The organism is Sinomonas soli (assembly GCF_054782415.1).
The window spans coordinates 169433-225572 of record NZ_BAAGSN010000013.1 but is presented as its reverse complement, the minus strand read 5'-3'; the positions used below and the strand labels follow the sequence as shown (position 1 = coordinate 225572).

At 72.6% G+C, this 56140-nt stretch carries 48 protein-coding genes (1 of these 48 only partly in view); 27 read left to right on the top strand and 21 right to left on the bottom strand.

The features are described 5' to 3' along the window. Window positions 1-1797, bottom strand: the 5' portion of a protein-coding gene (locus ACYVKZ_RS13080; RefSeq protein ID WP_460992685.1) for a heavy metal translocating P-type ATPase. The gene continues 84 nt to the left of window position 1, outside the view; the window shows 1797 of its 1881 coding nt (coding positions 1-1797); it begins with the start codon at window positions 1795-1797; its stop codon lies beyond the left edge, outside the window. 123 nt (window positions 1798-1920) lie between these two features. Here ACYVKZ_RS13080 and ACYVKZ_RS13075 point away from each other — a divergent pair, with 123 nt between their 5' ends. From ACYVKZ_RS13075 to ACYVKZ_RS13065, 3 genes are all read left to right on the top strand, one after another. Then, window positions 1921-2994: a Gfo/Idh/MocA family protein gene (locus ACYVKZ_RS13075; RefSeq protein WP_460992684.1), complete on the top strand. Its 1074-nt coding sequence runs from the start codon at window positions 1921-1923 to the stop codon at window positions 2992-2994. A gap of 98 nt (window positions 2995-3092) precedes the next feature. After that, window positions 3093-4055, top strand: a complete 963-nt coding sequence (locus ACYVKZ_RS13070; RefSeq protein WP_460992683.1) for a hypothetical protein — start codon at window positions 3093-3095, stop codon at window positions 4053-4055. An 81-nt stretch (window positions 4056-4136) separates the two neighbouring features. Next, a complete protein-coding gene (locus tag ACYVKZ_RS13065; RefSeq protein WP_460992682.1) occupies window positions 4137-5303 on the top strand; it encodes a hypothetical protein in 1167 nt (388 codons plus the stop codon). Between the two features lie 174 nt (window positions 5304-5477). On the opposite strand, the gene ACYVKZ_RS13060 is transcribed toward ACYVKZ_RS13065, so the two are convergent. Continuing rightward, window positions 5478-5924: a DoxX family protein gene (locus ACYVKZ_RS13060; protein WP_460992681.1), complete on the bottom strand. Its 447-nt coding sequence runs from the start codon at window positions 5922-5924 to the stop codon at window positions 5478-5480. A gap of 247 nt (window positions 5925-6171) precedes the next feature. Beyond that, entirely contained in the window at window positions 6172-8394 is a 2223-nt protein-coding gene (locus ACYVKZ_RS13055) for an NADP-dependent isocitrate dehydrogenase (RefSeq protein ID WP_460992680.1), read from the bottom strand. A gap of 242 nt (window positions 8395-8636) precedes the next feature. Between ACYVKZ_RS13055 and ACYVKZ_RS13050 the strand changes: the two genes are divergently transcribed. Beyond that, window positions 8637-8891 carry a hypothetical protein gene (locus ACYVKZ_RS13050; RefSeq protein WP_460992679.1) on the top strand — a complete coding sequence of 85 codons (255 nt, stop codon included), beginning with the start codon at window positions 8637-8639 and terminating at the stop codon, window positions 8889-8891. Between the two features lie 205 nt (window positions 8892-9096). Here ACYVKZ_RS13050 and purH read toward each other — a convergent pair whose 3' ends face one another. Further along, window positions 9097-10770 (bottom strand): bifunctional phosphoribosylaminoimidazolecarboxamide formyltransferase/IMP cyclohydrolase, encoded by a 1674-nt coding sequence (purH, locus tag ACYVKZ_RS13045; protein ID WP_460992678.1) that lies wholly within the window; start codon window positions 10768-10770, stop codon window positions 9097-9099. Window positions 10771-11045: 275 nt separating this feature from the next. Between purH and ACYVKZ_RS13040 the strand changes: the two genes are divergently transcribed. Continuing rightward, window positions 11046-11531, top strand: a complete 486-nt coding sequence (locus ACYVKZ_RS13040) for a DoxX family membrane protein (RefSeq protein ID WP_460992677.1) — start codon at window positions 11046-11048, stop codon at window positions 11529-11531. Window positions 11532-11610: 79 nt separating this feature from the next. Continuing rightward, window positions 11611-12084: an SRPBCC family protein gene (locus ACYVKZ_RS13035; RefSeq protein WP_460992676.1), complete on the top strand. Its 474-nt coding sequence runs from the start codon at window positions 11611-11613 to the stop codon at window positions 12082-12084. A 131-nt stretch (window positions 12085-12215) separates the two neighbouring features. On the opposite strand, the gene purN is transcribed toward ACYVKZ_RS13035, so the two are convergent. After that, window positions 12216-12797 carry a phosphoribosylglycinamide formyltransferase gene (purN, locus tag ACYVKZ_RS13030; RefSeq protein ID WP_460992675.1) on the bottom strand — a complete coding sequence of 194 codons (582 nt, stop codon included), beginning with the start codon at window positions 12795-12797 and terminating at the stop codon, window positions 12216-12218. Window positions 12798-12858: 61 nt separating this feature from the next. Between purN and ACYVKZ_RS13025 the strand changes: the two genes are divergently transcribed. Beyond that, entirely contained in the window at window positions 12859-13242 is a 384-nt protein-coding gene (locus ACYVKZ_RS13025; RefSeq protein WP_460992674.1) for a hypothetical protein, read from the top strand. A 13-nt stretch (window positions 13243-13255) separates the two neighbouring features. Here ACYVKZ_RS13025 and ACYVKZ_RS13020 read toward each other — a convergent pair whose 3' ends face one another. Together ACYVKZ_RS13020 and ACYVKZ_RS13015 are read right to left on the bottom strand one after the other, a co-directional pair. After that, window positions 13256-14566, bottom strand: a complete 1311-nt coding sequence (locus ACYVKZ_RS13020) for a cell division protein PerM (protein WP_460992673.1) — start codon at window positions 14564-14566, stop codon at window positions 13256-13258. Between the two features lie 69 nt (window positions 14567-14635). Next, a complete protein-coding gene (locus tag ACYVKZ_RS13015; RefSeq protein ID WP_460992672.1) occupies window positions 14636-15802 on the bottom strand; it encodes an NADH:flavin oxidoreductase in 1167 nt (388 codons plus the stop codon). 155 nt (window positions 15803-15957) lie between these two features. Here ACYVKZ_RS13015 and ACYVKZ_RS13010 point away from each other — a divergent pair, with 155 nt between their 5' ends. The 8 genes from ACYVKZ_RS13010 (at window position 15958) to ACYVKZ_RS12975 (ending at window position 27584) form a co-directional block, all read left to right on the top strand. Then, on the top strand, window positions 15958-17115 hold the full coding sequence (locus ACYVKZ_RS13010; protein ID WP_460992671.1) for a glycosyltransferase family 4 protein: 1158 nt from the start codon (window positions 15958-15960) through the stop codon (window positions 17113-17115). 45 nt (window positions 17116-17160) lie between these two features. Beyond that, window positions 17161-18492 carry a UDP-glucose dehydrogenase family protein gene (locus ACYVKZ_RS13005; RefSeq protein WP_460992670.1) on the top strand — a complete coding sequence of 444 codons (1332 nt, stop codon included), beginning with the start codon at window positions 17161-17163 and terminating at the stop codon, window positions 18490-18492. A 112-nt stretch (window positions 18493-18604) separates the two neighbouring features. Next, on the top strand, window positions 18605-19243 hold the full coding sequence (locus tag ACYVKZ_RS13000; protein ID WP_460992669.1) for a DUF6318 family protein: 639 nt from the start codon (window positions 18605-18607) through the stop codon (window positions 19241-19243). Next, window positions 19213-20118 (top strand): hypothetical protein, encoded by a 906-nt coding sequence (locus ACYVKZ_RS12995; protein ID WP_460992668.1) that lies wholly within the window; start codon window positions 19213-19215, stop codon window positions 20116-20118. Before ACYVKZ_RS13000 ends, ACYVKZ_RS12995 begins: the two co-directional genes overlap by 31 nt. A 70-nt stretch (window positions 20119-20188) precedes the next feature. Beyond that, window positions 20189-23581, top strand: coding sequence for a DEAD/DEAH box helicase (locus ACYVKZ_RS12990; protein ID WP_460992667.1), 3393 nt, complete (start codon window positions 20189-20191; stop codon window positions 23579-23581). A 302-nt stretch (window positions 23582-23883) separates the two neighbouring features. Beyond that, on the top strand, window positions 23884-24549 hold the full coding sequence (locus ACYVKZ_RS12985) for a transglycosylase family protein (protein ID WP_460992666.1): 666 nt from the start codon (window positions 23884-23886) through the stop codon (window positions 24547-24549). A 410-nt stretch (window positions 24550-24959) separates the two neighbouring features. Beyond that, window positions 24960-26174: a formaldehyde dehydrogenase, glutathione-independent gene (fdhA, locus tag ACYVKZ_RS12980; RefSeq protein ID WP_460992665.1), complete on the top strand. Its 1215-nt coding sequence runs from the start codon at window positions 24960-24962 to the stop codon at window positions 26172-26174. A 108-nt stretch (window positions 26175-26282) separates the two neighbouring features. Continuing rightward, a complete protein-coding gene (locus ACYVKZ_RS12975; RefSeq protein ID WP_460992664.1) occupies window positions 26283-27584 on the top strand; it encodes an FAD-dependent oxidoreductase in 1302 nt (433 codons plus the stop codon). 8 nt (window positions 27585-27592) lie between these two features. Here the strand turns inward: ACYVKZ_RS12975 and ACYVKZ_RS12970 are convergent, their stop codons facing one another. The 5 genes from ACYVKZ_RS12970 to ACYVKZ_RS12950 all read right to left on the bottom strand — a co-directional run bounded on the left by ACYVKZ_RS12970 (window position 27593) and on the right by ACYVKZ_RS12950 (window position 34333). After that, window positions 27593-30409, bottom strand: coding sequence for a hypothetical protein (locus tag ACYVKZ_RS12970; RefSeq protein WP_460992663.1), 2817 nt, complete (start codon window positions 30407-30409; stop codon window positions 27593-27595). Between the two features lies 1 nt (window position 30410). After that, complete coding sequence (locus ACYVKZ_RS12965) at window positions 30411-31190, bottom strand: C1 family peptidase (RefSeq protein ID WP_460992662.1); 780 nt, start codon at window positions 31188-31190, stop codon at window positions 30411-30413. Between the two features lie 16 nt (window positions 31191-31206). After that, complete coding sequence (locus ACYVKZ_RS12960) at window positions 31207-31584, bottom strand: hypothetical protein (protein WP_460992661.1); 378 nt, start codon at window positions 31582-31584, stop codon at window positions 31207-31209. A 96-nt stretch (window positions 31585-31680) separates the two neighbouring features. Beyond that, a complete protein-coding gene (locus ACYVKZ_RS12955) occupies window positions 31681-33276 on the bottom strand; it encodes a Kelch repeat-containing protein (RefSeq protein ID WP_460992660.1) in 1596 nt (531 codons plus the stop codon). Window positions 33277-33571: 295 nt separating this feature from the next. Beyond that, entirely contained in the window at window positions 33572-34333 is a 762-nt protein-coding gene (locus tag ACYVKZ_RS12950; protein ID WP_460992659.1) for an IclR family transcriptional regulator, read from the bottom strand. A gap of 258 nt (window positions 34334-34591) precedes the next feature. Between ACYVKZ_RS12950 and ACYVKZ_RS12945 the strand changes: the two genes are divergently transcribed. The 5 genes from ACYVKZ_RS12945 to hxlB are packed head-to-tail and all read left to right on the top strand — an operon-like array spanning window position 34592 to window position 38760. Further along, window positions 34592-35818 carry an MFS transporter gene (locus ACYVKZ_RS12945; RefSeq protein ID WP_460992658.1) on the top strand — a complete coding sequence of 409 codons (1227 nt, stop codon included), beginning with the start codon at window positions 34592-34594 and terminating at the stop codon, window positions 35816-35818. A gap of 1 nt (window position 35819) precedes the next feature. Next, a complete protein-coding gene (locus ACYVKZ_RS12940; protein ID WP_460992657.1) occupies window positions 35820-36584 on the top strand; it encodes a fumarylacetoacetate hydrolase family protein in 765 nt (254 codons plus the stop codon). Then, window positions 36581-37543, top strand: coding sequence for a sugar kinase (locus ACYVKZ_RS12935; protein ID WP_460992656.1), 963 nt, complete (start codon window positions 36581-36583; stop codon window positions 37541-37543). Before ACYVKZ_RS12940 ends, ACYVKZ_RS12935 begins: the two co-directional genes overlap by 4 nt. 19 nt (window positions 37544-37562) lie before the next feature. Next, window positions 37563-38216 carry an orotidine 5'-phosphate decarboxylase / HUMPS family protein gene (locus ACYVKZ_RS12930; RefSeq protein WP_460992655.1) on the top strand — a complete coding sequence of 218 codons (654 nt, stop codon included), beginning with the start codon at window positions 37563-37565 and terminating at the stop codon, window positions 38214-38216. Beyond that, window positions 38206-38760 carry a 6-phospho-3-hexuloisomerase gene (gene hxlB, locus ACYVKZ_RS12925; RefSeq protein WP_460992654.1) on the top strand — a complete coding sequence of 185 codons (555 nt, stop codon included), beginning with the start codon at window positions 38206-38208 and terminating at the stop codon, window positions 38758-38760. The genes ACYVKZ_RS12930 and hxlB overlap by 11 nt, the downstream gene beginning before the upstream one ends. Before the next feature lie 14 nt (window positions 38761-38774). Here the strand turns inward: hxlB and ACYVKZ_RS12920 are convergent, their stop codons facing one another. The 8 genes from ACYVKZ_RS12920 to ACYVKZ_RS12885 form a co-directional block, all read right to left on the bottom strand. Beyond that, window positions 38775-39395, bottom strand: coding sequence for a PadR family transcriptional regulator (locus tag ACYVKZ_RS12920; protein ID WP_307005679.1), 621 nt, complete (start codon window positions 39393-39395; stop codon window positions 38775-38777). A 60-nt stretch (window positions 39396-39455) separates the two neighbouring features. Beyond that, window positions 39456-40868, bottom strand: a complete 1413-nt coding sequence (ligM, locus tag ACYVKZ_RS12915; protein WP_460992653.1) for a vanillate/3-O-methylgallate O-demethylase — start codon at window positions 40866-40868, stop codon at window positions 39456-39458. 38 nt (window positions 40869-40906) lie between these two features. Next, on the bottom strand, window positions 40907-41779 hold the full coding sequence (purU, locus tag ACYVKZ_RS12910) for a formyltetrahydrofolate deformylase (protein WP_460992652.1): 873 nt from the start codon (window positions 41777-41779) through the stop codon (window positions 40907-40909). Window positions 41780-41785: 6 nt separating this feature from the next. After that, window positions 41786-42604 (bottom strand): methylenetetrahydrofolate reductase, encoded by an 819-nt coding sequence (locus tag ACYVKZ_RS12905; protein ID WP_460992730.1) that lies wholly within the window; start codon window positions 42602-42604, stop codon window positions 41786-41788. 293 nt (window positions 42605-42897) lie between these two features. Next, window positions 42898-44400, bottom strand: a complete 1503-nt coding sequence (locus ACYVKZ_RS12900) for an aldehyde dehydrogenase family protein (RefSeq protein ID WP_460992651.1) — start codon at window positions 44398-44400, stop codon at window positions 42898-42900. Between the two features lie 49 nt (window positions 44401-44449). Beyond that, entirely contained in the window at window positions 44450-45403 is a 954-nt protein-coding gene (locus ACYVKZ_RS12895; RefSeq protein ID WP_307005683.1) for a VOC family protein, read from the bottom strand. A gap of 36 nt (window positions 45404-45439) precedes the next feature. Continuing rightward, entirely contained in the window at window positions 45440-46597 is a 1158-nt protein-coding gene (locus ACYVKZ_RS12890; RefSeq protein ID WP_460992650.1) for a 4-oxalomesaconate tautomerase, read from the bottom strand. After that, window positions 46590-47996, bottom strand: a complete 1407-nt coding sequence (locus tag ACYVKZ_RS12885; RefSeq protein WP_460992649.1) for an aminomethyl transferase family protein — start codon at window positions 47994-47996, stop codon at window positions 46590-46592. Before ACYVKZ_RS12885 ends, ACYVKZ_RS12890 begins: the two co-directional genes overlap by 8 nt. A 186-nt stretch (window positions 47997-48182) precedes the next feature. On the opposite strand from ACYVKZ_RS12885, the gene ligM (ACYVKZ_RS12880) reads away from it, so the two are divergent. Further along, complete coding sequence (gene ligM, locus ACYVKZ_RS12880; RefSeq protein WP_460992648.1) at window positions 48183-49598, top strand: vanillate/3-O-methylgallate O-demethylase; 1416 nt, start codon at window positions 48183-48185, stop codon at window positions 49596-49598. A gap of 48 nt (window positions 49599-49646) precedes the next feature. Here ligM (ACYVKZ_RS12880) and ACYVKZ_RS12875 read toward each other — a convergent pair whose 3' ends face one another. Beyond that, a complete protein-coding gene (locus ACYVKZ_RS12875) occupies window positions 49647-50354 on the bottom strand; it encodes a GntR family transcriptional regulator (RefSeq protein WP_460992647.1) in 708 nt (235 codons plus the stop codon). A gap of 87 nt (window positions 50355-50441) precedes the next feature. Here ACYVKZ_RS12875 and ACYVKZ_RS12870 point away from each other — a divergent pair, with 87 nt between their 5' ends. The 6 genes from ACYVKZ_RS12870 (at window position 50442) to ACYVKZ_RS12845 (ending at window position 56100) form a co-directional block, all read left to right on the top strand. After that, window positions 50442-51233, top strand: coding sequence for an NAD(P)-dependent oxidoreductase (locus tag ACYVKZ_RS12870; RefSeq protein WP_460992646.1), 792 nt, complete (start codon window positions 50442-50444; stop codon window positions 51231-51233). A gap of 90 nt (window positions 51234-51323) precedes the next feature. After that, entirely contained in the window at window positions 51324-52106 is a 783-nt protein-coding gene (locus ACYVKZ_RS12865; RefSeq protein ID WP_460992645.1) for an ABC transporter ATP-binding protein, read from the top strand. After that, the gene (locus ACYVKZ_RS12860) at window positions 52093-52803 is read left to right on the top strand and encodes an ABC transporter ATP-binding protein (RefSeq protein WP_460992644.1); all 711 of its coding nucleotides are present in this window, start codon (window positions 52093-52095) and stop codon (window positions 52801-52803) included. The genes ACYVKZ_RS12865 and ACYVKZ_RS12860 overlap by 14 nt, the downstream gene beginning before the upstream one ends. 5 nt (window positions 52804-52808) lie before the next feature. Next, a complete protein-coding gene (locus ACYVKZ_RS12855; RefSeq protein WP_460992643.1) occupies window positions 52809-53690 on the top strand; it encodes a branched-chain amino acid ABC transporter permease in 882 nt (293 codons plus the stop codon). Beyond that, window positions 53690-54847 (top strand): branched-chain amino acid ABC transporter permease, encoded by a 1158-nt coding sequence (locus tag ACYVKZ_RS12850; RefSeq protein ID WP_460992642.1) that lies wholly within the window; start codon window positions 53690-53692, stop codon window positions 54845-54847. Before ACYVKZ_RS12855 ends, ACYVKZ_RS12850 begins: the two co-directional genes overlap by 1 nt. Next, a complete protein-coding gene (locus ACYVKZ_RS12845) occupies window positions 54844-56100 on the top strand; it encodes an ABC transporter substrate-binding protein (protein ID WP_460992641.1) in 1257 nt (418 codons plus the stop codon). Before ACYVKZ_RS12850 ends, ACYVKZ_RS12845 begins: the two co-directional genes overlap by 4 nt. Window positions 56101-56140: the final 40 nt, after the last annotated feature.

Below are 56140 nucleotides of genomic sequence, written 5' to 3'. Positions count from 1 at the left end.
GAGGATGGTCGCGAGGTCCACAAGCTCCTGCAGCAGGGCCCCGACGACCGGCGGCAGCAGGCCGGTGAGGGCCACGGCCATGAGGCCCACGCTCAGGGCGATGCCGAGCCAGATGGACTGGAGCGCCACCCGCACCGTTCGCTGGGAGATCTCCATGGCGTCCGCGGCCCGGGAGATGTCGTCGACGAGCACGACGGCGTCCGCGGACTCGCTGGCCGCGGTCGAGCCGCGGGCGCCCATGGCGATCCCCACGTCGGCGGCGGCGAGGACCGGAGCGTCGTTGACGCCGTCGCCGACCATGAGCACGGGCCGCGGCTCGGCCGCGCGGACGATCTCGACCTTGTCGAGGGGAAGGAGCTCCGGACGCACGTCCGTGACGCCGAGGTGCGAGGCGATGCTGTGGGCGGTCGAGGCGCCGTCGCCCGTGAGCATGACCGTGTGCCGCGCGCCCAGGGCCGCGAGGCGGGCTAGGGTGGCGCGGGCCTCGGGCCGCGGGAGATCCCTGAGCACGACCACGCCGGCGAAGGCGCCGTCGACCGCCACGTAGACGGCCAGCTCGCCCGGCTCGAGCGGGGGCTCGGCGAGCTGGCGCCCCGTCTCGGCGCCCACGAAGGCCCGCTTGCCGACCAGCACCCGCTGGCCGGCGATCTCGGCGAGCACACCGTTCGTCGCGGCCTCCTCGGCCCCACCGCCCGGGAGGAGGTCCACCCCCTGCGCCAAGGCGGCCTCGACCACGGAGGCGGCGAGTGCGTGGGTCGAGTACTGCTCGGCGGAGGCCGTGAGCGTGAGGAGCTGCTCGGCGTCGAACCCGCGCTCGGGCCGGACCGCGACGAGCTCGGGCCGCCCGCGGGTGAGCGTGCCGGTCTTGTCGAAGGCCGCTGTCTTCACGCGGGAGAGCAGCTCGAGCACCGCACCGCCCTTGACGATCACGCCGTGCTTCGCGGCCCGGCTCATCCCGCCCATGAACGCCACGGGGGCGGCGATGAGGAGCGGGCACGGGGTGGCGACCACGAGCACCTCCGCGAAGCGGCGCGGGTCCCCGGAGACCCACCAGCCGACCGCGGCGAGGGCGAGGGAGAACAGCGTGAAGGGGACGGCGTAGCGGTCCGCGAGCCGCACCACCGGCGCCCGGCTCGCGGCCGCCTCGCGGACGAGCGCCACGATCTGGGAGAACTGGCTGTCCGCGGCGGTGGCGCTCGCGCGGAGCATGGCCGCAGCGGTGCCGTTGATCGAGCCCGAGAGGACGGGCTCCCCCGCCAGCCGGTCCACCGGAAGGCTCTCGCCCGTGAGCGAGGACTCGTCGAAGGTCGCCGCCGGGGACTCCAGGACGCCGTCCACCGGCACCACTTCGGCCGGACGCACCACGAGCAGGTCCCCGGGCACGACCTCCTCGAGCACCACGTCTTCCACCGTCCCGTCCGGCGCCTGCCGGTGGGCGACCCTGGGCGCGCGGTCGAGCAGGGCGGTGAGCTCGCGCTTGGCCCTCCCGGCGGCGTAGTCCTCGAGGGCCTCGCCGCCGGAGAGCATGAGCACGATGATCACGGCGGCGATGTACTCGCCCACGAGCAGCGTCGCCACGATGGCCGTGACGGCAAGGATGTCGAGGCCGAAGTGGCCGTGGAGGATCTCCCGGACCATCTTGATGAGCGTCCAGGCCCCTACGCCGGCGGCGAATACGCTCGCCGTGATGAGGGCGGCATCCCGCTGCCCGAGCCCGGCGAGGGCGAGAGCGGCCGCCAGGACGACGAGGCCAGCGACGACGATCGGATACCTGCGGGCCATACGGAGGATCCCCATGGTCCGATCCTCCCGCCCGCAGTGTCGGCCGTCCAGCAAGGCAGGGCTTCCCGGACGCATCGCGCAGCCCGCACTGAGTGGTCGCGCCCGCTGTCCTGGCGCGGGCCGTGGAAGGATGGGCGCATGACACGTCACATCCAGCGGCCGTGGCTGTCGCTGCAGCCCACGGACGATCCGCTCGAGCCGACCGGCCGCACGGTGCGGTGGGGCGTGGTGGCGACGGGCGGCATCGCCCGGACCGTCGCGCGGGACCTCGCGCTCCTTCCGGACGCGGCGCTGCACGCGGTCAGCTCCCGGGCCCACGAGCGCGCGCTCGCCTACGCGCGCGAGTTCGGCGCCTCCCGCGCGTACTCGGACGAGGTGGCACGGCCCGGCTACGTCCAGCTGGTCGAGGACCCGGACGTCGACGTCGTCTACGTGGCCACGCCGCACGGGCAGCACTACGAGGTGGCCCGCGCCGCCCTCGAGGCCGGGAAGAACGTGCTGGTCGAGAAGGCCTTCACCGTCAACGCCCAGGAGGCGCAGGAGCTCGTGGGCCTGGCCGAGGCGAACGGCCTGTTCCTGATGGAGGCCATGTGGAGCCGGTTCGTCCCGGGCATGCTCAGGGCCTTCGACATCATCGAGTCGGGAGAGATCGGCGAGGTGCAGTGGGTCTCGGCGGACCTCGGCTTCCCGGCGCCGAAGGATCCCACGAGCCGGCTGTGGGACGTGCCGGCCGGCGGCGGAGCACTGCTCGACCTGACCGTCTACCCGCTCCTCTGGGCGCTCGGCGCCCTCGGCTACCCGGACTCCCTCACGGCCGTCGGAAAGCTCAACGATGCCGGGGTGGACGAGCAGAACGTGCTCACCCTCTCCTACTCGGACGGCCAGCTCGCATCGCTCATCTCCTCGCTCGTGGCCCACGGGCCGCGGACCGCAACCGTGGCCGGGACCGAGGGCGTCCTCACGAGCGTGGGGAGCGTCAACAACCCGAGCGAGCTCGTGGTGCGGCGCGGGTGGGACCCTGCGCGCACCGAGAAGATCGAGATCGTGGGCCGAGGCTACGTCTACGAGCTGCGCGAGGTCGTGCGGTGCGTGCAGCAGGGCGTCTCCGAGAGCCCGACCATGCCGTGGAGGCACACGGTGGACACGATGCGGCTCTTCGACGGGGTCCGCCGCCAGCTCGGCATCAGCTACCCGAACGACGAACGGGGCTGAAAACCTCACTCCCGCATCTGGACCTGCGCCCCTCCCCTTCCTAGGATGGCCGCACAGCCCATCCGGGCCGCCGCCTGACTGGGGAGGAGGGCGAGGGGATGCGCGACCATGCCGACTGGCGCACCAGAGCGCTTGCCCTCGTGCGCCACGCTGCGGCGGCCGCCGGACTCGGCCTGGGCTGGCTGCTCCTCTCCGGCGCCGCCGCAAGCGCTGCGGCCCCGCCGCCTGACCCCTCGGTCCTCAGCCTGTCCTCCGGCGCGGGCGTCGTCGGGACGCTCGCGCGCACGACGGCGCCACTCGCCTCGGACCCGATCGGCACCGTCGCCGGGCCTGCCGCAGCAGCCGCGTCCTCGGGGGCCTCCCAGGTCCGAGCGGTGCCGCAGGCCGTCGAGCCGCTCACCGAGGGCCCGCTCACGCCGCTCTCCCCCGTCCTCGCCCCGGTGGTGTCCGGGACCGCCGGTACCCTCGGCAGCGCCGTGGACAGCGCGGGCACCGCGGCACAGGCCGTCGCGGACGGGACGCGGGCCGTCCTGCCAGCACCCTTGGCCGGGACACGGGTGCCCGTCCTCTCCGCGCCTGTCATCTCTACGCCCGTTCGCTCCGCGCCCGTCCTCTCTGCGCCGGTCGGCGCGCAGGCGGCCGAGGCCCGGGAAGCGTCTGGCACCTCCTCCGGAGGGCAGGCGGCCGGAGCCGCCTCAGCGGCGTCCCGCCCGGTCCCGCAGGCGCCGGCCGCGGGCCGCGCAGGATCCTCGGCGGATGCGGTGCTGAGGGTCCTGGTCGCCGGTCCGCTCGTGCCAGCGGCGCTCATGGCCGACGCCGCTCCGGCCGCGCTTCCCGACGGGTCGGCGCCGGGCTTCCCGGCGCTGCCCGCGCTCCCGACGGCTGCCGGCTCCGCGAACGGGAGCCTCGTCGGATCCGGCGGAGCTGGCCCGGGCGCTGCGGCCCTCGCCGCGGCAGGCTTCGCGCTCGCCCTGGCCTGGCGAGCCGGTCCGCGCGTGCGTCCGCAGGCCGTGACGCTCCCGTCGCTGCCGGCCTTCGATCCCGGTTCGACTCCCGACTAGGAGGGGACGAGTCTGCCCCCGTGCAGGCACATGCGTCCCAGGCGCGCAACGCGCCATCGAATCGTTGTCAGGAGAACAACTGTGAATACCCTGCTGCGCCGGGCCATGCTCGGCACCGTGGTCGCGGGAGGCCTGCTGGGCCTCGGCCATGCCGCCGCCAGTGCGGATGCGACCACCGTCACAACTGATCCCAGCGCGGTCGTCGCCGCGCCGACCGCGGTGACGGCCTCACCGCTTCCCGCAGTCACCGCGGTCACCGACCCGGCGCTGACCCTCCACGCCCCCACCGGGGCGGCCGCCGGCACAGTCGTGAGCGATCCCGATGCCGGGAGCGGACCGAAGGACGGCACCGCCGGCACCTCGTCGCCCGCCGGGACCGGGACGGGCGCCGGGGGCGCGGCCGCCGCGGTCACCGACCCGGCGCTGACCCTCGTCGCGCCGAGCGGGGCGACCACGGGCGCCGTCGTGCGCGATTCGGACGTGGGGGCCGGGACGGGCTCCGCTGGCGGGGTCGCCGCGGTCACCGATCCTGTGCTGACCGCCGCCGCCCCCACGGGCGCCACCACCGGGCCCGTCCTCGCGGGCGCTGGCCTCGGCGACCCGGCGCTGGAAGGAATCGGCGCCGCCACCGCCCCGCGGGTGTGCCTCGCGCTGCCCATCGGGGTGAGCCTGGACGGCACCGCTGCGACGCTGCCCCAGGGCGGCTGCGGTGCCCCGGCCTCTGGGCCGGCCGCGGGTGCCCCCGGCAGCAGCTCCGGTCCGGGCACGGGCTCCGGGACGGGATCTGACACCGGCTCGGACACGGGCTCGGGCGCCGGGACGATGCCGGAGGCCGCCAACGGCTCGGTCCCGGACGCCCTTCCCGGAGCCGCCCTGGGTCCCGTGGAGCCCGCGGTCCTCGGCGCTGCCGGGTGGAGCGGGATGCCCGCCGGATGGGCCTCCGCTCACGGGCTCGCCGGCGTCCCCACAGCCTCGGGCACCGCCGGAGAGTCCGGGAACGGGTTGCCGGGCTCGGCCGGGACCGCTGCGTCCGCCGGCGGCGCGAGCTCGGCAGCCGGTCCGTACCCGGCACCCCGGGCCGCCCAGGCTCCGGGACTGTGCCCGGCGTCGCTCGCGCAGGACGCCGGTGGCAGCCTGAGCCTCACCCTCGCGATGGCGCTCGCCGGCCTCGGCCTCCTGCTGGGCGCCGGCGCCGGCCTCGGGACTGGGCTCGTGGTGCGCCGACGCCCCGCGACCGCGTCGGCCTGATGCGTCCCTGGCGCCGGGCCGCGGCTTCCGTCCGGATCGGACGTGGTGAGTTGGGGCATCACGACCGATCCGGGTGCCGCGGTCCCGGCGCCGGCGGGCAGGCGACGACGGCGTCCCCGCACCCGAGGTGCCGGTGCACCTCGGGGCGGGGACGCCGCTGTCCGGACGGGATCGTCAGGCCGCGATGCTGGCCCAGCGTCCGGAGGCGCGGCCGAAGAGCAGGCCGCTGGCCGAGAAGCGCCCCGGCCCCACGAGGGCCACAGCGGCCGCGCCCGCCGCGAGCACCAGCACGAGCTCCATGCCGCCCTTCTCGACGAACATGCCGGCGGAAACGTGCACAAGGAACAGCGCGCCCAGCATCTCGAGGGCCAGGAGCATGCCGGCAATCCGGGTCAGCACGCCCAGGACGAGCAGGGCACCGCCCACGAGCTCGAGGGTAGCGGCCACGGGCGCTGCGATCTGCGCCCCGGGGACGCCCATCTGCGCGAAGGCGCCCTGGGCGCCGGGGATGGTGAACTCGAAGAACTTCTGCCAGCCGTGGGCCAGGAAGACGGCGCCCAGCGCCACGCGCAGGATCGTGCGGGCCGTGTCGGCGAGGACGGGGCTGTTGGCGGGTGCCATGGGGGGGCTCCTTGCTGTCGGTGGGGCATCGGCTTCGCGGTCGCCAGACAGGCGACCACATACGATTGAAGCTTCAACCATCATCCCGAGACAGCGGTCCGGTGTCAAAAAGCATGACGTCCGGCAAACCGCCGGGGGCGCCGAGCGCCAGACGGCAACGGCGCCCCGCGCCGGAGATGGTTGACCACCTCCGGCGCGGGGCGCCGTCGTGACTGGCGGGACTCAACCCGCCCGTGGGGCTGGGGCGCTACTTGGCCAGGCCGTCCACGATGCCGTTGAGGGTCTGGGAGGGGCGCATGACCGCGAACACCTTCTCCTCATCGGGGCGGTAGTAGCCGCCGAGCTCGACCGGCGAGCCCTGCACCGCGAGCAGCTCCGCCACGATGGCGTCCTCCTGCGAGGCGAGGGCCTCGGCGACGGGCGCGAAGGCGGCGGCGAGGCCGGCGTCGTCCGTCTGCTTCGCCAGCTCCTGCGCCCAGTACAGGGCGAGGAAGAAGTGCGAGCCCCGGTTGTCGATGGTTCCGAGCTTGCGGCCCGGGGACTTGTTCTCGAGCAGGAACGTGCCGGTGGCGCGGTCGAGCGTGTCCGCGAGGACCTTCGCGGCCGGCAGGCCCGCCTGCTCCGCGTAGAGCTCGAAGGACGGCACGAGCGCGAAGAACTCCCCGAGGCTGTCCCAGCGCAGGTAGTTCTCCTTCAGGAGCTGCTGGACGTGCTTGGGGGCCGACCCGCCCGCGCCGGTCTCGAAGAGGCCGCCGCCGGCGATGAGGGGGACGACCGAGAGCATCTTGGCGCTCGTGCCCAGCTCGAGGATCGGGAACAGGTCGGTGAGGTAGTCGCGCAGCACGTTGCCGGTGACCGAGATGGTGTCCTCGCCCTTGCGGAGCCGCTCGAGCGTGTAGGCGGTGGCCTCCGCGGGCGGGAGGATCTCGATGGTGAGGCCGTCGGTGTTGTGCTCGCCGAGGTATTCGCGGACCTTCGCGATGAGGTTGCGGTCGTGGGCGCGGTCCTCGTCGAGCCAGAACACGGCGGGGGTGTCCGTGGCGCGGGCGCGGTTGACGGCGAGCTTGACCCAGTCGCGGATCGGCACGTCCTTGGTCTGGCAGGCGCGCCAGATGTCGCCCGGCTCGACAGCGTGCTCGATGAGGACGTCGCCGGCCCGGTTGACGAGCTGGACGCTGCCCGCGGCCGGGATCTCGAAGGTCTTGTCGTGGCTGCCGTATTCCTCGGCCGCCTGTGCCATGAGGCCCACGTTCGGGACGGTGCCCATCGTGGTGGGGTCGAGGGCGCCGTGCTCGCGGCAGTCGTCGATCACGGTCTGGTACACGCCGGCGTACGAGGAGTCGGGCAGGACCGCGAGCGTGTCGTGCTCCTGGCCGTCCGGGCCCCACATGTGGCCGCCGATGCGGATCATCGCGGGCATCGAGGCGTCCACGATCACGTCCGAGGGGACGTGGAGGTTGGTGATGCCCTTGTCCGAATCCACCATCGCCAGCGCCGGGCCCTCGGTGAGTCCCTTCTGGATGAGGTCCTTGACGCCGTCGCGGACGTCCTCCGGCAGGGCGTCCAGGCCGTTGAGGATCGCGGCGAGGCCGTTGTTGGGGCTCAGGCCCGCGGCGGCGAGCTGCTTGCCGTAGGTCTCGAACAGCTCGGCGAAGTAGGCGGTGACCACGTGGCCGAAGATGATCGGGTCGGAGACCTTCATCATGGTCGCCTTGAGGTGGGCCGAGAAGAGGACGCCCTCCTCCTTGGCGCGGGCCACCTGGGCGGCGAGGAAGTCATCGAGCGCGGCGGCACGCATCACGGTGCCGTCCACGACCTCGCCCGCGAGGACCTTGATGCCCTTCTTCAGCTCCTTGACCGTGCCGTCCGGGAGCGCGAGCTGGATGGTGAGCGAATCGTCGGCCGGCATGACCACGGACTTCTCGTTCGCGCGGAAGTCGTTCTCGTCCATCGTGGCCACGTTGGTCTTCGAGTCGCCGCTCCACGCACCCATGGAGTGCGGGTTCTTGCGCGCGTAGTTCTTGACCGACAGCGGGGCGCGGCGGTCCGAGTTGCCCTCGCGGAGCACGGGGTTCACCGCGGAGCCCTTGATCTTGTCGTAGCGCGAGCGGATGTCCGTCTCCTCGTCCGAGGAGGGGTTATCCGGGTAGTCGGGCAGCGCGTAGCCCCGGGACTGCAGCTCGGCGATCGCGGCCTTGAGCTGCGGGATCGAGGCGGAGATGTTCGGCAGCTTGATGATGTTCGCCTCGGGCGTCTTGGCGAGGGCGCCGAGCTCGGCGAGCGCATCCGACTGCTGCTGCTCGGCCGTCAGGTAGTCGCCGAAGGCAGCGATGATGCGGCCCGACAGGGAGATGTCCCGCGTCTCGATCTGCACGCCTGCCGCCGAGGAGTAGGCCTTGACGATCGGCAGGAAGGAGTGAGTCGCCAGCATCGGCGCCTCGTCCGTGTGCGTATAGATGATGGTGGCCATGGGTGGGCGCCTCCTGCGGAGCTGGAGCAGACCGCGGCGCGGATGCGCGCATTTGCATGGGCCGCAGTGTGCGTGAGTGCTGCTATGTCAACGTCCTTAACTTACCGGAGACAGAGCGCTGGCCCGATTCGTGACTGTCGGGGCACCCGGATCAGGCGCCCGGCGTGCCTAGACTGGCCCGGGGGGAAGGAGACGCGGGCCACGTGCCCGCTGTCGATCAGCATCGATCCTCAGGGGAGAGCATGGCACAGCATTCCGCGTCCGTCGGCGATCAGGACGAGTCGCCCGAGCCGGCGCTCGAGGAACTGGGCGCACTGGTCCTGCGCGTGTGGCGCGAGCCGGGCTCCGACCAGGGCCTGAGGGTGCGCATCCTCGCCTCGGAGGGCCAGAGCGAGCCCGCCAGCATGGCCGTGGTGGCCGGCCCGGACGCTGCCCTCGACGCGGTGCGGAAGTGGCTGGACGCGCGGCAGGACCCGCCCTCGCCGCGACGCCACTGACCCGTCCGCACGGCGCAGGACTGTCGGCGCAGGACCGTCGGGGCCCGTCCGCGTGCCCGGAACGCCGATTCGGCGACGAGATGCGTACCCGGAACGCCGATTCGGCCAGGAGATGCGTACCCGGAACGGGAGGAGGGAGGCGGGGCCAGATGACCCCGCCTCCCTCCTCGCTCCTTAGCTTCCTGGCTCCCTACAGGGTGGGGCGTCAGTGGAAGAAGTGGCGCGCGCCCGTGAAGTACATCGAGATGCCGGCGGCCTTCGCCGCCTCGACGACCTCCTCGTCCCTAACGGACCCGCCGGGCTGGACCACGGCCTTGACCCCGGCATCGAGGAGGATCTGCAGCCCGTCGGCGAACGGGAAGAACGCATCCGACGCCGCGACGGCGCCGCGTGCGCGCTCCGGCGCCGACCCGGAACCGCCGGTGCCGGACGCGCCGCCGGCCGAGTCGACGTCGGACGTCACCTCCACGCCGAGGGTGTTGGCGCGCTCCACCGCGAGGCGGCACGAGTCGACGCGGTTGACCTGGCCCATGCCGATGCCGACGGAGGCGCCGTCCTTGGCCAGCAGGATCGCGTTGGACTTCGCCGCGCGGGAGGCCCGCCAGGCGAAGGCGAGGTCGGCGAGGGTCGCCTCGTCGGCCGCCTCGCCCGCGGCGAGGGTCCAGCGGGCCGGGTCGTCGCCCTCGGCGGAGAATGTGTCGCTGACCTGGGCCAGCACGCCGCCGGAGATCTGCTTGATCTCGGTCGGGTAGCGGCCGTAGCCCTCGGGGAGGGCGAGGAGGCGGATGTTCTTCTTCTTCGAGAGGATCTCGACGGCCTCGGGCTCGAAGTCCGGCGCGATCACCACCTCGGTGAAGATGCCCGCCACGGTCTCGGCCATGCCGCGGGTCACCGTGCGGTTGGCCGCGATGACGCCGCCGAACGCGGAGACCGGGTCGCACGCGTGCGCCTTGCGGTGCGCGTCCGCGATCGGGTCCTCGGCTCCGGGCGTGGCGACGGCGATGCCGCACGGGTTCGCGTGCTTGACGACCGCGACGGCCGGCTCGTCGAAGTCGAAGGCGGCCCGCAGGGCGGCGTCGGCGTCGACGAAGTTGTTGTAGCTCATGGCCTTGCCGTGGAGCTGGTCCGCCTGGGCGATGCCCGCCGGGGCGGCCCGGTCCACGTAGAGCGCGGCCGGCTGGTGCGGGTTCTCGCCGTAGCGGAGCACCTCGGAGCGCTCGAGCGCGAGCCCGGCGTACGCGGGCCAGTGCACCGCGCCGCTCTCGTCCTCGTCCGGGAACTGGCTCGCCGTCCACGTCGCCACGGCCGTGTCGTACGCCGCGGTGTGCGCGAACGCCTTCGCCGCCAGGCGGCGGCGCGTGCTCAGGTCGAAGCCGCCGGCCTTCGCGGCCGCGACGACGTCGCCGTAGGCGCCCGGGTCCACCACGATGGCGACGGCCGCGTGGTTCTTCGCCGCGGAGCGCACCATCGCGGGGCCGCCGATGTCGATCTGCTCGACGACGTCGTCCATCGCCGCCCCGGAGGCGACCGTCTCCACGAACGGGTACAGGTTCACGACGACGAGGTCGAACGGCTCGATGTCCATGTCCTGGAGCGTCTGGACGTGGGCTGGCACGCGGCGGTCCGCGAGGATGCCGCCGTGGATGCGCGGGTGGAGGGTCTTGACGCGGCCGTCGAGCATCTCGGGCGAGCCGGTGACCTCCTCGACCTCCTGGACCGGGACGCCGGCGGCCGCGATCCGCTTCGCGGTCGACCCGGTCGAGACGATCCGCACGCCGGCCTCGGAGAGCCCGACGGCGAGCTCCTCGAGCCCCGTCTTGTCGTACACCGAGATCAGGGCTCGGCGGATGGGAACGCGGTCCAGCTGGGTCACAGGCACTCGTCTTTCTCGAAGCAGCAGCGGGGTGGGGTCGGCGCCATTCTACCGTCGCCGCTCCCGGCCGCCCCGGGGCCGCGGTTGGTTGACGGAGGCCCCGTCCGGGGAAGGGTCTGGCGAGAAGCATCCCGTCACCCAGCGAGGAGGGAGGGCCGCCGTGCGCGAATGGTCCACCGGGGGCCGTACAAGGTCCGGGTCGCCTGGGTGGGCGCCCGCAGGCTCCGGAAGTCCTCTCCCCGCCGCTAACGCTCCAGCATCCACACCGAAAGGCACACACCATGGGATTCAAGCTCAGCCACGCCGTCCTGCGCCTCGTCGCGGGCGCCTTCGTCCTCAACTCGGGAGTCTCCAAGCTCTCGCTCGACGCCGAGGGCGCCGAGCGGCTCCAGGACATGACCGCCCACGCGATCCCCCAGGCCAAGCAGGTGGCCCCGAAGACGTTCGGCAAGCTCGTCGCCGGCGCCGAGGTGGGACTGGGGGCAGCCCTCCTGGCACCCTTCGTCCCCACCCGTCTCGCGGCGCTGGGCCTCACGGCGTTCTCCGCCGGCCTGCTCGCCGTCTACTCGAAGACCCCGGGCCTGACCCAGCCGGACGGGATCAGGCCCACACCCGCGGGCGTGCCCATGGCCAAGGACATCTGGCTCGCCGGGATCGGCGTGGCCCTCCTGATCGACCGCAAGCACCACCCCGTCAAGGCCCGGCGCAAGGTGGCGCAGGCCAAGGCCGCCCAGGCGAAGACCGCGATCAAGGCGGCCGTGAAGTAGCCCGCCCGGTGTTTTGGCTTCCATGCCGCCGGGTACCTGTAGAGAGTCCCCACAGCGCCAACCTCGCTAGGAGAAAAGCATGTCTACCGTCCAGGAAACGATCGATGTTGCCGTCCCCGTCGCGACGGCGTACAACCAGTGGACCCAGTTCGAGTCCTTCCCGCACTTCATGGGAGGCGTCGAGTCCGTGGTCCAGCAGGACGACACCCACCTGCACTGGACCACGAAGGTGGCCGGGCAGACCCGCGAATTCGACACGGTGATCACCGAGCAGAACCCGGACGAGCGGATCGCGTGGAAGAGCACCGACGGCCCCAACCACGCGGGCGTCGTCACCTTCCACCGGCTCAACGATGCCGAATCCCGGGTGTCGGTCCAGTTCGACTGGGAGCCGGGCTCCGCGACTGAGAAGATCGGTGCGGCCTTCGGCGCCGACAACGCCCAGGTCAAGAGCGACCTGAAGAAGTTCAAGGACTTCGTGGAGTCCAACGGTGCCGCCGGCGGATGGCGCGGCTCCGTGGACGCGCCCCCGCAGAGCGGCGGCACCCTCTGATCGACCCGCCTTCCCGCGTACGACGGCGCGTGCCCCGCTCAGGCGGGCACGCGCCGTCGTGCGTCTCCCCCACCGGACGGGCGGCGGAACCGGACAGCTCAGTGACCGGCCCGGGTCAGGCCGAAGCCGGGTCAGGCCGGTGCGGGGACCTCCCCCGCTGCCAGCCGGCGCAGGACGTCGATGAGCAGCCGCCGCTCGATGACCTTGATGCGCTCGTGGAGCGAGTCCTCGTCCTCGCCGTCGGCGACCGCGAGGGACTCCTGGGCGATGATCGGCCCAGTGTCCACCCCGGCGTCGGCCCAGTGGACCGTGCAGCCGGTGACCTTGACTCCGTAGTCGAGGGCGTCGCGGACCCCGTGCGCCCCAGGGAAGGCCGGCAGGAGCGCTGGATGCGTATTGAGGTAGCGGCCGCCGAAGCGCGCGATGAACTCGGGGCTGACGATCCTCATGAAGCCCGAGGAGACGACGACGTCCGGGCGGTAGGACGCGACCTTGTCCGCGAGGGCGGCATCCCACTCCGCCCGGGTGGGGAACGAGTTGAAGTTCACCACGAAGGTCTCGAGGCCGGCATCGTCCGAGCGCTCGATGCCATAGGTGCCCTCGCGGTCGGCGCCGACGGCAGCGATCTCGACCTCGAGCTCGCCGGCCTTCACCGCGTCGATGACGGCCTGCAGGTTGGAGCCGGTGCCGGAGACGAGGACCACGATGCGCATGGGGCCACCTTACCGGCGCCGCGCACGCCGGCAGGCCCGCGCGCCGGTAGGGTGGGGAACCGTGACCGCCCAGGCCTCCCTCGCCCGCACCCAGCTCCTGCTCCGCGTCCTCGCGGTGGCCGTCCTCCTGACGTGGATCTCGGCGGCGCACGGCGTGGGCTGGGCCTGGGCCTCGGCGCTGCTGTCCGCGGCCGTGCTGGGCGGCGGGATCACCGTGCTCGTGCTCGTCGGGCGCGGGGGCCATCCCCGGTCGCTGGCCGTCGGGGCCATCGCGGGCATGCTCGTCGGGCTCGTGCTGGGGCTCTATTCCGCGGCTGCACTGGCCTTCGCCGGCCAGGTGGCGCGCTTCGAGGACTGTTCCCACCACGCGATCACCATCACCGCCAAGGACACCTGCCAGGCGGACCTCCGCGCAGGCCTGGACGCAGCCGCGCGGCAGGGCTGATGCAGGCGCCGGCCTAGGCCTCGGCGGAGTCGGCGCTGCGGGTGCGGGAGCGCTCGAGCCACGGCCCGAGGCCGTAGCCGATGCAGGCCCCGATCGCGGTCTCCGCCCCCACCCAGACGAGCATCCACAGGGGGCTCACACCGAGTTCGGTGAACCGGCCCACGCCGGCGGAGCCGCTCGTGAGCCACGCGAGCCCGGCCGCGAGCGCACCCGCGACGGCACCGACGAGGGCGCCGAGGAAGACCGCGGAGACCGGCGCGGAGAACCAGCGGGCCCGGACCTTGATCGAGAGCCACTCGTCGAAGTGGTCCTCCCCCTCGCGCACGAACCACCAGCCCGCGACGAGGCCGCCCAGCACCGGGACCACGAGGGCCGCCGGGCCGAACAGGAGCGGCCCCGTGGGCACGGCGGCGAGCAGGGGAACGGGAGGCAGCGGCCCCACCGCGGTGGCGAGGGCCCCCGCGCTCGAGCCGGTCCCGAGGGCCACGCCCGCGCCGGACGCCCAGCCGAGCGTCCAGACCACGAGGTGGGGGATGTAGCCGATCTGGGCGACGGTCAGGGCCGCCCCGCCGACGGCGTCGGCGCCGACGCCCTCGAACACGGCCACGGCCTCGGCCCAGTGGCCCAGCAGGTCCACGGCGAGCAGCACCGCGGCGAGCGCGAGCGAGGTGAGCAGGCCCGCGGCCCCGGCGCGGACCGCCGCCCAGACGTAGCTACCGGCCCAGCGCGAGTACTGCCCGGTACGGGCGATCCAGTCCACGGCGTCCACGCCGATGAGCCTGGTCCAGGCGCCCGCCTCGCGCCGCGCACCGGCCACCAGGCCGAGGCCGGCAGGGACGAGCGGGACCAGGGTCGCGGCGACCATCCCCACGTCCACCTGCGTGGTACGGCACACGAACGCGGTGGCGAACCCGAATCCGGCGTACGCGGCGGCTGCTCCGGCGAGCGCCTGCCACAGGGTGTCCGCATACGAGGCCCGGGCGAGCCGCCGGCCCGCCCGCCAGGCCAGGAGCACCGGGATGAGCGTGAGTCCGAGCGGGATGAGGGACAGCGTCCCGGTCACCGGTCCGGCGGCCTCGCCCGTCCCGGCGGCCAGGCTGAGCTTGAGCGGCACCCCGTGGGCGAGGAGCCACGCCTGCCCCGCCAGGCGGGCGGCGTCCTCGGGCGCCCAGGGCCCCAGGCCGCCGGTCGCCCAGACGGCGAACACGGGGATGATCGCCAGGACGGCGGAGATCAGGAGGGCTTGGACGGCTTCCGCGACTCCCTGGAGCCACAGCGGCATGGGGAGCCCGCGGAGTCCAGACTGGTCGGCGCGGAGTTTCATCGCCCTCCACTGTGCCACGGCCGCGCCGGTGCGCCGCTCAGGCGCACCGGCGCACGGCACCGGCCGGGGTCAGGAGAGGTGGAGCCGGTCCTCCGCGCTGAACGGGCGGATCTCGTCGGTGCGGCCCTCGCGGACCTTCTCGACCCAGAGGGGGTCGGAGAGCAGCACACGGCCCACCGCCACGAGGTCGAACTCGCCGCGGCCGAACTGGCCCAGCAGGGCCTCGAGCCCGCGGACCTGGGAACGGCCGCCCTCCTGCCACGTGACCTCGAACTCGTTGTCCAGCCCCACGGAACCGACCGTGATCACGGGGAGCCCGCTGAGTTTCTTGGTCCAGCCCGCGAGGCCGAGGGCGGAGTCGCCGCCCTCTCCGTCGGAGCCGGCAGCCTCGGGGAACGCGGGCTCCCAGTGGCGCCGGGTCGAGGGGTGGAAGGCCGAGACGCCGGCCTTGGCGAGGGTGCCGAGGATGGTGCCGAGCTCTTCGGGCGTCCGGGCGATCCGGGCGCCGTAGTCGCCGGACTTCCACTGGGAGAAGCGGAAGATCACCGGGTAGTCGGGGCCCACGGCGGCGCGCACCGCCGAGGCGACCTCCGCGGGGAAGCGCAGCCGGGCCTCGAGCGAGCCGCCGTACTGGTCCTCGCGGCGGTTGGTGCCCGCCCAGAGGAACTGGTCGAGGAGGTAGCCGTGGGCGCCGTGCAGCTCCACGCCGTCGAAGCCGGCCGCCTGGGCCGCCGCGGCGGCGCGGGCGAAGTCGTCGCGGATGCGGGCCAGTTCCTCCACGGTCGCGGCGCGGCCGCGCTGGGCGCCGTTCGGGGCGATCCCGGAGGGGCTGAGCGAGGGCAGCTCCGGGTTGAAGTCGGCGTGGTCGCCGCGGGCCGCGCCGAGGTGCCAGAGCTGGGGCAGGATCGCGCCGCCGGCCGCGTGGACCTCGTCGACGAGGCGTCGCCAGGCGGCGAGCTGGGCGTCGCCGAACAGGCGCGGGACGCGGGTGCTGGGGCCGGAGTCCTCCGAGACGTACACGCCCTCCGTGATGAGGAGCCCGACGCCGGCCGCGGCGCGGCGCACGTAGTAGCCCACGACGTCGTCCGTCACGGTCCCCTCGGGCGAGAACTCGCGGGTCATGGGGGCCATGACGAAGCGGTTGGGGACGCGGAGGGTGCCGAGGTCGAACGGCGTGAAGAGGCTCGAGAGCGGTGCCGCCGTGGCGGGGCCGGATGCGGTGTCCTGGATCGTCATGCTCTGGGCAACCGAGCCCGGTCCGGCACCATTCCCCGTCCGCGCAGACTGTGCCGCAGGTCACGTCGAGGGGCGCGCCGGGCGTTCACCGGGCCTTCCCCCGCAGGTCACGCGGCCGCCGCCGCCCGGCCAGACGGGCGGCGGAGCGTGGAGGCGTGAGGATCGCGATTGTTGCCGAGTCGTTCCTGCCGCAGATGAACGGCGTGACCCATTCAGTCCTGCGGGTGCTCGACCACCTGCGCGAGCGCGGCGACGAGGTGCTCGTGCTCGCCCCGTCCGGTGAAGGCGCCGGGGCGGTGTTCCCGCAGGACGAGATCGTGTCCGGCGCGAAGGTCGTGCGGCTGCCGGCCGTGCCCGTGGCCGGGTACCCGAACGTGCGGATCGCGTTCGGGGCCGTGCCGAAGGTGCGGCGCCTCCTGCGGGCCTTCCGGCCCGACGTGGTGCACCTGGCCTCCCCGTTCGAGCTCGGCTGGCGCGCGGTGCGGGCCGCGAGCCAGCTGGGGATCCCCACGGTGGCGGTCTACCAGACCGAGGTGCCCGGCTACGCGGCCCGGTACGGGGTGCCCTTCCTCGAGAACTGGGCCTGGCAGCGGGTGGAGGCGATCCACCTCCTCGCGGACCGGACCCTCGCACCGTCCACGTTCGCGCTCAACCAGCTGCGCGGGCGAGGGATCCCCGGCGTCGAGCTGTGGCGCCGCGGCGTCGACACGGAACGGTTCAGCCCCGCGAAGCGCGACGCCGTGTGCCGGGCGTCCGTGGCCGGGTGCACTCCCGAGGGCTCGCCGGTGTCCGTGATCGGCTACGTGGGGCGGCTCGCGGCGGAGAAGCAGGTAGAGGACCTGCGCGTGCTCGCGGACCTGCCCGGCACCCGGCTCGTGGTGGTCGGGGACGGACCGCTGCGCGCGCAGCTGGAGGCCCAGCTGCCCGGGGCGCTCTTCACCGGGTTCAAGGGCGGCGAGGACCTCGCCCGGATCGTCGCGAGCTTCGACCTGTTCGTGCACCCGGGCGAGTTCGAGACGTTCTGCCAGACCATCCAGGAGGCCATGGCCTCGGGGGTGCCGGTGGTCGCGACCGGCCGGGGCGGCCCCCTCGACCTCGTGCAGAACTCCAAGACCGGCTGGCTGTACTCCCCCGGCGACCTGGCCCAGCTGCGCTCCTACGCCCAGGACCTCCTCGGCGACGACGCGAAGCGGGCCGCGTTCGCCGAGGCCGCCTGGCGCAGCGTGCAGGGCCGGTCCTGGAGCGCCATCTGCGCCCAGCTGGTCGAGCACTACGAGGACGTCATCGCCCGCACCGCGGTCCCCGCCCGCTGAGGCCCGCTGGGTCCGGTGAATTCGGCAAGAGAAGGAAGGGACACCATGAAGATCTCCGTCATCGGCTGCGGCTACCTCGGAGCGGTCCACGCCGCCACGCTGGCCTGGATGGGCCACACGGTCGTGGGCATCGACACCGACGCGGACAAGGCGGCGCGCCTCGCCCGCGCCACCGCACCGTTCTTCGAGCCCGGGCTCGAGGAGCTCCTGGCCGAGGGCCGGGCCACGGGGCGGCTCTCGTTCTCCACCGACATGGCCCTCGCCGCGGACTGCGACGTGCACTTCCTGTGCGTCGGGACGCCGCAGGCCAAGACCAGCGGCGTGGCCGACCTGGGGTACCTGGAGTCGGCCGCCCGCGCGGTGGGCCGGCACGCGAAGGCGGGGGCCGCCGTCGTGGGCAAGTCCACGGTCCCGGTCGGGACGGTGCACCGGGTGCGCGAGTGGCTCGGCCGGGCGGACCTCGAGCTCGCCTGGAACCCCGAGTTCCTGCGGCAGGGGACCGCAGTGAAGGACTCGCTCGTGCCGGACCGGCTCGTGTACGGGGTGGCGGACGACGCCGGCGGGCAGGGTGCGGCGCGCACGCTCGATACGGTCTACGCTCCCCTCCTAGAAGCCGGGGTGCCGAGGATCGTGTGCGGGTACGCGACCGCCGAGCTCATCAAGTCAGCCGCGAACGCGTACCTCGCCACGAAGCTCTCCTACATCAATGCGATGGCCGAGCTGTGCGACGCCGCCGGCGCCGACGTCACCCAGCTCTCCGCGGCCATGGGGCTGGACCCCCGCATCGGCCAGCGCTACCTCGCGGCCGGGCTCGGGTTCGGCGGCGGCTGCCTGCCCAAGGACATCCGCTCGTTCCGCGCGCAGGCCCAGGAGCTCGGCGTCGACTCCGTGGACGCGTGGATGGGCCTGGTCGACGGCGTCAACGAGGGCCAGCGCGGACGCGTCGCGGCCCTCGCCGCCGACCTGTGCGGCGGCGACCTCGCGGGGCGGCGCGTGGCCGTGCTCGGCGCAGCCTTCAAGCCGGACACCGACGACATCCGCGACTCCCCCGCCCTCGATGTGGCGGTGCGGCTCGCGGCGGCCGGCGCGCACGTGGTGGTGACGGACCCGAAGGCCATCAACAACGCCTGGCTGCGCTTCCCACAGCTCGAGTTCGAGCCGTCCCCGGCGGCAGCGCTCGACGGTGCCGAGCTGGTCCTGCTGCTGACCGAATGGCCCGAGTTCCGGGCCATCGACCCCGCAGAGGCCGCGTCGCGGGTCCGCCGGGCCGTCATGCTCGACGCGCGCAACGTCCTGGACGCAGCAGCGTGGCGGGACGCCGGCTGGGAGCTGCGCGGCCTCGGCACCGGCAGCGCCCTCGCCGCCCACGCCCGATGACCGGCAGCCCTGTGGATAACTGCCGACAGGTCTAGTCACGAGCTTGTAGACTGCCGGACAAGCGCCGCAGCGCACCGGGCGGCGCCCACACCAACGACCTCGGGGGATGTCAATGGCGATTCGCCGCTGCACGCTTCGCTCTGCCCTGCCCGTCCTCGTCCTGGCCTCGGCTCTGGCGCTCTCCGCGTGCTCGGGCGGGGCAGACGCCGACTCCCAAGGACCGCCCACCGGCTCGGCGAGCGCCTCCTCGACGGCCACGCCGACGCCGACCGCCGACTCCCGGCCCACGCCCGCCAGCTCCACCGGACCCGCCCGGAACCTGCCCAGGCCCCAGCTGCCGGCCGCCGCGAAGGAGAACACCAAGGCCGGGTTCGAGGCCTTCACGCAGTTCTGGTTCGACACCGTCACCTATGCGCTCGAAACAGGCGACACCGGACCGCTGAAGGCCGTCTCCAAGCCTGACTGCAAGATGTGCGTCTCCTATGTCAAGTCTGGGGAGACCGCCAAGGCGGACGGTGGATGGAGGGTCGGCCCACAGTGGACCATCAGCGATTTCGCAACCGACATGAAACTAGATCCGCTCGGGCAGGTCGTTGCCTACTTCTCCATTGACGAGTCGGCCTCTCAAGTAGTCGGACCCGATCGGAAGATCAGCAGGTCGCGGGCTGGTGGCAAGCTGAAGACCGCTCAGGCTCTATATGCCAAGTTCGAGAACGGGGCGTGGCTGACTTCGGAAGCCGGGACAGCGTGAAGACCCCGCGTGCGCTGCTGACACTCGGAGTAATCACGTTCCTCGTCGGGACCCCCGCTCCGGCGAACGCGGACGACGTCGACAGTGAATGGGGCGACCGGTCGGCGCAGGTGCACGCCGAGACGTCCGGCCGCGCCGTCTTCCAGTTTCCGAAGGTGGAAGGGGTGAAGGAAGTCTTCGTCTACTCCTACGCTCCAGCTTGTGCCTCAGAGACCGATTCGCCGGTGGTCAGCACGTGCGCGGCTCTCAACAGCCGGTGCAGCGCGGAACCCGGCGGGCAGATGGTCGTGTGGGAGAGGCAGGACACCCGGAAGCAGGGTGCGCCGTGGGAGCGGCTCGAACAGGCCTGCCTCTATCCGGGCAAGCCGCCGGAGCGGCCGGGGGACGTCGTCATCGCGGTGACGGAGAAGCAGCTCCGGGAACTTCCGATCAAGGGCTCCAAGCTTGGCAGCCAGCCTGGACGCCACACGCTCAAGGGCGCGGAGACGAACATCTACGCCGAGCCGTCCGACCAGTCCTTCTCGATCACCATCGTGGGCAAGAAGGTGGCCATCCGCGTCACGCCGAGCGAGTACCGCTGGAGCTACGGCGATGGGACGAGTCTGGTCACCGCCGTGCCCGGCGGCCCCCTCCCCGAGTCGCGGTGGGGCGAGAAGACCGTCACGAGCCACGTCTACGCGGCGACCGGAGACGTGAACGTAGGCCTGACGACCGTCTTCACCGGCGAGTTCTCAGTGGACGGCGGCCCCTACCAGGCCATCGCCGGCAACGCCCCAGTCCCGAGCACGCCGAAGGCCCTGAGCGTCTGGCGGTCCGAGGTCAAGCTCTACGCCGACGACTGCACCGCGAATCCCGCCGGCCAGGGCTGCTCGTAGGGACGCGCCCCGCCCTTGGGCGGCACCCTCCCCGCCCAGGACTGTCGGCGGCGCATGGGACGATAAAGGCATGGCACCCCTCTCCCTTCCCGGCCAGCATGCTGGCACCGGAGGCGGAGCCCTGCCCCTCGTCGACGTGGCGGGGATGGTCAACAGGATCGGGGCCGCGGCGATGTCCCGGGCCCACGCCTACGCCAGGGACGGACGGGTCGAGAAGCTCGCCTGGCACCCGGACATCACCGAGCTGACTGCCGAGGTCTTCGGCACGGCCGCCGAGCCGTACGAGGTCGGGGTCTACCTCAAGCCCCAGCAGGCCACCTACCGCTACGCCGGAGGCTGGTGCACCTGCCCGATCTCGGCGGACTGCAAGCACGTCGCCGCCGTAGTGCTCGCCGCTAACACCCAGCGGCTCCGCGCGGACGCGTCCCAGAAGAACGCGGCGCGGGCGGCGGAGCCGGCCTGGAAGGGCGAGCTGCGGCGCATCATCAACCCCGCCGGCGAGCGCCACCTGCAGGGGCGCTCGGGCCGGCTCGGACTCCAATTCGAGCTCCGGGACCTCGAGGCCCGCCTCGGCGGCTTCGCACGGTCCCGGGGCAGGCGCCGGCGTGAGCACCGGCTCGGCATGCGGCCGGTCGAGTACAACCCCGCCACGGGTCGGTGGCTGCGCGGCGACCTGTCCTGGAGCCGGTTCGGCCGTCCGGACCACGTCGGCGACTTCCACACGCCCCACTTCGAGCTGCTCCGCGAACTGCAGGCCCTCCGCCTCGGCACGGGATCGGGCTACTGGAACGGCAATGACCCCTGGCTGTACCTGGACGAGTTCACGAGCCCCCTGCTGTGGACGCTGCTCGGCGCCGCCGGCCCGCTCGGCCTCGAACTGGTCGCCGCCCGGCGCGGAACCGGGGTCACCCTGGCGGAGGGGACCGCCGTCGTCGGCCTCGAGGCCCTTCCCGGGACGGACGACCCGGCAGCGCTCCGACTCGTCCCGACCCTCGCCGTCGAAGGCGTCGCCCTGCCCACGGAGCGTGCCGGGACGGTCGGCGACCACGGCACGTACGCGGTCGTGCGCACCGGCGCCGACGAGGAGCTGATTGTCCTCGCCCAGTCCGAGGCGCGGCTCGGCGAGCGGGAGCGCGCGCTCCTGGGCACCCCCGAGGGCGTCGAGATCCCGGCCGCGGACCGGGAGGCATTCCTCGCGGAGTTCTACCCCGACCTCGCCCGCTCCGTCACGATCACCGCGGACGACGGCGTGGACCTCCCGCCCGTCGAGCCTCCCCTCCTCGTGCTCACCGCGAGCTTCGGGCCGCGGGACGAGCTGCGGCTCGCCTGGCACTGGGAGTATCCGACGGGCGACGCCGTCCGGCAGGTTCCGCTCGCACCGGTCCCGGGCGAGGGCTTCCACCGGGACGAGGCCGCCGAGGAGGGCGCGCTGCGGGCTGTCGCGGAGGTCCTCGCCGACAGCCCGCTGCAGGGCATGCCGGTGGGGCCCGCGCGGCTCGAGGACCTCGACACGGCCGACTTCGCCGAGCGGATCCTCCCGGCCCTGGAACGCCTCGAAGGCGTCGCCGTGCGCATCGAGGGCACCAAGCCGGACTACCGCCGGCTCGAGGGCACCCCGGAGCTCGTGCTCAGCGCGGTCGAGTCCGAGAAGAACGACTGGTTCGACCTCGGCCTCATGGTCAAGATCGAGGGCCGGAGCATCCCCTTCCAGGACGTCTTCACCGCCCTGGCGCGCGGCCGGGACAAGGTCCTCATGCCGGACAAGACCTGGTTCCGGATCGACACCCCGGAGATCCGCCGGCTCAAGCGGATCATCGACGAGTCCCACGAGCTGCGCGAATGGCGCATCGAGGGCCCGCCCGCGAAGCGGCCTCCGCGGCTGAGCGTCTACCAGGCCGGGCTCTGGGACGAGATGGCCGAGCTCGCGGGCGAGACCATCGAGCCGGCCCGGTGGAAGCGGACCGTCGAGGGGCTGCTCGACCCGCATGCCCTCGACCCGGTGCCGGTGCCCGGGGGGCTCGATGCCACCCTGCGCCCGTACCAGGACGAGGGCTTCCAGTGGCTGGCATTCCTGCACCGCCACGGCCTCGGCGGCGTGCTCGCGGACGACATGGGGCTCGGCAAGACGCTCCAGACCCTCGCCCTGATCCTGCATGCGCGCACCGCAGCGGACCCGGCCACCACGGCGGCCGAGCAGAGCGAAGCGGAGTCGGGACCCGCCGCGAAGCCGCCGTTCCTCGTCCTCGCCCCCACGTCAGTGGTGCCGAACTGGGAGGCCGAGGCGTCCCGGTTCGCCCCGGGTCTGCGCGCCGTCGCCCTCACGGACACCCAGGGCAAGTCGGGCACGCCTGTGGCCGCGTCCGCGGAGGGCGCGGACATCGTGGTGACGAGCTACGCCCTGTTCCGCCTCGACTTCGAGGCGTATGCGGCCCTGGACTGGTCCGGGCTCATCATGGACGAGGCCCAGTTCCTCAAGAACCGCGCCACGAAGGCGCACCAGTGCGCGCGCGACCTCGACGTCCCCTTCAAGCTCGCCCTGACGGGCACCCCGCTCGAGAACAACCTCATGGAGCTATGGGCCCTGTTCGCGATCGTCTCGCCGGGGCTGTTCCCGGCGGCGAACCACTTCGCCCAGGACTTCGCCAGACCCATCGAGAAGGGCGGCGACGCGGAGCGGCTGGGGAGGCTCCGCCGCAGGGTGCGCCCCCTCATGCTGCGGCGCACCAAGGAGGCGGTCGCCACGGACCTGCCGGAGAAGCTCGAGCAGCGGCTGGAAGTCGAGCTCTCCCCCAAGCACCGTTCGCTCTACCAGCAGTACCTGCAGCGGGAGCGGGAGAAGGTCCTGGGCCTGGTGGAGGACCTGGACCGCAACCGCTTCATCGTCTTCCGCTCGCTGACCCTCCTGCGGCTCATGTCACTGGACCCTGCGCTCGTGGACGACTCGCACGAGGGCGTGGTGCCCGCGAAGCTCGATGCCCTGCTCGAGCAGCTCGACGATGTGGTGGCCGAGGGCCATCGCGCCCTCGTGTTCAGCCAGTTCACCTCGTTCCTGAAGAAGGCCGCGGAGCGCCTGGACGCCGCGGGGATCGCCTACGAGTACCTCGACGGGTCGACCCGGCGCCGCGGCGAGGTGGTCTCCCGGTTCAAGGCGGGCGAGGCCCCGGTGTTCCTCATCTCGCTCAAGGCCGGCGGCTTCGGGCTCAACCTCACGGAGGCGGACTACTGCTTCCTCCTCGACCCGTGGTGGAACCCGGCGGCGGAGGCTCAGGCGGTGGACCGGGCGCACCGGATTGGGCAGTCCCGGAGGGTCATGACGTATCGTCTGGTGGCGAAGGGCACCATCGAGGAGAAGGTCATGGAGCTCAAGGAGAAGAAGGCCGCCCTGTTCTCCTCCGTGATGGACGATGACGCGGTGTTCTCCTCGTCCCTGACGGCCGACGACGTCCGCGGACTCCTCGCCTAGGCCCCACCGCGGCGGCCTTCTCCGACACTTCCCTGGGTCACGATTTGGCAACAGAGGACTTGTACCCTACCGTAGATATCAGTTCGATAACGGACTTCGCCCGCGATAGCTCTCTGCGAGGCGTCATAAAGCCTGCGGCCAACAGCCGTTGGCCACATATGCCGGGTGCTGCCGTCCACCGTTCGCCGCCGTCTGCGCAGACACCATTGACCTGACCTTCGAGCTGTCAGGGGCCGGCGGCGCACGACGAATTCCGGGGACGGAAGGAGTGCCGGTGGAGTCCCGAGCATGGTGAGTTTCCTATGAAGAAGATTACCCTTACCGCCGCACGCCGTTCCCTCGCCCTCGTCGCCGCGTCCGGCGCCGCGCTGAGCGCCGCCGCCCTCGGTGCGCCCGCCGCCAACGCAGCCGACGGCTCCACGTGGGACGCGCTCGCCCAGTGCGAGTCGGGTGGCAACTGGTCCATCAACACGGGCAACGGCTTCTCCGGTGGCCTCCAGTTCACCCCGAGCACCTGGGCCGCGTACGGCGGCACGGGCTCGCCGACCACGGCGTCCCGCTCCCAGCAGATCGCCGTGGCCGAGCGCGTGCTCGCCGGCCAGGGCTGGGGCGCGTGGCCCGCATGCTCGGCCAAGCTCGGCCTCTCCGGCACGGCCGGCGCCAACCCGACCCCGATCCAGGTGCAGTCCGCTCCGGTCGAGCGGGTTGTCCCGGTCCAGCAGGCCCCGGTCCAGCAGGCCGTCCCCGTCCAGCAGGCCGCCCCGGTCCAGCAGGCTCCGGCCCGCCACGCCGCCGAGGTTGCCGTGAGCGGCAAGACCTACACGATCGTCTCCGGCGACACCCTCGGCAAGATCGCCGAGAAGCTCGACGTCAAGGGCGGCTGGCAGGCGCTGGCGGACGCCAACGCCAAGACCATCGCCAACCCGAACCTGATCTTCCCCGGTCAGGTCCTCCAGCTCCCGGCCTGATCCTGGAGCCCTGTCCCGCCCGCGGGGCGCCCTGCTAGCCGGGGCTTCCCGCTCGCTGGCTACTGGGCGGCTTCTGGGCCCGCCCCCCTGGGGCCCAGCCCGCCCGCACGACGCCGCATCCGCACCTCGCCGCTCCCCCTGGAGCCGGACGGGGAGCGGGTGCGGCGTCGTTGTGCTGCGCCGTCGTTGTGCTGTGCCGACGTCGTCCTGCGGCGTGCTCGTCCTGCGGGGACCTCCGCCCCTTGACCCCCCGTGCGCGGGGTGCCTAGGGTTCGAGGACCGCCACACGACGACGTCAGCGGTAACCCACGCGGTCCCCCAAAGCCGCTGCTGACGCCTGAGACGGTCCGCTGAATCAGCACCGCAGGGGCGGGGGCCCCTGCTTCACTGGAGCAGAGAGGTACCAACCAATGGCAGGCAACAAGGCAGTCGCCTACAAGGAGCCGGGCAAGGTCGAGGTCATCGACATCGACTACCCGACGTTCGAGCTCAAGGACGGCCCCGGGGTCAATCCGGCCAACGTGGGCCGGAAGGTCCCCCACGGGGTCATCCTCAAGACCGTCGCCACCAACATCTGCGGGTCCGACCAGCACATGGTCCGCGGCCGCACCACGGCCCCGCCGAACCTCGTCCTCGGACACGAGATCACCGGGGAGGTCGTCGAGACTGGCCCCGACGTCGAATTCCTCAAGGTCGGAGACCTCGTCTCGGTCCCGTTCAACATCGCCTGCGGCCGCTGCAGGAACTGCAAGGAGCGCAAGACGGGCATCTGCCTCAACGTCAACCCCGACCGGCCCGGCTCCGCGTACGGCTACGTGGACATGGGCGGCTGGGTCGGCGGCCAGGCGAACTACGTGCTCGTCCCGTACGCCGACTTCAACTGCCTCAAGTTCCCGGACAAGGACCAGGCGCTCGAGAAGATCATGGACCTGACCATGCTCTCGGACATCTTCCCGACCGGGTTCCACGGCGCGGTCACGGCGGGCGTCGGCGTCGGCTCGACCGTGTACGTCGCCGGCGCGGGGCCTGTGGGCCTGGCTGCGGCGACGGGCGCGCTCCTGCTGGGCGCCGCTGTGGTGATCGTGGGCGACATGAACCCGGAGCGGCTCAAGCAGGCCGCGAGCTTCGGCTGCGAGACGGTGGACCTCACCAAGGGCAGCCCCGGCGAGCAGATCGAGCAGATCCTGGGCGAGCCGCTCGTGGACTGCGGCATCGACGCCGTGGGCTTCGAGGCCAAGGGCCACGGCGCGGGCGCCAAGGAGGCGCCGGCCACGGTGCTGAATGACCTCATGGACATCACGGCCGCCGGCGGAGCCCTCGGCATCCCCGGGCTCTACGTCACCGGCGACCCGGGCGGCATCGACGAGAACGCCCAGAAGGGCTCGCTGTCGCTGAGCCTGGGCACCGGCTGGGCCAAGTCCCTGTCGTTCACCACGGGACAGTGCCCGGTCATGAAGTACAACCGGGGCCTGATGATGGCGATCCTCCACGATCGCGTCTCGATCGCGAAGAACGTCAACGCCACGGCCATCAGCCTCGACGACGCGCCGCGCGGCTACGAGGAGTTCGATAAGGGCGCGGCGAAGAAGTACGTCCTCAACCCGAACGGCTACCTCAAGAACTGAGGCTCCGCCTACGAACGGGCGGCCGACGGCGCGACTCTCCTCGCGCCGTCGGCCGCCCGTTCCGTGCGCGGCGGCACGGAACGGGCCGCGCACGCGTACCCTTGGGCCATGGCTGCACCGGAGAGGACGCGGGTGGCCGTGGTGGGCGGCGGCCCCGCGGGCATGGTCCTGGGACTGCTGCTGGCCCGCGGTGGCATCGACGCCGTGGTGCTCGAGAAGCACCCCGACTTCCTGCGCGACTTCCGCGGCGACACCGTCCACGCCTCGACCCTCACGCTCCTCGACGAGCTGGGACTCGGATCGGCCTTCGCCGCGCTCCCCCACCGCCTCCTCGAGGAGGCGGAGATCCAGCTCGACGCCGGCACGGTGCGGCTCGCCGATCTGGGCCGGTCGCTGCCCGGCCTGCACCGGCACGTGGCGCTCGTGCCGCAGTGGGACTTCCTCGAGATGCTCGCCGACGCGGCGGCCCGCGAACCGCACTTCACGCTGCTGCGCTCGGCGGAGGTAGTGGGCCTGACGCACGACGCCGGCCGGGTCGCCGGGGTGCGCTGGCGCGACTACCGCCCGGCGGCGGCCGAGCACAGCGCAGCGGAGCCGAGGGCCGCCGAGCACACCCTCTCCGCGGACCTCGTGGTGGGCTGCGACGGCCGATGGTCCGCGGTGCGCGTGGGCGCGGACCTCGCCCCCCGGGCCTTCGGGGTCCCCGTGGACGTCGAGTGGTTCCGGCTCCCGCGGCACCCCGGCGACCCGGACGGCGGCGTCGGGCGCCTCTCCGGGAGCGAGTTCATGGTCATGATCGACCGGGGCGACACCTGGCAGTGCGGCTACCTCATCGCCAAGGGCCAGGACGAGGCCCTGCGCACGGAGGGCCTCGACGCGTTCCGGGCGCGGCTCGCCCGGCTGCAGCCGTGGCTCGCCGACCGCCTCGACGGCGCGCCCGAGCGGCTCGACGACGTCAAGCTGCTCGATGTGCGCATCGAGCGGCTCGACACCTGGCACCGCGACGGCCTGCTCCTGATCGGCGACGCCGCCCACCCCATGTCCCCCGTCGGGGGCGTGGGCATCAACCTCGCGATCCAGGACGCCGTGGCGGCCGCCCGGATCGTGGGCCAGTGGATGCGCCGCTCCCCCGGCCCCGTCCCCGAGGACGTGCTCGCGGCCGTGCAGCGGCGCCGGCTCCCCCCGACGAGGCTCGTGCAGGCGTTCCAGCGCCTCGCGCACCGGGGAGTGGTGAACCGGGCCCTCCGGGGCGCCCTCGCGACCTCGCCGGACACGCTGCCGCTGCCGCTCAAGCTCCTGGGCCGCTTCCCGCTGCTGCAGCGGCTCCCGGCGCGGTTCATCGCGATCGGCCCGCGGCCCGAGGCCGCCCCGAGCTGGGCCCGGCGGCTCGAGCGCCTCGGGCCCCGCTGAACGCGCGGCTACCAGTTCAGGAGCAGGTCGCGGCGCGCCTCGATGTAGGCCGCCGTGGGCAGGTAGTTGCCGTGGGTCGCGACCTGGGCCATGTAGGAATCGGGCTCCATCTCCAGGGCCAGCCGGTCCAGGACGTTGGCGTCCCGGGCGTACGAGTAGCCCGGGAACCCGAGGTAGTCGGTGCGCCGCCACAGGTTCAGCCACACGGGCTGCGCCAGGCCGCCCTGCTGGGTGCCCTGCCCGTCGGCGCCCTGGCCGTTGACGCCCTGGCGCCCGGACCGGACCGGGGCCGTGCCGAGCAGCGCGGTGAGCGGTCCCGCGCCCGGCGAGCGGCCGGCGTCGGGCGCGCCGGAGACAGGGCCGTCGGGCACGCCCACGCGGGCCAGGACACGGGCGCGGCTGCGCGGCGGGGCGCCGAGGGCCGGCAGGTCCTTGCCCTTCCACGGGTCCGCGGTCCAGAACGACGGCGCCGCCACCCCGGGCGTGCCGAGCACGTCCGGCCCGAACAGCTCCGGGAAGAACCGCCCGAAGTACGGGCGCAGCTGCATTCCGAAGCTCAGCAGGCGCACCCGCGGGAGCAGGTCCGCGTGCCCGGTCGCCGCGAGGTGGAACAGCGCCGCGACGCCGAGGACTGTGCCGAGGCTGTGGGTGGCCAGCAGGACCCTGCGGTTCGGGTCCGGGGCGCCGTCCGGCTCGAGCCAGCGGATCATGCGGTCCGCGAGCTCCGGGACGGCCCGCTCGCTGTAGCACGCCGGCCCGAAGGGGTGCGCGGCCCGCGGGAGCCACGCCATGAGGTCCCACAGCAGCCCCAGCGGCCGCGCGGCGTCGGGGGCGGCGGCCTTGGCCACGGCGAGGGCCAGCACTGCCGCGCCGCCGAGCACCACGGCCGTGAGGACGATCAGTTGGCCGGCCTGCCACAGCCCAGCCACGGAGTCCGGGCCGAACGCCCCGGCGAGCACGCCGCGCACCCAGGCCCAGCGCCCGCTGCGGTCGCGGTACTGCCACAGGACGGCGAGCGCGAGGGAGACCGCCACGGCCACCCCGACCGTCCAGGCGAGGAAGTGCAGGAGCGGCTCGGAGCGCTGGAGGAAGGCGCTCGCGCGGCGCTGCCGGGCGATCTCGGGGCGGTAGCACTCCTCGGCCGGGTCGATGGCGGGGTCGTCGATGGTCGTGCTGCGCAGCTTCAGCAGCCCCACGACGATGAGCACGAGCATCACCACGGCGACCATGAGGCCGAGCACCCCGCCGAAGGCCCAGAAGGCGATCGGCACCGCGATGTCGTGCGCGCCGCCGGGCAGGGACACGGCCCGGAAGAGCGGGTCCCCGGGCACGGCGCTGGTCTGGAACCGGCCCGACCGCAGCCAGGCGCCGGCTCCGAGCGCGAGGGCGCTCGCGAGGAACGCCCCGACCAGCAGCCCGAGGAACATGAAGACCCCGGGCCCGGCGCCGTGCCAGGCCTCCTCGCGGGCGCGCGCGTTCCGGCGTCGCAGGGACAGGTAGGGCACCACGACGGCCACGCCGCTGAACACGACGACCGCCAGCGCCGCCGCGTTCGCCCCCGGCCAGAGGGGATCCAGCCAACCGGCGAGCAGGGCCCAGAGGGCCGCGGTCCCGGTGGCGAGGACGGCCGCCGCGATCCACTCGTTGTAGCCGGCGCGGACCACGCAGCCGGCGGTGGCCAGGACCGTGAGTGCCACGAGGATGAGGGTCGGGGTGAGCTGGCCGCCGCCGAACGGGCCGGGGACGTCGGTGCCCGTGCCCCAGATCTCCAGGACGAGGCAGAGCACGTAGATGACGGCGGCCAGGACCAGCAGCAGCCCCGCCTGGGCGTCGCGGCTGCCGGCGAACCGCCGCAGCGCGCCCTCGCCGCCGGGGACAGGGTGCGGCGCCCGCACGGACCTCGCCCAGAAGGCGATCATGGCCGCGGAGGCGGCGAGGTGCACGAGGGCGAGGACAAAGAGAGTCGGTGCGGTGGCGCCGTCGTGCGGGGTGGCGTCCCAGGCGAGCGTGGCCACCACGAGGTCGAGGCTCGCCGCGAGGTGGGTCAGGCCCGTCGGCGAGTTGACCCGCCGCCGCATCCACATCTCGGGGACGGCGAGCGGGAGCGCGTCCGGGGCGCCCTGCGCCGCGCGGACCCTGGCGGCGTCGTGGATCCGGGTGCGGAACCGCACGTCGCTGATGAGCCCGAGCACGGCCATCGCGGCGACGGCGGCCAGGGGCGCGAGGGAGAACAGGGCCAGCCGCTGGCCGCGCGTCCACTGCCCGAGCCCGTCGAGCTGGCCGGGCAGGGCGCTGCACACGCGCCACGTGCCGGCCCGGTCGGCGGGCAGGAAGCACTGGACCGCCACGAGGTCGAACACGACGGTCGAGACGGCAGAGGTGAGCAGGAGCGTGAGCGCGAGGCCGAACAGCCGCGTGATCCCCCCGCCGCTGCCCGTGCGCAGGCCGCCCTCGCGGCCGGGGTCGGTCTCGAACGCGCGCGCCCAGTACCCGGCGTTCGCGAAGCCGAACGGCGCGACGAGGAACCAGACCACGTTGTACGCGGTGCGCCACGCGCCGGTGAGGAAGCCGCGGCCCTTTGCGAAGCGGTCCAGGTGCCCCCAGCTGTAGGCCTCGATCCGCGTCGGGGCGTCCGGGGCGGGGGCCTTGGCCGTGTAGAAGCCTGCGAGCCCGTCGGCGAGCGGGATGGCGCCGTCGCGGGCCACCTCGATCTCGTCGACGGCGACCCCGAGCATCTCCTGGGGCGGCGTGTTGCGGACGCCGTGGACCCGGAGCTCGAGGATGTCGAGCGCTCCCGCCCGTGGAGTGCTGGGGTCGCCGCGCATGTCAGGCGACGGTCCGGACGGTCCAGAAGTCGCTGGCCAGGCCAGTCGAGAGCAGGTACTGGTAGGGCATCGTGAAGTAGCCGGCCTGTCCCCAGCCGGTGCCCCACGAGTTGCGCACCCGGAAGCACTGGGTCGCGTTGTCGTACCCGACCGCGAGGACGGCGTGGCCGCCGAGGACCTGCTCGTTGGGGGCCGGCATGGGCACGACGCCGGTGTGGGCGACCTCCGGGCCCTCGAAGGACTCGTAGACGGTGAAGCCGTACACGAACGGGTAGCCGGCGGCGAGGCAGCCCTGCATCTGGGCGATGGACCGCGCCACGCGCTGGTAGGCGATGGCGCGGTGCTGCTTGGCGTCGATGTAGCACTGCTCGCCCGGCTTCGCCGCAAACTGGCCGATGTCGTAGGGCCACTCGGTCTCCGGGCAGGCGCCCTGGGCCGAGACGGACTTGATCCCGTCGCGGATCTGGGCGCCGGCGTCGCTCGCCACCGTGTGCTCCGCGGCGCGCTCGTTGTAGTAGATGAACAGGCGCGAGGGCGTGGTGTAGCCGGCGATGCCCTCCTTGTCGGCGTCGAACTCGAGGGCGGCGGCAATCGCGTTGGCCGTGCAGGACCCGAGCTGGCCCTGGTCGTAGACGGGCGGGCAGGCCGCCGTGAGGTCCACGGACGGCGGGAGGGCGCCCATCACCTCGCGGGGCGCGGCGAAGAGGTGGTCGCGCTGGTCCGGGACGTCCGGCACCCAGCCGTAGGAGTGGGCGGCGCGCGGGGCTGCTGCTGCGGTCATGGCTGGTCCTCGGCTCTCAGAGGTACTTCCAGGAGCGGACCACGCTGAGTGATCCGCCGGTGTCCCACCACACGTCGACGCGGTTCGCGGCGAAGGCGACCTGGACGAACCCCTGCTCGTCGCCGGGCTCGGAGATGAGCCCGGCGCGCCAGGCTGCGCCGTCGTAGGCCCAGAGCGCTGCCGGCCCGCCGGCGACGTAGTGGTCCAGGACGAGGTAGTGGGTGGTCGCGTTGCCGCCGGTCCCTGCGGGTGCGGCGCCGGGGGTGGGCTGCTTCGCCGCGGCCGCGCCGGGCTGGGGCGGGGCGGAGGGCTGGGAGGCCGACGACGGCGCGGCCGCGAGGGCGTTGGAGGCGGCGTCGAGCTGGTCGATGACGGCCTGTGAGGGGGTGTACATGGCTGGCTCCTAAAGGACGGGGCGGGTGCGAAGGAGGACGGGGCGGGTGCGAGGAGCGCGGGCGGTGCGAAGGAGGGTGGCGCGGGAAGCGCGCGGTCAGTGCGGCGAGGACCAGCCCCTGGCGGTGACGAGGCCGGTGGAGTCCCACCAGACGTCGACCGCCTCCGCGGCGAAGAGGTCCTGCGCGACGCCGACGAGCTCCGACTGGCCGATCACGCGGCCGCGCCAGGCGCCTCCGACGTACGCCCACAGGGCGCCGTCCTGGCTCGGGGTCCAGGTGTCGACCACGAGGTACTGGGCGCGCCCGGATCCGAGGCCGACGGTGACCGCCACCGGTGCGGAGGCGATGCCGTTGGCCACGACGCTGAGCTCGTACGGCCCGAACTCGAGGTCGTGGGGCACGGTGAACTGGGTCGAGACGGCCGCACTGCCCGTGGCGACCGCCATGGTCGAGTGCTCGGCGGTGCGCAGGTAGCGGACCTTGCCGGAGTACGTGCCGGTGAGCCGGACGAGCGGGTAGTTCGTGGCCATCTGCGCGTCGTCTCCGTAGCCCACGGCCTGGGAGAGCCCGTTGAGCTGGGTCCCGGTGAGGGTGTAGGTGCCGTCGATGCCGAGGCTCGTGGGCACCGAGGCGATGGCAGGCGCCCACCCCGGGTCTCCCCCGGGGTCCGGCTGGTAGGCGTAGAGGGCGGCGGTCTGGGCCCCGTAGAGCACCTCGCCGGTCGGGAGCAGGAGCATGCGGCCCTGGTAGATGACCTGGTCGGCGTTCGGCGGGTCGGCGACGCGGGTGAGGGATGCGCCGTCGAACTCGAAGAACATCGTCGGCGTGGGCCAGTCCCCCGCCGCGTCCCCGGCGGGTCCCGCCGTGCAGAGCACGCGCCCGTTGGGCAGGAGCGCGGCGGGCGCGTCCTTCGCCTTGAGCAGCCGGCCCTGGGCGTCCGTCGGGAAGTCCGGCCCGGCGGCCCAGGAGCCGGTCCCGGTCGTGTCCCCGGAGGGGGTGTAGAGGGCGGTGTGGCCGGTTGCGCCGGCGCAGAACACCCGGCCGTCCGGCAGGAGCAGCGCGGGGCCGATCTCGATCGAGGAGGCCTGGACGAGCTCTACCGGGGTGGAGCCGGCGCTGATCCATGCGCCGGTGGACGGGATGTACCGCTCGGCTTGGGGATGGTTCGCGCAGCTGACGGTGACCACGGAGCCGTCCGGGAGCAGCGTCCACGATTCCTCGTTGGAGCGCGCTGCCATGGTCCCGGTGGCGGTCCAGGCGTCGGCTGCGGGATCGTAGACGGCGGTGCGCCCGTCGCTGAGGTTGCCCGCGAGGAGCTGCCCGTCGGCGAGCAGGCACGCGGCCGCGTCGCCGAGGTGGCCCCACCCGGGGTTGCCGATGCTCGTCCAGGTGTCGGCGACGGGATCGTAGATCTCCGCCGTGTCCGTGTCGGAGCCGGCGTCGCTGTACTCGCCGCCGGCGACGAGGACGCGACCGTCGCGCAGCACGGCGGAGGCGTAGTAGAGGCGCGAGCTGTGCATGTCGGCGAGCTGTGTCCACGTCCCCCCGACGTAGCTGCCTGATTCATCGGGCGTCAGCCGACACCAGCTCCGCGATCCGCCCGACTGGCACATGACGGTGCCGTCGGTGAGGAGGAGCATGGTCCCGAGGGGGAAGGTCGGCTGGTGCGCGAGAGCTGCCCATGTTCCCATGGAGGCCCTTTCGCAGGGGCGGCCGCGGCCGCCCGGCTGATGGAGAACCGCACCGGGTGCGGTGAAGCCGTGGGACGGGGAAGCCCTCGAGCCCCGGGCGGAGCGGCTGGCCCCCGGCCCGCCCCGGAGTGGGGCGGGCGGGGTGCCGGCTGGAGTGCGTCGGCCCCGATGCTGGGGATGTCGGGCCGAGCGATTGATTTGTAACTCGATTTTATTAATTACAGGCCAGCGCCGTCAAGACCCTTGATCAGGCGCTGCCGGGGCCCAGCCGAGGGGCCCGCTCGCAGCCCCCGGGTCAGCGCGGGGGCAGGAGGACGGTCAGCTCCTGCGCAGCCTCGTGCAGCGCGGGGAGGTAGTCGAGCAGCTTCTCCCGGCTCACGCGGTACGCGGGCGCGGCGACGGACAGCGCCGCGACGGCGAGGCCATCGGGGTTGTGCACGGGGACGCCGATCGCGCGGATTCCAGCCTCGTGCTCCTCGTCGGCGATCGCGTAGCCCTGGGCGGCCACCGCCTCGATCTCCCGCCGGAACTGGTCCCTGTCCACCATGGTGTGCGGCGTGTACGCCGTGAGCTCGAGGGTCTCCACGAGGTCAGTGCGGGCGGGGTCGGTGGCGAAGGCGACGAGCACCTTGCCCATCGAGGTGCAGTGCAGCGGTCCGCGGCGCCCCGGCTCTCCACTGACGCTCACGGAGTGGCTGCCCTGGACGTGGTGCACGTAGAGCTGGTGGTGCCCGTCGATGACGGACATGAGCGCGCTCTCGGCGGTCTGGTCGGCGAGCCGGCGGAGCACGGGCAGGGCGGAGCCTGCGAACCCGTGCCGGTGGGCGACGCGGCTGGCCAGGGAGAAGGTCTGGAGCCCGAGGCTGTAGCGGCGGCTGACCTCGTCGACGCACGCGTAGCCGTCCCGCACGAGGGCGGCGGCCAGGCGGTGGGCCGTGCTCAGGGGGAACCCGGCCCTCCTGGCCACCTCGGAGAGGGACGCCCCGTCGGGGTAGTCGCCGAGCAGGGTCAGCAGCAGCAGGGCCTTCCCGACCATGTCCGGGGGAGTCTGGGTCATGGCCCCAGTATGCCAGAACCATTCCACGATATGGGAGGGGATGCCGGTAGGAGGAAACTTCTGGCCGCGACCCCTTGTGCACCCCCCGCGGGAGGGCGCAGACTGGATTCCAAGTGGCGACAAGCCCTTCCATCATATGGAACATCATCACAGTGAGGTGATCTCATGTCCGACTCCGCCATGCGGCCCGGGTCCATCCGGGCGGCCGCGTCTTCTCCGGGCCATGCACGCTGGGCCCGGCTCCTTCCGATTGCATTCGTGACCTATTCGCTGGCCTATCTGGACCGGTCGAACTACTCGATCGGCGTCGCCGGCGGGATGAAGGGCGACCTGCATCTGGATGCCGGTGTCTCGGCGCTGCTGGGGGCCCTGTTCTTCCTCGGCTACTTCCTCTTCCAGGTGCCCGCCGGCGTCTACGCCGAGCGGCGCAGCGCCCGCACCCTGATCTTCTGGAGCCTGCTCGCCTGGGGCGTGCTGGCCTCGCTGCAGGGCGTCGTCTCCTCCGTCCCGTGGCTCATGGTGGTGCGCTTCCTCCTCGGCGTCGTCGAGGCCGCCGTCCTGCCGGCCATGGTGATCTTCCTGAGCCACTGGTTCACGAAGGCCGAGCGCGGACGGGCCAACACCTACCTGATCCTCGGCAACCCGGTCACGGTCCTGTGGCTCACGGCGGTCTCCGGCTACCTCGTCGAGGCGACGTCGTGGCGCTGGATGTTCATCATCGAGGGCGTTCCGGCCATCGTCTGGGCCTTCGTGTTCCGGGCGCTCGTCGCCGACCACCCGCACCAGGCGCCGTGGCTCAGCAAGGAGGAGCGCGGCTACGTCGAGGACGCCCTGGACGCCGAGCAGCGCGCGATGACCCCCGCGGCCTCGCTGTGGAGCGCGCTGCGGTCCCGCAACGTCGTCATCCTGTCCGTGCAGTACTTCCTGTGGAGCCTCGGCGTCTACGGGTTCGTCTTCTGGCTGCCGTCGATCGTGAAGGCCGCGAGCGGCGAGGGGATCGGGATGACCGGCCTCATCTCCGCCATCCCGTACGTGTTCGCCGTGATCCTCATGGTCGTCAACAGCCGACTCTCGGACCTCTCCGGCCACCGCAACCGCTACGTCTGGCCATGGCTGGCCCTCAGCGCCATCGCGTTCTACGGCTCCTACCTCATCGGGCCCAAGAACTTCTGGGCGGCCTTCGTCCTCCTCGTGGTCGCGGGCGCGGCCATGTACGCCCCGTACGGGCCGTTCTTCGCCGCGATCCCGGAGCTCATGCCGCGCGAGGTGGCAGGCCCTGCCATCGCGCTGGTGAACTCCCTCGGCGCCCTCGGCGGCTTCGTCGGCTCCTACTTCGTGGGCTGGCTCGACGGCGCCACGGGCTCGAGCAGCGCCTCCTTCCTGCTCATGGCCGCGAGCCTCGCCGGATCCGCCGTGCTCATCCCCTTCGTCCGGCCCCGCGCCGCCGCCCTGTCCGGCTCCGCGCTCCGCACCGCGGAGTCCTGAGATGCGCGTGTGCAGGATCGCCCATGCCGGCGGCACGGACTACGCGAGCTGGGACGGCGGGGAGTTCGCCGTGCTCGCCGACCCCTTCGCGGGCCGGCCGCGGCACACCGGGACCCGCGTCCCCGCCGCCGGGGCCCGGCTGCTCGCGCCGGTCGAGCCCCGCACCGTGGTCGGCATGGCCCGCAACACCGGCCCCGAGGACCGGGCCCTCCCCCCGCGGGCGTTCCTGAAGGCCGCCCGCACCGTGGTCGGCCCCGGGGCCGCGCTGCGGCTGCCGGACGACGCCTGCCGGACCGTCGCGGAGGGCGAGCTCGCCCTCGTGATCGGCCGGGAGACCTCGGGGGTGCGGGCCTCGGACCTGCTCTCCTGCGTCCTGGGCCTCACCGTCGCCAACGACGTCACGGACCGGGACGCCCAGGGCGGCGACCCGCTCTGGACCGCCGCGAAGAGCCGGCACACGTTCACCCCCGTCGGGCCCTGGATCGACACGGACCTCGACCCGGCGGACCTCTCGATCACCGTGGACGTCAACGGCACCGAGGCGAGCCGGGCGTCGACGGCCGGGCTGGCCCGCGACCCGGGCGAGATCCTCGCCTATCTCGCCCAGCTGATGCCCCTGGGCCCGGGCGACCTCGTCCTCACCGGCGCTCCCGGGCGCGACGTCCCGCTCGCGCCCGGGGACTCGGTCTCCGTGCGCATCGACGGGCTCGGAGAGCTGGGCAACCCCGTGGAGGCCTGGTCGCCGCGGCAGGAGGCGGCGGCATGAGCGGGGACCTGGACGCCGTCACGTTCGGCGAGGCCATGGCCATGTTCATGGCGTGCGAGCCCGGCCCCCTGCACGAGGTCACCACGTTCGAGCGCGGCCTGGCGGGTGCGGAGACCAACGTCGCCGTCGGGCTCGCGCGGCTCGGCCACCGCTCGGGCTGGATCGGGCGCGTGGGGGCCGACCCGTTCGGCACGTACGCCCTCGAGACCCTCCGGGCCGAGGGCGTGGACACGCGCGCGGCGACGGTGGACGAGAGCGCCCCCACCGGCTTCCAGCTCAAGGGCCTGTCCCTCGGGGGCGACCCCGAGGTGCGGTACTTCCGCGCGGGCTCGGCCGGGAGCCGGCTCGCCGCGAGCGAGGCGGCCGACGCGTGCATCGCCTCGGCCCGGCACCTGCACCTCACCGGCATCCCGCTCGCACTCTCGCCGAGCACCCGCGCCTTCGCGCTGCGCGCCCTCGAAGTGGCCCGCGCCCACGGCGCGACCGTCTCCTTCGACCCCAACATCAGACCCACCCTGTGGGCGAGCGAGGCAGAGCTCATCGACGCGACCAATGCCATCGCGAGCAGGGCCGACTGGGTCCTGCCGGGCCGCGCCGAGGGGCTGCTCCTCACCGGCCGGGACAGCGCCGACGGCATCGCCGACTTCTACCTCGCGCTAGGGGCCTCACGGGTCGCCGTCAAGGACGGCGCAGCCGGCGCGTCCCTCCACACCGCGGGGGGCCGGTGGGACCACGCGGGCTTCCGGGTCAGCGTGGTCGACACCGTCGGGGCGGGCGACGGGTTCGCCGCCGGCTTCATAAGCGCGCTCCTCGACGGGCTCGACGACGCCGCCGCCCTCGAGCGCGCGAGCGCCGTCGGAGCCCTGGCCACCACCCACCGCGGCGACCGCGACGGCCTCCCCACCCGGGCGCAGATCGCCGCCTTCACCGCCGCCGCCACCCTGGCGCCGGCTCCCTGACCCGAGGAGGACACCCCCTGTGGAGCTCCAGATAGCACTCGACCGCATCCCCCGGGAGCGGGCGCTCGTCCTCGCGCGCGCCCTGGCCCCCTCCGCCGACGTCATCGAGGTGGGCACCTCGCTCATCAAGGCGCACGGCATGGGGCTGCTCGCCGAGATCGCCGCGGCGGCGGGGCCCACCCCCGTCCTCGCGGACCTCAAGACGGCCGACGACGCCGCGACCGAATTCCGGATGGCGTTCGAAGCTGGCGCGCGGTCGGCGACCGTCCTCGGCGTCGCCCATGACGCGACCATCGAGAAGGCCGTCCGGACGGCGCAGGAGCACGGCGCGGAGACCGTCGTCGACCTCATGGCCACGAGCGAGGAGCGGCGGGCCGGGCTCGCCGCCGACCTGCCCGACGAGGTGGTCCTGGCCGCCCATGTGGCCAAGGACGTCCAGGCCGCGCACGCCGGCCCCGCGAGCCTGCTCGGCGAGTGGGCGGCCGGACGCAGGCTCGCGCTCGCCGGTGGACTGGGCGTGGACGACCTGCCGGCGCTCGCGGCCCTCCCGCACCTGCGCGTGATCGTGGGCGGCTCGGTGACGGGCGCGCCCGATCCCCTCGCCGCCGCGGAGCAGCTCCGCGACCGCATCGACAGCCTGAACAGCACCGAGAGGACCCGCAGTGGCCGATGATCCCCTGACCACGATCGCCCGCGAACTGGAGCCGGTCCTCGCGCGCGTCGACCGCGACGAGCTCCACGCGACGGTGCACGCGCTCGAGGAGGCGCCGCGCGTCTTCGTCACCGGCGAGGGCCGCTCGGGCCTCATGGCGCGGGCCTTCGCGATGCGCCTCATGCACCTGGGCCTGGCCGTCCATGTGGTCGGAGAGACCACCACCCCGGCAGTCGGCCCCCGAGACCTCCTCGTGGCCGTCTCCGGGTCCGGCACCACGGGCCACACTGTGCAGATCGCCCAGTCCGCCGCGTTGGCCGGGGCACGGGTGCATGCGGTCACCTCGGACCCTGAGTCCCCGCTCGGACAGCTCGCCGGGACGCGGCTCGTCCTCCCGGCCGCCACGAAATACCGGCGCCCGGGCGAGGCCCCCAGCATCCAGCCGCTCTCGAGCCTGTTCGACCAGGCGACCCACCTGGCGCTGGATGCGGCGTGCCTGATCCTCGCCGAGCGGAGGCAGGTCGACAACGCCGCCGCCCGGGCGGCGCACGCCAACACCGAGTAGGCGGCCGGAGCGGATCAGGCGCCGGTGGCGCGCGTGCCCGCCCACCCGCCGTCGGCCGCCTCGAGCCCCTCGACGAGCTCGAGGCCGCGGCGCGCCCAGGCGATCTCCGACCGGGCGCGGTCCACGAGGCCCTCGTAGGTGAAGCGCTTGAAGGCCACGGTCCGCTCGCGCGCCCCGGGCTCGGTCACCGCGAGCCGCCGGGCCAGCATCGGGTTCGCGACAGCGTCGATGCGGCGGAGCTCGCCCTCCCACTGCGCCAGTTCGCCCTCCCACTGCGTGATGTGCGCGCGGAAGAACTCGCGGGCCGCCGCCGGGGTGGCCGCCTCGAGGTAGGCGGCGCGCAAGTGGGCGGGGTCGCGGACGCGCGCGTACTCGAGCGGGGTGCCCATCCAGTCGAGGAAGGCCCGCTCCCCCGCGGGGGTGACGTGGTAGACCCGGCGCGTGGCGCGCTGGCCTCTGGCCTGCTCCTCGCCCTCGATGAGGCCCTCGGCCTCCATCTTGCGCAGCTCGGGGTAGATCTGGGAGTCGGGGGCGTGCCACACGTGCCCCACCGAGAGGGAGAACTGCTTCTGCAGGTCGTAGCCCGAGAGCGGGCCGACGCGGAGCAGGGCCAGCAGCGCGAACCTCAGGCTCATCGGACCTCCTTGAGACACGGACTCGGCACGGGGCGGTGTGCCCCGTGCCGAGTTCCCAACCTAGGCCGTCTGGTAGTTGGTGCGCCAGCCGCCGTGGTACTCCGTGCGGGCCACGGTGGAGTACGGGACGGGGCTGACCACGGCACGGACCTCGATCTGCTCGTGGGGCTCGACGGCGGCCTTGCGGCTCCCGCCGTCGGGCTCGCCCCAGACCACCTTGAGCTCGGCGCCCTCGGGCACGTTGGGGTCCACGGTCGCGAGCGAGAGCGCGCGGCGCTCGTTCGCGCTGTAGCCGGTGAACATCGAGAACCCGACCACGTTGCCGTCGGCGTCCACCACCGAGTCGTAGTTGGCCGAGCCGTAGTTGGCCAGCGGCAGGTCGAAGAACTTGTACTGCGGGCCGTCCACGTCGAAGAGCGAGCCGAAGATCTTCGTCATGTCCTCGGGGTTCCAGGCGAGGGTGACCTTGCGGCGCTGCGTGGCCGGGTCCATCTTCTCGAGGGCGTCGCGGCCGATGAAGTCGTGGTCGAACTTCACGAACGAGCCGTAGCCGAGCTCCCACGGCGTGAGGTAGTAGTCCTCGATGCTGTCCGAGACGAACGAGCCGGCCAGCGTGCCGGTGGCCTCGTAGCCGTCCGCCGGGAGCCACTCGCGGTAGCCGCGCTCGGCCTCGCCCGTGTAGATGGCCGGGAGCGGCGAGGGGATCCAGCCGGACTCGAGGGTGTTGGAGGGGTAGGCGCGCGAGCCCACGGGCACGAGCCCGAACTCCGCGCCGGCCTCGACGATCGCGTTCATGATGCGGTCGTGGTCCGCGTAGGGGCCCCACACCTCGAGGCCGGGTGCGCCGGCCATGCCGTGGCGGAGGGTCCGGACCGTGGTGCCGTCGATCGTCATGGTGGACATGTTGAAGAACTTCAGCTGCTCGACCGGGCCGCCGTTGAGCTTCTCGATGACCGCCCAGGCGTTCGGGCCCTGGATCTGGAAGCGGTAGTACTGCCGCGAGACGGCGTGCCCGTAGGGGCGCGAGGGCGAGCGGCGGTCGGCCGTGATGTCGAGGTTGGCGTACCCGCCCGTCTCGCCCTGGTACAGGAGCCAGTTGGTGACGGGGGCGCGGCCCACGTAGACGTACTCGTCCTCGGCCTCGCGGAAGAGGATGCCGTCCCCGATCACGTGGCCCGAGGCCGTGGTGGGGACGTACTGCTTGGCCTTGTCCACCGGGAAGTTGGCGGTGGAGTTGATCGCGGTCGCGGTGATGAGCTTGATCGCGTCCGAGCCCTTGAGGAACAGGTTGTCCATGTGGTGCGACTGGTCGTACAGCACGGCCGTCTCGCGCCACGCCTTCTGCTCCTTGATCCAGTTCTGGAAGTCCGCGGGGACCACCGGGTAGATGTAGGAGCCGATCTGGGAGTTGCGCAGCAGGTCGACGGCGCCCTTGGACGCGTCGAGGACTTCCTGCAGATTCTTCGGTGCCACGGTGAACCTCTTTCTCTTCGGGAGGGTCTGGGGTTGGGTCAGAAGACGATGGTCTGGTTGCCGTGCCGGATCACGCGGTCCTCGGCGTGCCACTGCACGGCGCGGGAGAGCACGGCGCGCTCCACGTAGGCGCCGCGGGCCTGGAGGTCGGCGGCGGTGTGGGCGTGCGTGGCGCGGGCCACGTCCTGCTCGATGATGGGTCCCTCGTCGAGGTCCTTGGTCACGTAGTGGGCGGTCGCGCCGATGAGCTTCACGCCGCGCTCCTTGGCCTTGCGGTAGGGCGCCGCACCGATGAACGCGGGCAGGAACGAGTGGTGGATGTTGATCAGCGGGACCCCGACCCGGTCGAGGAAGTCCGCGGAGATGATCTGCATGTAGCGGGCGAGGACCACGAAGTCCACGTTGCCGGCCAGGAGCTTGAGGATCTCCTCCTCCGCGCCGGACTTGTCCGGGCCGGCGGAGGGGACGTGGAAGAACGGGATGCCGAACGAGCGCACGTCCTCCGCGGTGTTGGTGTGGTTGGAGATCACCATCGGGATGGTCACGGGCAGCTCGCCCCGCCGGTGCCGCCACAGGAGTTCGAGGAGGCAGTGGTCCGAGGTCGAGGCCATGATGGCCATGCGCTTGGGCACGGACAGGTCCGTGAGCGTCCACTGCATGTCCAGCGGGCCGAGGGTCGAGGCGAGGTCCGCCTCCAGGTCCGGCATCGCGAGCGCGAGGTCGGGCCGGATGAACTCGACCCGCTGGAAGAAGTCCCCGCCCGTGGGGTCGGTGGAGTACTGGTCGAGCGTGACGATGTTGCCCTGGTTGCGGGTCACGAGCGCCGCGACGGCCGCCACGATGCCGGGCTTGTCGGGCCCGTGCACGATCAGGCAGGCCCTGTCCTTCCGGGCTTCGGTGTGCCGTGCCATGGCGGCCTAGGACCGTTCGGCGGTGAAGGTGCGCACCCAGTCGGCGGTCGCCTTGAGGCCGCCGAACGTGTAGAAGTGCAGGCCGACCTTGCCGGGGATCCCCGGGTGCGGCCACGCGTCCGTGAGGGCGGAGGCGAGGTCGTCGACGAAGTGCTCCGGCCCGGCCTCGCCGAGCAGGTTCGTGAGGGAGAAGCCGTACTTCTTCACGATCATGGCGTTGGCGCCCACGCCGAAGCGCCGTGCGAAGCCCAGGAGTCGCTTGATGCCGGCCGGGCCGGGGGTGCCCACGCGGATGGGGGCCTCGATGCCCTTGGCGCGCACGCCGGCGATCCACTCGGCCACGGGCTCGGTGTCGAAGGCGAACTGGGTGAGGATGACGGCGTCGAGCCCCTGGTCCTTCAGGGCCGCGGCCTTGTCCTCGAGGGCCCCGGCGAGGGTCTCCTTCGAGATGTCGGGGTGGCCCTCGGGGTAGCCGCCGATGCCGACCTCGCGCACGCCGTACTGCTGGAGAACGCCGCTGGAGATGACGGCGAGCGAGTCCTCGTAGGGGCCCTCCGGGACGGACGGGTCGCCGCCCACGGTGAACACGTGCTCGCTCGCGCCCACCTCCTGGAGGCGGCCGAGGAACTCCTCGAGCTCGCCCTGGGACCTGAGCCGGCGCGCGGAGATGTGCGGGACGGGGGTGAACCCGTGCTCGCGGACGGCCTTCGCGGCGGCCACCCGCATCTCGAGGTCCTCGTTGCCGAGGAAGGTGATGTTGATCCGCGTGCCGGCCGGGATGTGGTCCTTGGCCTCGAGCAGGCCCGGCACGTCCTTGCCGGTCATCTCGAGCGAGAAGTTGTCGATCAGCTGCAGCGATGCTTCGCGGTTCGCCGCGGGTGCGCTCTTTGCCACGTTCGGGACTCCTTTCGCACGGGCGCCACGTTGCGTCCTGTGTCGAATCTAACTATCTACATAGGGAATGTCTATAGGTATTTGGTCCGCGCTTCTCTCCGTGCTGGCGAGGCCAGCCTGCGGCGGTCCCCTCGCACGGCGGCAGAGAGGGCCGGAGAGCACCCGGCCGCACTCCGGCGGCGGCGCCCTCCGGCCCCCTCGGTCCGCGAGGTCCGCGGTGCCCGCTAGCCGGCCGCGAGGGCGTCCGGGTCGAGGTGGGCCACCGAGCGGGTGTCCTGGAAGGCGCGCACGCCCTCGATCCCCTGCTCGCGGCCCAGCCCGGACTGCTTCATGCCGCCGAACGGCGCGCGCAGGTCGAGCCGGGTGGCGCCGTGGTCGTTGACCCACACGTACCCGCACACGAGCTGGCGCGCCATCCGGTCCGCGTGCCCGGGGTCCGCGGACCAGACGGAGCCGCACAGCCCGGCCCACGTGTCGTTCGCGGCCCGGACGGCCTCCTCCTCGGTGTCGAACGGGAGGATCGGGATGACCGGCCCGAACTGCTCGAGCGTGACCACGCGCAGCGCCGGGTCGGGATCGACCACGAGCGCCGGGCGCAGGAAGTTGCCGCCGGCCAGCTCGGGATCGTCGGGCAGCGTGCCGAACTCCCGCACATCGGCGCCGGAGGCCTTGGCCTCCTCGATGAGCTCGGCCACGAACGCCATCTGCACGGGCGAGTGCAGCGGGCCCATGGTGGTGCGCTCGTCGAGGCCGTAGCCGATCACGGCCTTCTCGAGGCGCGCGGCCAGGCCGGCGACCACGTCGTCGAGCCGGGAGCGGTGCACGTAGACGCGCTTGGCGTTCATGCAGATCTGCCCGGTGGTGTCGAAGATGGCCGCATAGAGGCGGTCCAGCTCGGCGTCGTCCAGGGTTGCGTCCTCGAGGATCACGGCGGGGTCGTTGCCGCCGAGCTCGAGCGTGACCCGGGTGAGGGATCCCGAGGCCATCTCCATGATCTTCTTGCCGCCCGCGACGGATCCGGTGAAGCAGACCTTGGCGATGTCCGGGCTCGTGATGAGCGCGGACATCTCCGCGTCCTTGCCGGTGACCACGTTGAGCACGCCGGGCGGGAGCTTCTCGGCGATGCGCTGGACCACGCGGGTGGTGGCGAGCGGGGTGGTGGGCGGCGGCTTGACGATCGCGGTGTTGCCGGCCAGGAGCGCGTGCGGCAGCGAGGCGCCCAAGATCGCGATGGGCCAGTTGAACGGCACGATCACGGTGACCACTCCGAGCGGCTGGTACCCCACCGTCGTCGTCACTGGGATGCCCGGCGCGGGCGCCAGGACGGTCGCGGCGTCGACCTGGTCGGCGAGCGCGAGGGCGAGGTTCCAGCGGATCTCGAAGACGAGGGAGTCCACCCACGCCTCGAGGCGGATCTTGCCGTTCTCCCGGGACAGGATCGCGGCGTCCTCGTCCCGGGCCTCGGCGATGCCCTCGATCGCGGCCCTCATGCGCTCGGCCCGCTCGGCCGCACCGAGCGCGCTCCAGGCCGGGTAGGCGGCCTTGGCGGCGGCGATCGCGTCGTCGACGTCGGCCGCGCTCGCCGCGGCGGCGTGGCCGACGACGGTCCCGGGCTTGCCGGGGTCAGCCACCTCGAGCGTTGCGGCGGCCTGGCGTTCGGCGCCGCCGATGTACAGGCCCGTGGTGACGGGCGCTGCGGGGGCCGCCGGGTCCAGTGTCTCGGTCATGGTCTCCACACTCCTTCGTGCGGTGTTGTGGGTGGGTACCTCTAGGGTGTCACTGCCGCACGGCTGGCGTGCCGTGCGTGTGGAAGGTCTCGATGGTCTTCATGCCCCAGGCCTGGCCCTTCTTCCGCTCCTCCTGGCTCCACTCGACCACGGGCGAGTCGGGGTCGAGCAGGAGGCGGGCGCCGGCGTTGGCGAACTCGATGCGGTTCCCGCCCGGCTCCCAGACGTAGAGGAAGAAGGTCTGGTTGATGGCGTGCTTGTGCGGGCCGGACTCGATGTGGATGCCGTTCTCGAGGAAGATGTCCGCGGCCTTGAGGATGTCCTCGCGGGTGTCCGGGGCGAAGGCGACGTGGTGGAGGCGGTTGCCGTGCTTGAGCCAGTCGTCGGAGTAGACGATGTCGTAGGACTTGTTGTTGAAGTGGAACCACCAGGCCGCATAGCCGCCGTCGTCGAGCTTGATGCGCTCGGACTCGCGCCCGCGCAGGGCCCTGGCGACGAACTCGCCGTTGGCCACGACGTCCTTGGCGAGGTAGTTGATGTGGTCGAGCCGGCGGGCGTTGACGCCGCGGCCGGGGAAGCGGGAGGCCTGGTTCTTCAGCGCCGGCCTGTCGTCCGTGGCCTCGTACCGCTCGGTGTCGTAGTAGATCCCCATCTCGTGCCCGTCGGGGTCGCGGAAGGTGAACGTCCGGCCCGTGCCGACCTCGCCGTCCTCCCACCCGATGCCCAGGCCCATCTCCTCGATGGCCCGCACGCGCCGGTCGAGGGCCTCAGCGCTCGTGGTGCGGAAGGTGGTGCGGCCCACGCCGGCGTCGTCCGAGGCGGTGAGCTTGATCGTGTAGAGCTGGTACTCGTCCCACGTGCGCAGGTACACGGAGTCCCCGGCCTCGGCGACGACCCGCATGGCGAGCAGGTCCTGGAAGAACCACAGGCTCTTCTCGAACGTCGGGGTGAGCAGCTCGACGTTGCCCAGGTGGGCCACATCGAACGAGGTGTAGTCGGTCATTGCTGTCCTCTTTCGTGCTGCGGGCGCGTGGGGCTGCTACAGGCGGGGTCGCGGGAAGACGCGCCCGTCGAAGATCTTCCGGGCGGTGCGCAGGGCTGCGGAGCGGACGACGGCGAGCCCTCCGGCGGCGCCCCCCTCGCCGGCGGCGCCGCTCCCCGCGGTCCCGGCCGGTGCGAGGGCCACGTCGACGTCGAAGTGCCCGGTGGGGTGCTCGATCCGGAACGGCGTGCCCTCCTCGGGCAGGGCCGCGAGGGCGTGGCCCACGGAGCCGGGCGCGAGCACGCCGGCGGCGGCGGTGAGGGCGCCGAGCACGCCGATCGAGGTATGGACGCGCACGGGCAGGAAGCTGCGGGTGGCGACCGCTCCCCCGGCGCGCGGGGGGGAGAGCAGGACGAGCTTGGGGACGGTCGTGCCGCTCACGTCCCCCATGCCCATGAGCTCGGCCGCGGCGGCCCTGATCTTCGCGAGCCTGGCGGCGAGGTCGGCGTCGGCCTCGAGGTCGGCCGGCGCCTCGTCCCCGCGGACGCCCAGGTCGGCGGCGCGCATCAGGACGCTGGGCATGCCGTTGTCCACGCACGTCACCTCGACCCCCTCGACCGTGTCGAGGACGCTGCCGGTCGGGAACAGGGCCCCGGTCGAGGAGCCGGCAGTGTCCTCGAAGTCGAGCGAGATCGCGCCCGCGGTGCCGGGCACGCCGTCGATCGCGAGGTCGCCGTCGTAGTCCACCGCGCCGCCGGGGGTGGCGAAGCGGGCGGTGGCGACGCTGTCGCTGTTGACCATGCGGATCCGCACCTCGGTGCGCTCGGGCCCGGCGGGGACGAGGCCGCGCTCGACGGCGAAGGGTCCGATCCCGGCCAGGAGGTTGCCGCAGTTCTGCCGGTCCGTCACGAAGGCCTCGTCGACGCCGAGCTGGAGGAAGAGGTAGTCGACGTCCGGGGAGTCCCCGCGGCTCCCGCGATCGGGCAAGGCGGAGACGACGGCGACCTTGCTCGTGAGCGGGTGGGCGCCGCCGAGGCCGTCGATCTGCCGCGGGTCGGGCGTGCCCATGATGCGCAGGAGGAGCTCGTCGCGGGCGGCGGGGTCCGCAGGCAGGTCTGAGGCGAGGAAGTACGCGCCCTTGGAGGTGCCCCCGCGCATCAGGAGGCAGGGGATCCCGTCAGGCCTCACCGCGTCAGGCCTCACCGCGTCAGGCATTGGCACGGTACACGGTCCTGGCGAACTCGTGGTACGGGGCCGGGGCCACCGTGGCGCGGATGCGGACCTGGCGGTGGTCGGCGTCGACCGAGGCCTTGCGGGAGATCGGGTCCTCGCCCCAGACGACCTCGACCTCCGCGCCGTCGGGGACATCGGCGTCCAGCGTGGCCAGGGACATGTAGAGCTGGTCGTACGCGACGTAGCCTGCGTCGGTGGAGATGCCCGCACGGCGGCCGGCGTGGATGACCTCGTCCATCTGGAACAGCCCGTAGCGCGCCTTGGGGAAGTCGAGGTACTTGGCCGGGGTGCCGGGCTCCAGCTGGGAGCGCACCACGGCGGCGACGTCCTCGGCGTCCCAGATGAGCGTCACCTTGCGGCGGCGCTGGTTCTCGGCGTGCCGTTCGAGGGCCTCGCGGCCGTGGAAGTCGTGGTCGAACCGCACGGACCGGCCGAGGCCGATGTCGTAGGGGGTCATGTAGTAGTCGTGCACGTCCTCGGAGTAGAGGGAGCCGCCGATCGACCCGGCGCGGGCGGCGGGGAGCCAGGCGCGGTACTCGGCGAGGTCGTCGTCGAAGATGGCCGGGAAGGGGGTGGGCACCCAGCCGGACTCCAGAGGGGAGGCCGAGTAGGCCTTGGCGCCGACGCGGCGGATGCCGAACTCCTCCCCCGCCTCCATCAGGGCGGCGAGCACCGTCTCGTGGTGCTCCCAGGGGCCGTAGAACTCGAAGCCGGGCTGGCCGGCCATCCCGTGGCGGAGGGCCTTGACCGGGCGGCCGGCGATCTGGACGTCGCCGATGTGGAAGAACTTGATCTCCGGGATGGGTCCAGCGAAGACCTTCTCCATGACCTCGTTGGCGCGCGGGCCCTGCAGCTCGTACCGGTAGAACGTGGGCGGCCCCTGGCGCATGTGGGAGTTGGCCTCGAGGCGGTGGTGCACGTCCTGGCCGGCGGCCGCGGCCTTCTCGACGTTGAAGCGGACCCAGTCGATGAGCAGGTGGTGGCCGATCAGCACGAGTCCCTCGGGGGCGTCCTCGTTGTAGAAGAGGATGCCGTCGCCGATGAGGTACCCGTCCTGGTTGACCGCGATGAGCTGCTTGGCCACGCCGGGGCGGAAGGTGCCGAAGGTGTTGGGGGAGATCGAGGACAGCAGCGGGATGAGGTCCGCGCCCCCGAGGAAGAGCTGGGTCATGTGGTGCGACTGGTCCATGAGGGCCACGGTCGTGTTCCACGCCCGCTGCTCGTCGCGCCAGTTCGTGAACTCGGGCGCCACGGGGAACGTGAATGCGGGCCAGTCCTGGTTGCGCAGCAGCTCGACGGGGCCGCCCGCTCGGGCGATCGCCTCCGCCAGGGACTCGGTGGCGGCCCGTTGCCCGGTGCCTGCCAGTGATTCTGCGGTCATCGTCGACCCTTCCCTTCGCGCGTGTCGGCCGGGCCCCGACGAGGGCCCCGGAGGGGGTGTCCTGCCAGACAACCACGGGCCTAGCCTCCGGTCAAGGTATCGAATACATTATTGTCACCAATCGCGTCGTCAGTGCTGCGGCTCCTTCCTGTCGGAAGCACTCGTCGAGACCGAAGGAGAGAACCCATGGCTGAGAAGAACCTCCAAGAAGTGCTCGATGCGGCCGGAGGCACGCCGCAGAGCACGGTCGAGCACCTGCGCGACTCCCAGCTCGGCACGTACATCTACCCGGTGGTGCCGGCGGAGTTCACCAACTGGCGCCGCGAGCAGAAGGCCTGGCGCGAGGCCGCGGTCCTCTACGACCAGTCGCACCACATGGTGAACTTCTTCCTCAAGGGGCCCGACGCCCTGCGGCTCCTGTCCGCCACGGGCATCAACAGCTTCGCCAACTTCCCCGTGGACACGGCCAAGCAGTTCGTCCCGGTCGCCTCGAATGGGGGCGTGATCGGGGACGGCATCCTCTTCCATGAGGCCGAGGACGAGTACGTGTTCGTGGGCCGCGCCCCGGTGGCCAACTGGCTGCAGTTCCATGCCGAGACCGGCGGCTACGACGTCGAGTACACCTACGACGACCGCTCCCCCTCGCGCCCCTACGGGCAGGCCGTCTCCCGGGAGTACTACCGGTTCCAGATCCAGGGCCCGAACGCGTGGCAGATCATCGAGAAGCTCGCCGGCGGCCCGGTCGAGAAGGTCAAGTTCTTCCACATGGGCCACATGGAGATCGCCGGCGGCCGGGTCCGGACGCTCCGCCACGGCATGGCCGGCGCGCCGGGCCTGGAGATCTGGGGCCCCTACGAGCAGCACGGGCGCGTCCGCGACGCCGTCCTGTCCGCCGGCGCCGAGTTCGGGATCGAGCCCTGCGGCTCCCGGGCGTACTCCTCCAACACCCTCGAGTCAGGCTGGATCCCCTCGCCGCTCCCGGCCATCTACACGGGCGAGGGCGAGCGCGCCTACCGCGAGTGGCTCCCCGCGGACGGCTACGAGGCGATCAACGCCCTCGCCGGCTCGTTCGTCTCGGCGGACATCGAGGACTACTACCTCAACCCGTGGGAGCTCGGCTACGGCTCGTTCGTGAAGTTCGACCACGACTTCATCGGCCGCGACGCCCTCGAGAAGCTCGATCCCTCCGCCCAGCGCAAGAAGGTCACCCTGGCCTGGAACGACGAGGACCTCGCCGCGATCTGGGCGTCCTTCCTCGACCGGGACCGGCCCGGATACCAGTTCTTCGACCTGCCGAACGCGAACTACGGCTCGTCCAACTACGACTCGGTCGTGGACGCGGACGGAACCATCGTGGGGCTCTCGCTCTTCACCGGCGTCACCGCGAATGAGCGGCGCGGGCTCTCGCTCGCGACGGTGGACCCGAACGTCGAGCTCGGCACGGAGCTGCGCGTGGTGTGGGGCGAGCCCGACGGCGGCTCGCGCAAGACCACGGTGGAGCCGCACGAGCAGTTCGCGGTGCGCGCCGTGGTGAGCCCGGCCCCGTACTCCGTCACCGCGCGCACCGAGTACCACGGCGGCTGGCGCACCGCGCGCTCCTGAGCCGTACGCCGGCAGGGCCGTTCCGGGCCCTGCCGGCGCTCCGCGCCGCTAGACGGCCTCGCGGGCCGTGACCTCCCGGAGGGCCTCGATGACGCTGAGCAGGTGGGCCCGGACGGCCCGCTCGGCGGCCTCCGGGTCGCGGGCGAGGATCGCGTCGATGATGGCGGTGTGCTCGAGCACGGAGACCTTGGCGCGGGCGGGACGGGACGAGAGCCTGAACTGGTGCCGCACGCTCTGGGCGTGCAGCCGGGCGAGCACGTCCGAGGCCGTGGCGTGGTGGCTGAGCTCGCGCACGCGCACATCGAGCGCCCTATTCAGGCGGGAGTACTCGACGAGGTCGCCCTCCTCCACGGAGGCCGCCATGTCGTCCCGCAGCCGGGCGAACTCGGCCGCCTCATCGTCGGTGAGGTGCTCGGCGACCTTCGCGGCGCACAGGCCCTCGACGCCGATGCGCACCTCGAGGATCTCGATCGCCTCGTCCACCGAGATGGCCCGCACGCGCGAGCCCTTGTTGGGCAGGCGCTCCACGAGGCCCTCGCCCGCGAGCTCCAGCAGGGCGGTGCGCACGGTGGCGCGGCTGGCGGAGAAGGCGGCGCTCAGGTCCGCCTCGATGAGCCGCTGGTTGGGCGCGTACTCGCCGCGGACGATCGCGTCGCGGATCTGGTCGGTCACCGGTGCGTGGGCCCCACCCTCGGAGGGCGCGCCGTCCGCAGGCGACACGGCCGCCGTCGCCTCGTTCACCGCTGCTGCCGCCATGGTCCGCTCGCTTCCTGGAGAGCCCTCGCGGCCCGGACGGAGCCGCGATATTGTCTACAATCTTAGAACCAATCGCGGGAGGACCGCATGCGCATCGCCGTCCTGGGCCTCGGTGAGGCCGGAACCATCTATGCGACGGACCTGGCCGCGCACGGGGCACACGTCGCCGCCGCGGACCCCCGCGCCGCCGCCGCCCCGCCCGGCGTAGTGCTGGCGCCCGGCACGGCCGAGGCCGTCCGCGGCGCCGCCCTCGTGCTCAGCCTCGTCGGCGCCCGCGCGGCCTCCGCCGCCCTCGCCGAGGCGCTGCCCGCGATGGCGCGCGACGCGGTCTTCGCCGACCTCAACACGGCGGGACCCGAGGAGAAGCGCCGCCTCGCGCAGCAGGCGGCCCGGGCCGGGGTGCGCTTCGCCGACGTCGCCGTCCTCGCCCCGGTCCCCCGGGCCCGGATCGCCACGCCGCTGCTCGTCAGCGGCCCCGACGAGGCCGCGCTCACCGCCCAGCTGGCCGCACTGGGCATCCCGGCCACGTCGGCCGGCCCGGAGCCGGGCGCCGCCGCCGGCCTCAAGCTCCTGCGCAGCGTGTTCATGAAGGGGCTCGCCGCCACCATCCTCGAGGCGGTGACGGCGGCGAGCGCGGTCGGGGCCGCCGGCTGGGTCACGGACCAGATCGCCGCCGAGCTGGGCCCGGACGGGCCGGCCCTGGTCCAGCGGCTGCTCGAGGGCACGCGCCGGCACGCCGTGCGGCGCGAGGAGGAGATGCTCGAGGTGCGCTCGTACCTCGACGCCCTGGGCTCCGCGCACCCCATGACGGACGCCACCATCGAGTGGCTCCGCACGGTGGCCGCGGCGGCGCCTCCGTCCGGCATCCAAAATCGTTGACAATCTCGTCTCCGATCCGTAGCTTCGATCCCAAGCGGCTGTGATCCGTTCCACAGGCCGCGGGCAAAGACGCACAACGGAGGTACGCCGATGGCAGCACGCCTGAGCCTGAGCGACGTGAACCTGCACTTCGGCGGCGTCAAGGTGCTCCAGGACGTGAGCTTCGAGGTCGAGCCCGGCACCATCTTCGGGCTCGTCGGCCCCAACGGGGCGGGGAAGACCTCGCTCTTCAACTGCATCAGCGGCCACTACCGGCCGAGCTCGGGCTCGATCACGATCGACGGCACCGAGGCCGTGGGGCGCGCGCCCTCGCACCTGGCCCGGATCGGCCTCTCCCGCACATTCCAGCACCCCGCACTCCAGCTGCGGGCCACCGTCCTGGAGAACGTGGTCCTCGGCGGCCACACCCGCCTGCCGGGCGGCCCGCTCTCCTGGGCCCTCGGACTGCCGTTCACCGGCAGGGCCGAGCGGGCCATGCGCGCCGAGGCGCTCGAGCTCCTCGACCGCGCGGGCCTCGCGTGGGCGGCGGACCGGCCCGCGGACGAGCTCTCGCACGGGCTGCACAAGGGCATTGAGCTGTGGCGGGCCCTGCTGGCCCGGCCGTCGCTGCTCCTGCTCGACGAGCCGGCGGCCGGCCTCTCGCACGGCGAGGTCGAGCAGCTCATCGCCACCGTGAAGCAGGTGCGCGACCAGCAGGACATCACGATCGTGATCGTCGAGCACCACATGGGCCTCATCTCCGCGCTCACGGACCGCGTGGTGGTGCTGGACCACGGCCGCAAGCTCATGGAGGGCACCGCAGCCGAGGCCCAGGCGGATCCGCGGGTCATCGAGGCCTACATCGGGAAGGACGCGGCCGATGACGCTGCTTGAACTCGACGGCGTCACCGCCTCCTACGGGCCCGTCCAGGTGCTCGAGGGCGTCTCGCTCGCCGTGCCGGAGGGCGGCGCCGTCGGCGTCCTCGGGGCGAACGGTGCGGGCAAGACCACCACCCTGCGCGCCATCAGCGGCACCGTCCGCACCGGCGGGACCATCCGGTTCGCGGGCCGGGACATCCGCGGGCTGCGTCCCGACCAGGTCGCCGGGCTCGGGATCGCCCACGTGCCCGAGGGCCGCGGCACGCTCGCCCAGCTCAGCGTGCGCGAGAACCTCGCCGTCGGCGCCTACCTGCGCAAGGACCGCAGGCAGATCGAGAAGGACATCGACTACTGCCTCGAGCTGTTCCCGAACCTCCGGAACAGGATCGGCTCGCGGGCCGCGGCGCTCTCCGGCGGCGAGCAGCAGATGCTTGCCGTGGGCCGGGCGTTCATGGCCAAGCCCAGGCTCCTCCTGCTCGACGAGGCCTCTCTGGGCCTCGCGCCCAGCACGGCGAAGACGGTCTACGAGGCCATCCGCCGGCTCCGCGTCGAATCGGGCATCGCGATGCTCGTGGTCGAGCAGAACGCCAACCTCGCGTTCTCCCTGGTCGACACCGCCACGGTGCTCGAGACGGGGCGGACCGTGCTGACCGGGACCTCCTCCGAGCTCAAGGGCATGGACGAGATCCGCCGCGCCTACCTGGGGGGCTGAACCCGATGGAGACCTTCATCCAGCTCGTGGTCGACGGCCTCTCGACCGGCTCGATCTACGCGGCCCTCGCCCTCGCGATCGTGCTCGTGAACCAGGCGACGGGCCTGATCAACTTCGCCCAGGGCGGCCTCGCCGTCCTCTCCGCCTATTTCGCGTACGCGTTCGTGCAGGCGGGGCTGCCGCTCCTGGCCGCGGTGCTCCTGGCGATCATCCTCTCGTTCTGCCTCGGCGCCCTCGTCGAGCGGTTCCTCATGCGCCGGTTCGAGCGCGGCGACCCGGACACGGCGGTCGTGGTGACCATCGGCCTGCTCACCCTCGTCACGGGCATCGTCGCGGTCCTGTGGGGCTACAACAACCTGCAGTTCCCCTCCCTGTTCCCGCTCACGAGCGTCAACGTCCTCGGCGCGGTGGTCAGCGTCCGCTCCCTCGCCACCACGGTGACGATCGTGGCGATCATGGTCCTGCTGCAGGTGCTGTTCATGCGCACCAAGCTCGGGCTCGCGCTGCGGGCCGTGGCGGACAACCCCGCCTCCTCGGCGCTCTCCGGCCTCCCGGTGGGGCGGCTGCTCATGGTCGGCTGGGGACTCGCGGCCGCGCTCGGCGCCGTCGCCGGCGCCCTCGTCGGCCCGCAGCTGACGCTCACCCCCGGGATGCTCGACGGCGCCCTCGTCTACGCGCTCGCCGCCGTGATCCTGGGCGGCCTGGACAGCCCGATCGGGGCCGTGGCCGCCGCCTGGGGCATCGGCGTGCTCGAGAACCTCGTCGCCGTCTACGTCCCCCTGATCGGGCACGACCTGAAGATCGCCGTGCCGTTCGCGCTGATCTTCGTGATCCTGGTCATCCGTCCCCAAGGCCTGTTCGGCAGGAAGGTCGTGGTGCGGGTCTGATGGGCGCAGCACTGAAGTCCCGGGGGGCCCGGATCGGCATGGCCGTCCTGGTCGCCATCCTCCTCCTCGCGGCCCCGCTCTTCCTGCCCGCGATCGCCAACCAGAGCCTTGTGCGCATCGGGGTGTACGCCGTGGCCGTGCTCGGGCTGAACATCGTCATGGGCTACACCGGCCAGGTCAACCTCGGGCAGATCTTCTTCCTGGGGCTGGGGGCCTACGTCACCGCCTACGGCGTCACCCATGGCTGGAACATCGTCCTCGTGTTCGTCGCGGCCGCCGTCATCACCGGGATCGTGGGGCTGCTCGTGGCCCTCGCCGCCGCGCGCCTCGGCGGCCTCGCGATCGCGATGGTCACGATCGCCCTGCCGATCGTGGGCGTCCCGCTGGCCAAGCGGCTCGACACGTTCACCGGCGGATCCCAGGGCACCTCGGCGATCTTCTCGAACGCCCCCGACTGGTCCGGCCTGTTCAACGACCAGTGGCAGTACTACATCGTCCTGGTCGTGGCCGGCGTCGGATTCCTCCTGGCCCGGCGGCTCGTGCGCGGGAAGTACGGGCGCGCGTTCGCCGTGGTGAAGGGCAACGAGTCGGTGGCGGCCTCGATGGGCGTCTCGCCGTACTGGACCAAGGTCCTCGCCTTCACCATCGCCTCAGTGTTCGGCGGCGCGAGCGGCTTCCTCTACATGGCGGCCGTCCAGTACACCTCCCCCGAGACGCTCAGCTTCGGCCACTCCATCAGCCTGCTCGCGGCCATGGTGATCGGCGGGGCCGGCAGCATCGTCGGCTCCCTGATCGGCGGGGCGTACTACATCCTCGTGCCGCAGCTGACCAACGCCGTCGACCCCAACCTGACCACCATCAGCCAGGGCGTGATCCTCCTCGCGGTGCTGTTCCTCCTGCCCGACGGGCTCGTGAGCCTGCCCCGCGTCCTCAGGCGGCTCGGCCGCCGCGGCACCACATCGCGCGCGGGCGGCGCCGCCCCGCACGGAAGCGCCCCGCCGGAGGGCACGGTCACGCCCGACGGCGCCCCCTCCGCCACCGACAAGCACCACTCCAGCACTGCGGGGACTCCCCCGCAGAACACTCCCGCGCAGGTTCCGACCCCGGACGCGGCGCCGGAGGCACCCGAGAAAACAGAGAGGCACGGTCGATCATGAACGTTCGGAAAGGGACACGGGGGCTCCTCGGCGCCGTCGCGATGGCGTCGGTCCTTGCGCTCTCGCTGACAGGATGCCGCGGCAGCGCGCAGAGCGGCAGCGGCGGCACAGCGGCATCGCCCGGCATCACCGACACGAGCATCACCCTCGGCATCACCACCCCCCTCAGCGGCGCGACCGCCGGCCCGGGCACCTGCACCGTCGCAGGCGTCAAGGCCTACTTCGGCGCCAAGAACGCCGACGGCGGGGTGAAGTTCGGCGACGGCAAGACCCGCAAGGTGGACATCAAGACCTACGACGACGCCTACGACCCGCAGAAGTCGCTCTCCAACTTCCAGCAGATGGTCTCGGACAACGTCTTCGCCGAGGGCATCGGCCTGGGGACGCCGACCAACCGCGCCTTCCGCGAGGCCGCCATCAGCCAGAAGGTGCCCCAGGTGCTCGTCATGACGGGCGATCCGACCTTCAGCGACCAGAAGCAGAGCCCGTGGCAGCTCGGCCTCGTGCCGGCCTACCAGAACGAGGGTGGGGCCTTCGGCAAGCTGCTGGCCTCCTCCGGGGGCACGCACAAGGTCGCGATCCTGTCCCAGAACGACGACTACGGCAAGGGCTACGTCTCCGGCTTCAAGGACGCGATCAAGGGCGCCTCGAACATCAGCGTGGTCGGCGAGCAGACCTACGAGGCCACCGACACGTCGGTGGACGCACAGATCACCCAGCTGGCCGCGACCGGCGCGGACGTGTTCTTCAACGCCATGTCCATCACCCCGCTGACCATCGCGACCCTGCAGAAGGCCCAGCAGATCGGCTGGAAGCCCAGCTGGTTCCTGCCCTCGAACACCTCGAGCCCCACGGCCATCCTGCAGCCGGGCGGGGCCTCGGCCTACCCTGGCATCTACTCGGTGGCCTTCTCCAAGGCCCCGCAGAGCCCGGAGTTCGCCAAGGACCAGGACGTGGTCAAGTTCCTCTCCGACCTCAAGCAGTACGCGAACTACCAGGGCATGCCGGCGTTCCCGCACTGCATGTGGAGCTACATCGCCGGAGCCACGCTCGACCAGGCGTTCCAGAAGATGACCGATCCCACGCGCGACTCCTTCATGAAGGCCCTGCGCAGCATCAAGAGCTTCAACGCCCCGCTCATGCTCCAGGGCACGAGCGTGGACACCACCATGGACGGCCAGCCGGCCATCTCCTCCGTGCTCGTCCAGAAGTACAACGGCAAGGGCTACGCCACGGCCCAGAAGTTCGGCTGACCCGAACCCACCGCCGCTCCTGCGGTGACCGACGACCGGC

Excerpts from the sequence above, each read along its gene's own strand:
- ligM (WP_460992648.1), top strand. The coding sequence starts at position 48,183 with ATGGCTGAGAAGAACCTCCAAGAAGTGCTCGATGCGGCCGGAGGCACG.
- fdhA (WP_460992665.1), top strand. The coding sequence starts at position 24,960 with ATGGCAGGCAACAAGGCAGTCGCCTACAAGGAGCCGGGCAAGGTCGAG.
- ACYVKZ_RS12875 (WP_460992647.1), bottom strand. The coding sequence starts at position 50,354 with ATGGCGGCAGCAGCGGTGAACGAGGCGACGGCGGCCGTGTCGCCTGCG.
- ACYVKZ_RS13020 (WP_460992673.1), bottom strand. The coding sequence starts at position 14,566 with ATGAAACTCCGCGCCGACCAGTCTGGACTCCGCGGGCTCCCCATGCCG.
- ACYVKZ_RS12865 (WP_460992645.1), top strand. The coding sequence starts at position 51,324 with ATGGCAGCACGCCTGAGCCTGAGCGACGTGAACCTGCACTTCGGCGGC.
- purN (WP_460992675.1), bottom strand. The coding sequence starts at position 12,797 with ATGCGCATCGTGGTCCTCGTCTCCGGCACCGGCTCCAACCTGCAGGCC.
- ACYVKZ_RS12950 (WP_460992659.1), bottom strand. The coding sequence starts at position 34,333 with ATGACCCAGACTCCCCCGGACATGGTCGGGAAGGCCCTGCTGCTGCTG.
- ACYVKZ_RS13005 (WP_460992670.1), top strand. The coding sequence starts at position 17,161 with ATGAAGATCTCCGTCATCGGCTGCGGCTACCTCGGAGCGGTCCACGCC.
- ACYVKZ_RS12955 (WP_460992660.1), bottom strand. The coding sequence starts at position 33,276 with ATGGGAACATGGGCAGCTCTCGCGCACCAGCCGACCTTCCCCCTCGGG.
- ACYVKZ_RS12975 (WP_460992664.1), top strand. The coding sequence starts at position 26,283 with ATGGCTGCACCGGAGAGGACGCGGGTGGCCGTGGTGGGCGGCGGCCCC.
- ACYVKZ_RS12935 (WP_460992656.1), top strand. The coding sequence starts at position 36,581 with ATGAGCGGGGACCTGGACGCCGTCACGTTCGGCGAGGCCATGGCCATG.
- ACYVKZ_RS12850 (WP_460992642.1), top strand. The coding sequence starts at position 53,690 with ATGGGCGCAGCACTGAAGTCCCGGGGGGCCCGGATCGGCATGGCCGTC.
- ACYVKZ_RS12855 (WP_460992643.1), top strand. The coding sequence starts at position 52,809 with ATGGAGACCTTCATCCAGCTCGTGGTCGACGGCCTCTCGACCGGCTCG.
- ACYVKZ_RS12895 (WP_307005683.1), bottom strand. The coding sequence starts at position 45,403 with ATGACCGACTACACCTCGTTCGATGTGGCCCACCTGGGCAACGTCGAG.
- ACYVKZ_RS12970 (WP_460992663.1), bottom strand. The coding sequence starts at position 30,409 with ATGCGCGGCGACCCCAGCACTCCACGGGCGGGAGCGCTCGACATCCTC.
- ACYVKZ_RS12940 (WP_460992657.1), top strand. The coding sequence starts at position 35,820 with ATGCGCGTGTGCAGGATCGCCCATGCCGGCGGCACGGACTACGCGAGC.
- ACYVKZ_RS13015 (WP_460992672.1), bottom strand. The coding sequence starts at position 15,802 with ATGACGATCCAGGACACCGCATCCGGCCCCGCCACGGCGGCACCGCTC.
- ACYVKZ_RS12905 (WP_460992730.1), bottom strand. The coding sequence starts at position 42,604 with ATGACCGGCAAGGACGTGCCGGGCCTGCTCGAGGCCAAGGACCACATC.
- ACYVKZ_RS12885 (WP_460992649.1), bottom strand. The coding sequence starts at position 47,996 with ATGACCGCAGAATCACTGGCAGGCACCGGGCAACGGGCCGCCACCGAG.
- ACYVKZ_RS12890 (WP_460992650.1), bottom strand. The coding sequence starts at position 46,597 with ATGCCTGACGCGGTGAGGCCTGACGCGGTGAGGCCTGACGGGATCCCC.
- ACYVKZ_RS12965 (WP_460992662.1), bottom strand. The coding sequence starts at position 31,190 with ATGACCGCAGCAGCAGCCCCGCGCGCCGCCCACTCCTACGGCTGGGTG.
- ACYVKZ_RS12900 (WP_460992651.1), bottom strand. The coding sequence starts at position 44,400 with ATGACCGAGACACTGGACCCGGCGGCCCCCGCAGCGCCCGTCACCACG.
- ACYVKZ_RS12960 (WP_460992661.1), bottom strand. The coding sequence starts at position 31,584 with ATGTACACCCCCTCACAGGCCGTCATCGACCAGCTCGACGCCGCCTCC.
- ACYVKZ_RS12860 (WP_460992644.1), top strand. The coding sequence starts at position 52,093 with ATGACGCTGCTTGAACTCGACGGCGTCACCGCCTCCTACGGGCCCGTC.
- ACYVKZ_RS12870 (WP_460992646.1), top strand. The coding sequence starts at position 50,442 with ATGCGCATCGCCGTCCTGGGCCTCGGTGAGGCCGGAACCATCTATGCG.
- ACYVKZ_RS13000 (WP_460992669.1), top strand. The coding sequence starts at position 18,605 with ATGGCGATTCGCCGCTGCACGCTTCGCTCTGCCCTGCCCGTCCTCGTC.
- ACYVKZ_RS12920 (WP_307005679.1), bottom strand. The coding sequence starts at position 39,395 with ATGAGCCTGAGGTTCGCGCTGCTGGCCCTGCTCCGCGTCGGCCCGCTC.
- ACYVKZ_RS13035 (WP_460992676.1), top strand. The coding sequence starts at position 11,611 with ATGTCTACCGTCCAGGAAACGATCGATGTTGCCGTCCCCGTCGCGACG.
- ACYVKZ_RS13055 (WP_460992680.1), bottom strand. The coding sequence starts at position 8,394 with ATGGCCACCATCATCTATACGCACACGGACGAGGCGCCGATGCTGGCG.
- purU (WP_460992652.1), bottom strand. The coding sequence starts at position 41,779 with ATGGCACGGCACACCGAAGCCCGGAAGGACAGGGCCTGCCTGATCGTG.
- ACYVKZ_RS12985 (WP_460992666.1), top strand. The coding sequence starts at position 23,884 with ATGAAGAAGATTACCCTTACCGCCGCACGCCGTTCCCTCGCCCTCGTC.
- ACYVKZ_RS13040 (WP_460992677.1), top strand. The coding sequence starts at position 11,046 with ATGGGATTCAAGCTCAGCCACGCCGTCCTGCGCCTCGTCGCGGGCGCC.
- ACYVKZ_RS12990 (WP_460992667.1), top strand. The coding sequence starts at position 20,189 with ATGGCACCCCTCTCCCTTCCCGGCCAGCATGCTGGCACCGGAGGCGGA.
- ACYVKZ_RS13050 (WP_460992679.1), top strand. The coding sequence starts at position 8,637 with ATGGCACAGCATTCCGCGTCCGTCGGCGATCAGGACGAGTCGCCCGAG.
- ACYVKZ_RS12845 (WP_460992641.1), top strand. The coding sequence starts at position 54,844 with ATGAACGTTCGGAAAGGGACACGGGGGCTCCTCGGCGCCGTCGCGATG.
- ACYVKZ_RS13070 (WP_460992683.1), top strand. The coding sequence starts at position 3,093 with ATGCGCGACCATGCCGACTGGCGCACCAGAGCGCTTGCCCTCGTGCGC.
- ACYVKZ_RS13075 (WP_460992684.1), top strand. The coding sequence starts at position 1,921 with ATGACACGTCACATCCAGCGGCCGTGGCTGTCGCTGCAGCCCACGGAC.
- ACYVKZ_RS13060 (WP_460992681.1), bottom strand. The coding sequence starts at position 5,924 with ATGGCACCCGCCAACAGCCCCGTCCTCGCCGACACGGCCCGCACGATC.